This is a genomic window from Pseudomonas nitroreducens NBRC 12694 (assembly GCF_002091755.1).
Taxonomy (GTDB): Bacteria; Pseudomonadota; Gammaproteobacteria; order Pseudomonadales; family Pseudomonadaceae; genus Pseudomonas; species Pseudomonas nitroreducens.
Map to the genome: position 1 here is coordinate 613120 of NZ_BDAI01000003.1, position 54804 is coordinate 667923.

At 63.6% G+C, this 54804-nt stretch carries 56 protein-coding genes and 1 tRNA gene (2 of these 57 cut by a window edge); 22 read left to right on the forward strand and 35 right to left on the reverse strand.

What is annotated here, in order from left to right; translation table 11 throughout:
- The 4 genes from PNI01S_RS11920 to PNI01S_RS11935 form a co-directional block, all read right to left on the reverse strand.
- A protein-coding gene (locus PNI01S_RS11920; RefSeq protein ID WP_024767539.1) for a fimbrial protein crosses the window boundary here: on the reverse strand, positions 1-1068 show its 5' portion. 306 nt of this gene lie to the left of the window's left edge; only the first 1068 of its 1374 coding nucleotides appear in the window; the start codon lies at positions 1066-1068; its stop codon lies off the left edge, out of view.
- Complete coding sequence (locus PNI01S_RS11925; RefSeq protein WP_024767540.1) at positions 1065-3656, reverse strand: fimbria/pilus outer membrane usher protein; 2592 nt, start codon at positions 3654-3656, stop codon at positions 1065-1067. Before PNI01S_RS11925 ends, PNI01S_RS11920 begins: the two co-directional genes overlap by 4 nt.
- Positions 3640-4383, reverse strand: coding sequence for a fimbrial biogenesis chaperone (locus tag PNI01S_RS11930; protein WP_084358308.1), 744 nt, complete (start codon positions 4381-4383; stop codon positions 3640-3642). The genes PNI01S_RS11925 and PNI01S_RS11930 overlap by 17 nt, the downstream gene beginning before the upstream one ends.
- 99 nt (positions 4384-4482) lie before the next feature.
- Positions 4483-5028, reverse strand: coding sequence for a fimbrial protein (locus PNI01S_RS11935; protein ID WP_024767542.1), 546 nt, complete (start codon positions 5026-5028; stop codon positions 4483-4485).
- Positions 5029-5291: 263 nt separating this feature from the next.
- Here PNI01S_RS11935 and PNI01S_RS11940 point away from each other — a divergent pair, with 263 nt between their 5' ends.
- Genes PNI01S_RS11940 through PNI01S_RS11955 form a run of 5 tightly spaced genes read left to right on the forward strand, consistent with a single transcriptional unit; the run spans position 5292 to position 7666 of the window.
- A complete protein-coding gene (locus PNI01S_RS11940; RefSeq protein WP_037011118.1) occupies positions 5292-5660 on the forward strand; it encodes a YciI family protein in 369 nt (122 codons plus the stop codon).
- A gap of 40 nt (positions 5661-5700) precedes the next feature.
- Positions 5701-6231, forward strand: a complete 531-nt coding sequence (locus PNI01S_RS11945; protein WP_084358309.1) for an SRPBCC family protein — start codon at positions 5701-5703, stop codon at positions 6229-6231.
- 29 nt (positions 6232-6260) lie between these two features.
- Positions 6261-6425 carry a hypothetical protein gene (locus PNI01S_RS28440; RefSeq protein ID WP_157837689.1) on the forward strand — a complete coding sequence of 55 codons (165 nt, stop codon included), beginning with the start codon at positions 6261-6263 and terminating at the stop codon, positions 6423-6425.
- Entirely contained in the window at positions 6422-7204 is a 783-nt protein-coding gene (locus PNI01S_RS11950; protein WP_024767545.1) for a DUF899 domain-containing protein, read from the forward strand. The genes PNI01S_RS28440 and PNI01S_RS11950 overlap by 4 nt, the downstream gene beginning before the upstream one ends.
- A 21-nt stretch (positions 7205-7225) precedes the next feature.
- Entirely contained in the window at positions 7226-7666 is a 441-nt protein-coding gene (locus PNI01S_RS11955) for a YybH family protein (RefSeq protein WP_231387545.1), read from the forward strand.
- A 191-nt stretch (positions 7667-7857) separates the two neighbouring features.
- On the opposite strand, the gene PNI01S_RS11960 is transcribed toward PNI01S_RS11955, so the two are convergent.
- Genes PNI01S_RS11960 through PNI01S_RS11975 form a run of 4 tightly spaced genes read right to left on the reverse strand, consistent with a single transcriptional unit; the run spans position 7858 to position 9936 of the window.
- Entirely contained in the window at positions 7858-8394 is a 537-nt protein-coding gene (locus PNI01S_RS11960; protein ID WP_024767547.1) for a protoglobin domain-containing protein, read from the reverse strand.
- Between the two features lie 12 nt (positions 8395-8406).
- Positions 8407-8775: a roadblock/LC7 domain-containing protein gene (locus tag PNI01S_RS11965; protein WP_024767548.1), complete on the reverse strand. Its 369-nt coding sequence runs from the start codon at positions 8773-8775 to the stop codon at positions 8407-8409.
- A 34-nt stretch (positions 8776-8809) separates the two neighbouring features.
- A complete protein-coding gene (locus tag PNI01S_RS11970; protein WP_024767549.1) occupies positions 8810-9310 on the reverse strand; it encodes a GTP-binding protein in 501 nt (166 codons plus the stop codon).
- A gap of 8 nt (positions 9311-9318) precedes the next feature.
- The gene (locus PNI01S_RS11975) at positions 9319-9936 is read right to left on the reverse strand and encodes a DUF4388 domain-containing protein (RefSeq protein ID WP_081754121.1); all 618 of its coding nucleotides are present in this window, start codon (positions 9934-9936) and stop codon (positions 9319-9321) included.
- 279 nt (positions 9937-10215) lie between these two features.
- On the opposite strand from PNI01S_RS11975, the gene PNI01S_RS11980 reads away from it, so the two are divergent.
- Positions 10216-11469, forward strand: a complete 1254-nt coding sequence (locus PNI01S_RS11980) for an RNA polymerase sigma factor (RefSeq protein WP_084358310.1) — start codon at positions 10216-10218, stop codon at positions 11467-11469.
- Here PNI01S_RS11980 and PNI01S_RS11985 read toward each other — a convergent pair whose 3' ends face one another.
- The 5 genes from PNI01S_RS11985 to PNI01S_RS12005 form a co-directional block, all read right to left on the reverse strand.
- Complete coding sequence (locus tag PNI01S_RS11985; RefSeq protein ID WP_037011110.1) at positions 11470-12243, reverse strand: SDR family NAD(P)-dependent oxidoreductase; 774 nt, start codon at positions 12241-12243, stop codon at positions 11470-11472.
- A gap of 286 nt (positions 12244-12529) precedes the next feature.
- Complete coding sequence (locus tag PNI01S_RS11990; protein ID WP_024767552.1) at positions 12530-13333, reverse strand: gamma-glutamyl-gamma-aminobutyrate hydrolase family protein; 804 nt, start codon at positions 13331-13333, stop codon at positions 12530-12532.
- A gap of 384 nt (positions 13334-13717) precedes the next feature.
- Positions 13718-15388, reverse strand: a complete 1671-nt coding sequence (locus PNI01S_RS11995) for a sensor domain-containing diguanylate cyclase (protein WP_084358311.1) — start codon at positions 15386-15388, stop codon at positions 13718-13720.
- 182 nt (positions 15389-15570) lie between these two features.
- Positions 15571-15915, reverse strand: coding sequence for a hypothetical protein (locus PNI01S_RS12000; RefSeq protein ID WP_037008260.1), 345 nt, complete (start codon positions 15913-15915; stop codon positions 15571-15573).
- Between the two features lie 379 nt (positions 15916-16294).
- Positions 16295-17623 (reverse strand): OprD family porin, encoded by a 1329-nt coding sequence (locus PNI01S_RS12005; RefSeq protein ID WP_084358312.1) that lies wholly within the window; start codon positions 17621-17623, stop codon positions 16295-16297.
- A 450-nt stretch (positions 17624-18073) separates the two neighbouring features.
- Here PNI01S_RS12005 and PNI01S_RS12010 point away from each other — a divergent pair, with 450 nt between their 5' ends.
- The 5 genes from PNI01S_RS12010 to PNI01S_RS12030 all read left to right on the forward strand — a co-directional run bounded on the left by PNI01S_RS12010 (position 18074) and on the right by PNI01S_RS12030 (position 21375).
- Complete coding sequence (locus tag PNI01S_RS12010) at positions 18074-18451, forward strand: RidA family protein (RefSeq protein WP_024767555.1); 378 nt, start codon at positions 18074-18076, stop codon at positions 18449-18451.
- A 308-nt stretch (positions 18452-18759) separates the two neighbouring features.
- Positions 18760-19275 (forward strand): HvfA family oxazolone/thioamide-modified RiPP metallophore, encoded by a 516-nt coding sequence (locus PNI01S_RS12015; protein WP_024767556.1) that lies wholly within the window; start codon positions 18760-18762, stop codon positions 19273-19275.
- 60 nt (positions 19276-19335) lie between these two features.
- The gene (locus PNI01S_RS12020; RefSeq protein WP_084358313.1) at positions 19336-20175 is read left to right on the forward strand and encodes an HvfB family MNIO-type RiPP peptide maturase; all 840 of its coding nucleotides are present in this window, start codon (positions 19336-19338) and stop codon (positions 20173-20175) included.
- A complete protein-coding gene (locus PNI01S_RS12025; protein ID WP_084358314.1) occupies positions 20168-20956 on the forward strand; it encodes an HvfC family RiPP maturation protein in 789 nt (262 codons plus the stop codon). Before PNI01S_RS12020 ends, PNI01S_RS12025 begins: the two co-directional genes overlap by 8 nt.
- The gene (locus PNI01S_RS12030) at positions 20953-21375 is read left to right on the forward strand and encodes an organic hydroperoxide resistance protein (RefSeq protein ID WP_024767559.1); all 423 of its coding nucleotides are present in this window, start codon (positions 20953-20955) and stop codon (positions 21373-21375) included. Before PNI01S_RS12025 ends, PNI01S_RS12030 begins: the two co-directional genes overlap by 4 nt.
- Before the next feature lie 137 nt (positions 21376-21512).
- On the opposite strand, the gene PNI01S_RS12035 is transcribed toward PNI01S_RS12030, so the two are convergent.
- A complete protein-coding gene (locus PNI01S_RS12035; RefSeq protein WP_084358345.1) occupies positions 21513-22937 on the reverse strand; it encodes an aminotransferase-like domain-containing protein in 1425 nt (474 codons plus the stop codon).
- Positions 22938-23018: 81 nt separating this feature from the next.
- Between PNI01S_RS12035 and PNI01S_RS12040 the strand changes: the two genes are divergently transcribed.
- Positions 23019-23960: a DMT family transporter gene (locus PNI01S_RS12040; protein WP_037011101.1), complete on the forward strand. Its 942-nt coding sequence runs from the start codon at positions 23019-23021 to the stop codon at positions 23958-23960.
- A 67-nt stretch (positions 23961-24027) separates the two neighbouring features.
- Here the strand turns inward: PNI01S_RS12040 and PNI01S_RS12045 are convergent, their stop codons facing one another.
- The 4 genes from PNI01S_RS12045 to PNI01S_RS12060 all read right to left on the reverse strand — a co-directional run bounded on the left by PNI01S_RS12045 (position 24028) and on the right by PNI01S_RS12060 (position 27435).
- Positions 24028-24537, reverse strand: a complete 510-nt coding sequence (locus PNI01S_RS12045; protein ID WP_084358315.1) for an HvfX family Cu-binding RiPP maturation protein — start codon at positions 24535-24537, stop codon at positions 24028-24030.
- A gap of 75 nt (positions 24538-24612) precedes the next feature.
- Positions 24613-25251, reverse strand: coding sequence for a hypothetical protein (locus PNI01S_RS12050; RefSeq protein WP_084358316.1), 639 nt, complete (start codon positions 25249-25251; stop codon positions 24613-24615).
- A 136-nt stretch (positions 25252-25387) separates the two neighbouring features.
- A complete protein-coding gene (locus tag PNI01S_RS12055; protein WP_084358317.1) occupies positions 25388-26698 on the reverse strand; it encodes an ATP-binding protein in 1311 nt (436 codons plus the stop codon).
- Positions 26695-27435, reverse strand: coding sequence for a response regulator (locus PNI01S_RS12060; RefSeq protein ID WP_024767564.1), 741 nt, complete (start codon positions 27433-27435; stop codon positions 26695-26697). Before PNI01S_RS12060 ends, PNI01S_RS12055 begins: the two co-directional genes overlap by 4 nt.
- A 225-nt stretch (positions 27436-27660) precedes the next feature.
- On the opposite strand from PNI01S_RS12060, the gene PNI01S_RS12065 reads away from it, so the two are divergent.
- Positions 27661-27933, forward strand: coding sequence for a DUF2790 domain-containing protein (locus PNI01S_RS12065; RefSeq protein WP_024767565.1), 273 nt, complete (start codon positions 27661-27663; stop codon positions 27931-27933).
- A gap of 93 nt (positions 27934-28026) precedes the next feature.
- Entirely contained in the window at positions 28027-29247 is a 1221-nt protein-coding gene (locus PNI01S_RS12070) for a cytochrome c biogenesis protein DipZ (RefSeq protein ID WP_084358318.1), read from the forward strand.
- 31 nt (positions 29248-29278) lie between these two features.
- Here the strand turns inward: PNI01S_RS12070 and PNI01S_RS12075 are convergent, their stop codons facing one another.
- The 5 genes from PNI01S_RS12075 to PNI01S_RS28320 all read right to left on the reverse strand — a co-directional run bounded on the left by PNI01S_RS12075 (position 29279) and on the right by PNI01S_RS28320 (position 34104).
- On the reverse strand, positions 29279-29575 hold the full coding sequence (locus PNI01S_RS12075) for an addiction module antidote protein (protein ID WP_037011255.1): 297 nt from the start codon (positions 29573-29575) through the stop codon (positions 29279-29281).
- On the reverse strand, positions 29560-29790 hold the full coding sequence (locus PNI01S_RS12080; protein ID WP_331274340.1) for a type II toxin-antitoxin system RelE/ParE family toxin: 231 nt from the start codon (positions 29788-29790) through the stop codon (positions 29560-29562). The genes PNI01S_RS12075 and PNI01S_RS12080 overlap by 16 nt, the downstream gene beginning before the upstream one ends.
- A 193-nt stretch (positions 29791-29983) precedes the next feature.
- Positions 29984-31831 (reverse strand): sensor domain-containing diguanylate cyclase, encoded by a 1848-nt coding sequence (locus tag PNI01S_RS12085; RefSeq protein ID WP_084358319.1) that lies wholly within the window; start codon positions 31829-31831, stop codon positions 29984-29986.
- Positions 31832-32121: 290 nt separating this feature from the next.
- Positions 32122-33231: a C40 family peptidase gene (locus PNI01S_RS12090; RefSeq protein ID WP_084358320.1), complete on the reverse strand. Its 1110-nt coding sequence runs from the start codon at positions 33229-33231 to the stop codon at positions 32122-32124.
- 579 nt (positions 33232-33810) lie between these two features.
- Entirely contained in the window at positions 33811-34104 is a 294-nt protein-coding gene (locus tag PNI01S_RS28320; RefSeq protein WP_126450698.1) for a hypothetical protein, read from the reverse strand.
- Positions 34105-34628: 524 nt separating this feature from the next.
- Here PNI01S_RS28320 and PNI01S_RS12100 point away from each other — a divergent pair.
- From PNI01S_RS12100 to PNI01S_RS12130, 6 genes are all read left to right on the forward strand, one after another.
- Positions 34629-34844 (forward strand): hypothetical protein, encoded by a 216-nt coding sequence (locus PNI01S_RS12100; RefSeq protein WP_023084896.1) that lies wholly within the window; start codon positions 34629-34631, stop codon positions 34842-34844.
- A gap of 22 nt (positions 34845-34866) precedes the next feature.
- Positions 34867-35082 (forward strand): hypothetical protein, encoded by a 216-nt coding sequence (locus tag PNI01S_RS12105; RefSeq protein WP_034013006.1) that lies wholly within the window; start codon positions 34867-34869, stop codon positions 35080-35082.
- Positions 35075-35464 carry a hypothetical protein gene (locus tag PNI01S_RS12110; protein ID WP_084358322.1) on the forward strand — a complete coding sequence of 130 codons (390 nt, stop codon included), beginning with the start codon at positions 35075-35077 and terminating at the stop codon, positions 35462-35464. The genes PNI01S_RS12105 and PNI01S_RS12110 overlap by 8 nt, the downstream gene beginning before the upstream one ends.
- A 626-nt stretch (positions 35465-36090) precedes the next feature.
- A complete protein-coding gene (locus PNI01S_RS12120; protein ID WP_084358323.1) occupies positions 36091-37386 on the forward strand; it encodes a phage replication initiation factor in 1296 nt (431 codons plus the stop codon).
- The gene (locus tag PNI01S_RS12125; protein ID WP_084358324.1) at positions 37386-38366 is read left to right on the forward strand and encodes a phage integrase; all 981 of its coding nucleotides are present in this window, start codon (positions 37386-37388) and stop codon (positions 38364-38366) included. Before PNI01S_RS12120 ends, PNI01S_RS12125 begins: the two co-directional genes overlap by 1 nt.
- 62 nt (positions 38367-38428) lie before the next feature.
- The gene (locus PNI01S_RS12130; protein ID WP_084358325.1) at positions 38429-38773 is read left to right on the forward strand and encodes a hypothetical protein; all 345 of its coding nucleotides are present in this window, start codon (positions 38429-38431) and stop codon (positions 38771-38773) included.
- Positions 38774-38867: 94 nt separating this feature from the next.
- On the opposite strand, the gene PNI01S_RS12135 is transcribed toward PNI01S_RS12130, so the two are convergent.
- A tRNA-Gly gene (locus tag PNI01S_RS12135) sits at positions 38868-38941 on the reverse strand.
- A 152-nt stretch (positions 38942-39093) separates the two neighbouring features.
- Complete coding sequence (locus PNI01S_RS12140; RefSeq protein ID WP_024767717.1) at positions 39094-39987, reverse strand: alpha/beta fold hydrolase; 894 nt, start codon at positions 39985-39987, stop codon at positions 39094-39096.
- A 501-nt stretch (positions 39988-40488) separates the two neighbouring features.
- Between PNI01S_RS12140 and PNI01S_RS12145 the strand changes: the two genes are divergently transcribed.
- Positions 40489-41322, forward strand: a complete 834-nt coding sequence (locus tag PNI01S_RS12145; protein WP_037011251.1) for a substrate-binding periplasmic protein — start codon at positions 40489-40491, stop codon at positions 41320-41322.
- A gap of 3 nt (positions 41323-41325) precedes the next feature.
- Complete coding sequence (locus PNI01S_RS12150; RefSeq protein ID WP_084358326.1) at positions 41326-44199, forward strand: HD domain-containing phosphohydrolase; 2874 nt, start codon at positions 41326-41328, stop codon at positions 44197-44199.
- Positions 44200-44210: 11 nt separating this feature from the next.
- Here the strand turns inward: PNI01S_RS12150 and PNI01S_RS12155 are convergent, their stop codons facing one another.
- The 10 genes from PNI01S_RS12155 to PNI01S_RS12200 form a co-directional block, all read right to left on the reverse strand.
- Positions 44211-44597, reverse strand: a complete 387-nt coding sequence (locus PNI01S_RS12155) for a type II toxin-antitoxin system VapC family toxin (RefSeq protein WP_024767720.1) — start codon at positions 44595-44597, stop codon at positions 44211-44213.
- Positions 44597-44848: a type II toxin-antitoxin system Phd/YefM family antitoxin gene (locus PNI01S_RS12160; protein WP_084358327.1), complete on the reverse strand. Its 252-nt coding sequence runs from the start codon at positions 44846-44848 to the stop codon at positions 44597-44599. The genes PNI01S_RS12155 and PNI01S_RS12160 overlap by 1 nt, the downstream gene beginning before the upstream one ends.
- Positions 44849-44988: 140 nt before the next feature.
- On the reverse strand, positions 44989-45735 hold the full coding sequence (locus tag PNI01S_RS12165; RefSeq protein WP_024767722.1) for a murein L,D-transpeptidase catalytic domain family protein: 747 nt from the start codon (positions 45733-45735) through the stop codon (positions 44989-44991).
- Positions 45736-46110: 375 nt separating this feature from the next.
- Positions 46111-47163: a L,D-transpeptidase gene (locus PNI01S_RS12170; RefSeq protein WP_024767723.1), complete on the reverse strand. Its 1053-nt coding sequence runs from the start codon at positions 47161-47163 to the stop codon at positions 46111-46113.
- Positions 47164-47302: 139 nt separating this feature from the next.
- Positions 47303-48001, reverse strand: coding sequence for a pseudouridine synthase (locus PNI01S_RS12175; RefSeq protein WP_084358328.1), 699 nt, complete (start codon positions 47999-48001; stop codon positions 47303-47305).
- A complete protein-coding gene (locus tag PNI01S_RS12180) occupies positions 48001-48216 on the reverse strand; it encodes a cysteine-rich CWC family protein (RefSeq protein WP_024767725.1) in 216 nt (71 codons plus the stop codon). Before PNI01S_RS12180 ends, PNI01S_RS12175 begins: the two co-directional genes overlap by 1 nt.
- A 98-nt stretch (positions 48217-48314) precedes the next feature.
- Entirely contained in the window at positions 48315-49151 is an 837-nt protein-coding gene (locus PNI01S_RS12185; protein WP_084358329.1) for a DUF4824 family protein, read from the reverse strand.
- The gene (locus tag PNI01S_RS12190; protein WP_024767727.1) at positions 49148-50221 is read right to left on the reverse strand and encodes a DUF2157 domain-containing protein; all 1074 of its coding nucleotides are present in this window, start codon (positions 50219-50221) and stop codon (positions 49148-49150) included. The genes PNI01S_RS12185 and PNI01S_RS12190 overlap by 4 nt, the downstream gene beginning before the upstream one ends.
- 174 nt (positions 50222-50395) lie before the next feature.
- Positions 50396-52204, reverse strand: coding sequence for an allophanate hydrolase (gene atzF / locus PNI01S_RS12195; RefSeq protein ID WP_084358330.1), 1809 nt, complete (start codon positions 52202-52204; stop codon positions 50396-50398).
- A gap of 239 nt (positions 52205-52443) precedes the next feature.
- Positions 52444-54804, reverse strand: partial view of a 5-oxoprolinase/urea amidolyase family protein gene (locus PNI01S_RS12200; RefSeq protein WP_084358331.1) — the 3' portion only. It continues 1434 nt past the right edge of the window; the window shows 2361 of its 3795 coding nt (coding positions 1435-3795); the start codon falls outside the window, past its right edge — the gene reads right to left on this strand; the stop codon is at positions 52444-52446.

Below are 54804 nucleotides of genomic sequence, written 5' to 3' on the forward strand. Positions count from 1 at the left end.
GGACAGTCCGCCGCTGGCATTGACCAACCCGAGCCCGGAGGAGGCGGCCAGCGCGCCGGCGGAGACCTTGATGCCCAGCGCGGTGCCACTGGTGCCCGATTGGCTGGTGCTGGGGGTGGTGCTGCTGAGCACGCCGCTCTGGCATTTGAAGTCGACCTGGAAGGGCATTTCGCGGTTGGCTCCGGCATTGATCTCGCCGATGGAGATCGATGGAAACACCACGTGCGGCGTGACATTGGTGACGGCGCAGGTCGGGTAGCGCTTGAGTGTCACGTCACCGTACAGGCCGATGGCCCCCGGCCAGTTGTAATGCCAGCCGCTGTAGTTGGCGTAGTGGGTCTGGCCGACGTTGGGGTAGTTCAGACCCGGCCCCTTGATGGCGATGTAGCCGGCGGGCTGGGTGCGGCCATACAGCTGCGATTTCGTATTCGGCGAATAACCCTGGGTGGTCTCCAGCGGTGCCCTGAAGAGTTCGGCGCGCACTGCACTGAGGTTCTTCGCCTTGACCAGCTGGAAACCGCGCGAGTCGATGTCCAGCCCGCTGAGCTGACGCTCGCGCCAGACATCGGTGAAGTACTGGCCGGTTTCCACGTGGGTCAGGCGCAGCAGCACATTGGGCCACGCGGTGCGGTAGGCGGATTGCAGGCCGATGGAGTTGCCCACGCTGTCGCCGCCCTGGTACCAACCGCTGTAGAGGTCGTCGGCATTGGTGGAGAACATCTCGTAGACCGCGTCTCCCGGTGCGCAGCGGAAAAACACGCGCTCGGCGTCGTAGCCGGCGGAGTTGCCGTACTGGGTGATGGGTGACACGGCGCTGGCGATCAGGGTGCCGTCGGGCTGGAAGCTGGCATCGCTGACGTTGATCACGCTGGGCAGGCCGAGGGAGCCATTGCAGGTATCGCAGGCGCCGTCGCCCGGCCAGGCACCGGCGACGCCTTCGCCTGGGCGGATCTGGTAGGTCAGCGTGGTAGTGGCTGTGCCCACGCTGGTGACCTTGTAGCAGGTGGCCCAGGCCGTTGGCGCAAGCAGCAGGGCGAGCAGCGGCAGGCTGCGCAGGATGGGATTCATGAAGCCTCCGGTAGGCAGGTTGCCTGCAGGCGCACCAGCACCTGGTCGAGGTTGGCGCCCTTCAAGTCGTACGGGAGCAAGCAGCTGTCTTCCGCCCGCTCGCCCCATTGCACGCGCAGCCGGCCCTGTTCGCCTTCGGCACGGGCATAAACCTGCCCGCCCTGGCCGACCATGCCGATGTTCACGCCATTGCCGTCGAGCACGTCGGCGCCCAGCGGCAGCGGCTGGCCATCGGGCAGCCTGGCCTGGATCAGCAGCGGGTGGCCGGTCAGGGTCTTGAACTCGACGCGCACGGCAGCGCCGGCGTAGGGCGCGATCTTGCGTTCGGTCTCCACCAGCTCGGCGTTCTCGTCGATGCCTTGCGGGTCGAGGCTGATGGGGTTGTAGCGATAGGGCGAGAGCGAGGGCACCACGGCGTAGCCGTTGCTGTCGACCCGTGCGCCCTGGCCGCCGCGCACACCGGCACCGTTGGCGCCCTTGGCTTCCACCAGGGCGAAGGTATCGCCGACGTAGGGGCCCAGGGTCAGGCCGCCGCTATGCAGCACCGCCGCGCCGCGCATACCGCCGTTGACCTGGCGGTAGCTGGCGCTTTCGGCATAACCGACGTTGAGCGTGGCGACCGAGGTCTGCTGCTGCAGGCTGCCGTTGAAGTCGGTGCCCTGGCCTTCGCTGTCGCGCCCGGCGGAGAGCGAATAGCTCAGCGTACGGTCTTCGCCCAGGGTGCCGTTGAGGCCGGTCTGGTAGGTGCTGCCGCTGGTGTCGCCGGAGCGCCGCGAGGCCATGGCGCTGAGGTTCGGCGCGCGGCTGGTGGAGCCCAGCGGCATCGATACGCTCAGGGTCAGGGTGTTGTTGCGGTTGCTGCCGTGCTGCAGGTTGTACTGCGGCGGCTGCGACGGGTCGTAGTCGTCATTCACGTCGCGGTACCAGGTGGTCTGCTGGCGCGAATAGGAGAGGTTGTAGCTGAGCTGCCGCCAGGTGTTGGAGTAGCCGACCTGCAGCTGGCTGTCGCGGCTCTTGCCGTCGTAGTAGTCGGCGGTGGAGCCGGACAGGTAGAGGTTGCCGTACTGCCCCAGGCCCTGGTTGACCAGCAGGGTGAACTGGTTGCGCTGCTTGTAGCTGCTCGAGTCCCAGGTGTCGCCATGGTCGCTGGCATCGCGTGCCGAGAGGGCATCGCCGAGGTCGCGGTAGCCTTCGGTGGAGTAGCGGTAGCCGGCCAGGGTCAGGGTGGTCTGGGTCGGCTGGAAGGTCCGGCTGTAGTTCAGGCCGACGCGCCAGCCCTGCTTGCGCTGGTTGTTCTCCACGGTGGCGCTGGAGAAGGTGGTGTTCATGCCGAAGGCGCCGTAGGGCGTCGCCAGCACGCCGCCGCCGAGCAGCGCCAGGTAGTCCTCGGCGACGCGCGCGCCGAGGTTGGCGGTGAGGGCGTTGGTCAGGCCGCGCTGGTAGGTCAGGTCGCCGAACAGGTCGTTGCCGTCGCCATACTGGCGCGCCTGCCCGACCGTGGCGCTGTAGCGCGAGAGGCCGGGGCGCATGGATTCTGGCACGGCGGAGAAGGGCACGGAGAAGCGCGAGACGCTGCCGTCGGCCTCGATCACCTGGACGTCCAGATCACCGTCGTAGGCGGTGCCGTAGAGGTCGTCGATGACGAAGGGGCCCGGCGCCACGGTGGTTTCGTGGATCTTCCGGCCGTTCTGGCTGATGACCACCCGCGCATTGCTGTTCGCGGTGCCGCGCACCTGGGGCGCGTACTGGCGCTGTGAGTCGGGCAGCATGCGGTCGTCGGTGGCCACGCGTACGCCGCGGTAGCCCAGGCTGCCAAACAGATTGCCCTCGGTGTAGCTGTCGCCCAGGGTCAGTTCGCTGCGCAGGCCGGGGAGCGCGCGCTGAGCGTAGGTGCGAATGCTGTTCCAGTCGCTGCGGGTATTCCCCGCGTAGCTGGAGTAGGTGTAGTTGGACTGGTGGCGCAGGCGCCACAGGCCGAGGTTCACACCGCCGTTCAGGCCGAGGTAGCCGTAGTCCGAATCGCCGCCGCTGCTGGAGCCTTCGAAGCTCGAACGGTAGAGGTTGGCGTCGTAGTTGACGAAGCCCATGGTGCTGCCGGCGTCCCACTCGTCCGGGCTGACGTAGCCGCGCGGCTTGATGTCGAGCAGCGCCTGGGGCACCGAGAGGTCCAGGCGCAGGCGCGCGGTGTCGAGGTTCCAGGTCGAGTCGGGCAGGCGCTCGGTGAGCCAGAGGCAGATGCCCTGGTCGTCCTTGCCGGCCTTCGGGTCGGGACGCGTACCCAGGCTCTGGCGCAGGAAGCGTTCGCTGAAGCAGGGCTCGGTCCGCTCGCCGCGCTGGCGCATTTCCACTTCGGCACGGGTGGCGTACTGGCCATTGAGGTAGAGATCGACGTGATAGGTGCCGGGGTCCACCTGGTCGGCGCGGTTGAAGCGCTCGAGGCTGCCGCCGGCGAGGCCCGAGCCCATCAGCAGGTTGTCGTCGAAGCGGTAGTCCGCATCGCCCTGGGCCAGGCCAGCGGCCACCATGGCGAGTGATCCGAGGGCGAAGGGCAGCCGCGGTCCAAGGCCGAGGTCAACGCGGCAGATCATGGCGAAGTTCCACTCTTGCGCCGTAATCGTTGATCAGCAGGGCGGACAGTCGCGCAGGGCCGGCGGGCAATGCCGAGGGCTTCTGCGCCTGCCATTGGGCCTGGCCCATGGGAGCGACCATGCTCGGTTGCAGCGGCCATTGGCGCTCGCCGACGCTGAGCGTCGCGCCGCCGAAGGAGGCGTGGTAGCCGGTGGGGTTCTCGACCTTCACGCTCCAGTTGCCAGCGTTCTGCACCAGCGAAAATCGCAGCTTCTCGGGCAACTGCTCCGGGCTGCCGGCGATACCCGCCGGGCGATAGAACAGTTTCAGGCGGTTGCGCAGCATCAGCAGCATCTGGTTCTGGTCGGCCTTGGCGGCGTTGCGCGGCGGAATCTGCAGCACGTTGAGGTGGAACAGCGATTCGCGGTCCTGGGGCAGACCGGAGCCGGTGTAGAGGATGCGCAGGGACTGGCCGCTGCCGGGCGCCAGGCGCGACACCGAGGGGTTCACCACGAATGGCGCCTTGGCAGTGTCCGGCGTGGAGGCGGGATCGTTGACGTCGATCCAGGCCTGGATGACGTTGGGGAAACCATCCTTGTTGGTCATCTGCACGGTCTTTTCCCGAGCGTCGCCGGGGTAGATGACACGGGTGCCGGTGATCACCACGCTGGCCTGGGCGAGCGTGGCGGTGAAGGATGCCAGCAGGGCGAGGGCGAGCGTCGCCGCGCGAAGTGGGAGGGCGTTCATCCGGTTCACCTGTCTTGCCGGATCGTTCCGCGGGCGGTCACCCCTGAACGACGCGGCGCAATGGGGGGAAGCGGCACCGGGGGGCGGTGCCGCGGGGTATCACTCGTAGCGCAGGGTGTAGGTCACCGAGCCGAGTACCGGACCAGGGGTCACAGTGGTCGCTTCGGAGATGTACTGCACCGCATAGTCGTAGCTGGCGCTGGTTTCACCGTCGGCCAGGACGATGTCACCGGCTGCCACGGCAGCGCCGCCCGCCAGGTTCACCGGAGTGCCGGCCGGGCCGTCGAGCAGTTGCAGGGCTACACCGGTCGCACCGCTGGAAGCGGTGTTGGTCAGGTTGCCCGAGGCGGTGGCGTTGGTGGCCTGGAACAGGGTGGTGAAGTGCTCGTCGGCGCCGCTGGGGGCGGCGCAACCGGTCAGTTGCAGGGTGAAGCTGGTCTCGCCGGTGGTCTGGCCGACGGCACCGTTCAGGGCGCTGACCGGCACGCTGTCGAGGATGACGGTGGGATCGGTGTTGCCATCGACGACGGCCGAGCAGGTCTGGTCGGTCACTTCACCACTGAAGTTGATGGTGTTGGCGGCGAAGGCAAGTCCCGGCACAGCGAGGGTCGCTGCGATAGCCAGGGCGGTTGCGTGAAGTTTCATTCTCTTGAGCTCCATGGTCAGGTTTTTCCCGCGTCAATCTTCCCTGTGCGGTGTCAGAAACGCTCTGAGACGAATCTGAAAGCGCAAGCAGGCGTGGGTCCGTTGCCTGACGAGCGGTGCTCAAGCCCGAGGCAGAGCGCTTGGGTGAGGTTCAGCGGAGCATGGTCACCTGTCGCACGAAAAAACTTTTTCCCGCTTGTCGATTCCCGCCTGCGCGCTTCGACTATGGGGTAACAGCCAGCGCACTGCGTGGGGAGACGACCATGAAGTACCTCTGCCTGATCTACGTGGACGACCAGCGCCTCTCCAGCCTGTCCGGCCCCGAATACCGGCGGTTGATGGACGAGTGTTTCGCCAATGACGAATACCAGCGCCGTGCCGGCCGGGTGCTCGCCTCCGAGGCGCTGGAGACGGTGGCGCGCGCGACCACGTTGCGCCACGGGGATCAGGGGCTGTCGATCACCGACGGGCCGTTCGCCGAGACCCGCGAGTACCTCGGTGGCTTCGTGCTGATCGATGCCCGCGACCTCAACGAGGCGTTGCAGGTCGCGCAGAGGATTCCCAGCGGCCGCCTCGGCGCCGTGGAAATCCGCCCGGTGCGCGACTGGGACCGTCACTTCGCCGGGCGCTGAGGCCCGGCGTTTCCTATGAAAGCAACAGCGGGAGAATGGAATGCTCAAGTGGATGGCGTTGGTGGTGGTACTGGCCGTGTCGGCGGTCCTGGTGCTGGCGGCGAATCGCCCGGACACCTTCCGCGTGGAGCGCAGCCTGCGCATCCAGGCGCCGCCGGAAAAGGTCCAGGGTTATATCGAGGACTTCCACCGGTGGCGGCAATGGTCGCCCTACGAAGCACTCGATCCGGGTATGCAGCGCACCCTTTCCGGCGCCGAGAAAGGCCGCGGCGCGGTCTATGCCTGGGACGGCAACGGCAAGGCCGGCTCAGGGCGGATGGAGATCGTCGAGAACGCCCCTGGCCGCCGCACCACCATCGCCCTGGATTTCCTCAAACCATTCAAGGCCAGCAACACCGCCGAGTTCACCCTGGTAGCGCGCGAGGGCGGCACCGAGGTGACCTGGGCGATGTTCGGCCCGGTGCCCTTCGTGGCGAAGATCATGCACCTGTTCATCGATGTGGACCGCATGGTCGGCAAGGACTTCGAGGCGGGCCTGGCCAACCTCAAGGTGCTGGCCGAGAAGGGCTGATGCAAGCGGCAACCTGAAGGAGGCGAGCCATGTGCCCTCTGTGCGTATCGACCCTGACGCTGGCCGTGACCAGTGTCCTTTCCGCCGGCGGCGTCAGTACCTTCGCCGTCACCCGTCTGCGCGGCAAGCGCCGCGCCCGGCCCAACGAGCAACGGGGGCTTTCTCAGGAGCGTCCCCAGGAGCGTGCAACATGAAACTGGCCAATCAAGATTTTCCCCGCGTTGTTTCCCAGGCTGCCTGGCGCCAGGCGCGGATACGTCTGCTGGAGCAGGAAAAGGCCGCCACTCAGGCCCGCGACGCGCTCAACGCTCAGCGCCGCGAGCTGCCGGTGGTGCGTATCGACAGGGACTACCGCTTCGAAGGCGCACACGGCCCGCTGCGCCTGCTCGACCTGTTCGAGGGCAGGCCGCAGCTGATCGTCTATCACTTCATGTTCCATCGCGACACGGGGCTGGGCTGCGAGGGCTGCTCCTACCTGATCGACAATCTTGGCCGCCTGGAGCACCTGCACGCCCGTGGCACCACCTTCGCCATGGTGTCCCGCGCACCGCTGGAGGAGATAGCGCCATTCCGTGCCCGCATGGGTTGGCAGTTCCCCTGGTATTCGTCCTTTGGCAGCGACTTCAACTATGACTTCCACGTCAGCGTCGACGAGTCCGTCGCGCCGGTCGAATACAACTATCGCGACAAGGCGGAGCTGGAGAGCCTGGGCCAGGATTACCATGTGCGCGGCGAGCAGCCAGGCATGAGCGTGTTCCTGCGCGACGGCGACCAGGTTTTCCACAGCTACTCGACCTACGGTCGCGGGCTGGAAGCGCCGCTGCTCACCTACCACCTGCTCGACCTCACACCGCTGGGGCGTGGCGAAGGCTGGGGCGGCATGCCCGACTACCAGGGCAAGGGCATGAACTGGACGCGCTTCCATGACGAATACGACGAATCCCCGCAGTCGCCCAACTGCTGCGGTTCCTGAAGCCTGAGCAGGAGAGATCCCATGACTGCCGCTGAAATGAACGCTGGCCACGCCGAGCTTCACGCGCTGCTGGAGAGCTGGCTGCAAGCCGTGCGCGCCTGCGACGTGGAAGGCATCACCCGCCATTACACCCGTGACATCCTCGCCTTCGATGCGGTGAAGCAACTGCAATTCCAGGGCGTCGAGGCCTATGCCAGCCACTGGCGCGACTGCACGCAGATGTGCAAGGAAACCACCTTCGAGATTCACCAGCTGAGCTTCGAGAGGGGTAGCGAGACGGCCTTCGGGCATTACCTCGCCTACTGTGGCGGCACCGACGACAAGGGCCAGCACAACGCCTCCTGGGCGCGGGTGACGGTGGGCCTGCGGCGCGAGGCGGGGCAGTGGAAGATCGCCCACGAGCACTTCTCCATTCCGTTCGATCCAGCGACGGGGAAACTGTTGTTCGATGCCAAGCCTTGAGGTTGGCCGAACCGGTATCGGCAGGAGCCGGCGCGTTCCTGCAAAAACGCGCCTTCTCCGTAGCCCTCTCCTTCCCGGGAAGGGCTTGGAGCAAGCCGGTTGAGGCGGTGCTGGCCCGGTCTCCTCTTCCTGCGGGTGAAGCGATCCATCGCTTCGACCGCCTCGCCGGCGAGGCTGGCCGGCTCGGCTCGTTACATGCCGGCGAGCAGGCGGCGGGCCAGGCGCTCGCTGCCGGTCAGTTCCGCCAGGTGGCTGAGCTGGTTGCTTTCGTAGGACTGGTTGAAGGTGGCCACGTCCAGTGCCAGGATCTTGCGGAAGGCGGCGATGGCCCCCGGCCCCTTGCTGGCGGCAACCTTTTCGCCATGCAGCGCGATGACGTCGAGCATCGCCAGCGGGTAGCGCACCGGCAGGCCGATCCGGACATGGACCATGCCGATGTTCAGGCGCTTGAGTGCGTAGGCGTCGTCGTACTGGCCGCCGAACAGTTCGGTGAACCAGGCCGCCAGCGTCGTGCCCAGTCGTTTGCTGTCGGTGATGAACTCGCGGGTCGCCTCGTGCTTGAGCAGGCGGTCATAGAAATCCACCACCAACTGCTCGGCAGCTGCTTTCGCCTGCGGCTGCAGGCTGGCCAGCACGGCGCACTCTTCCGGTGAGATATCGATCAGTTGCAGAAGCTCCTTGACGATGAACTCGTTCTTGGTCTCCCAGCTCTTGCGGTCTTCGCTCATGGTCTGCTCTTTTTAAAGAATTGCGTTCAGTTGCTCGATGGTGTCGGACACTTCGAGCTGAATGAGGCCGGTATTGCTGTCGGGCAGCGTGACCAGCGACAGGCAGGCCTTGTTGCCCACCAGGTAGATGAACACTCGGCCTTCGCTGGCCTGCAGGCTGATCTCCCGGGTGCTGCCGACTTTCAGCGATTCGCTGATGCGCTTGCCGACGCCGATGGCGGTGGCGGACATGGCGGCGACGCGAGCGGGGTCGACTGCCTGATCATTGATGACCTGAACGATGGAAATGCCATCCAGCGTGCTCAGCAGGCTGCCCTTGATCGAGGGAATCGCTTTGTTCAGGCGATCGAGCGCCGCCAGTAACTCCGATTGTTTACTCATGGTGAAACCTCCTCCCGAGAAGCGTTTTCTGTCGTTAGATGCACAGCTGGCGTACCAACTGAATGAGGGCAAGTTCGGCACTCTCCCGGACTTCGGGATTGATCGAGACGACCTGCCCGGCGGGTATGCCGAAGTAGGCGGCGATGTCTTCCGGCATCCATGCGTCGGTGGCGACATCGCCGTGTGTCAGGGCAATGAGGAAGGGAATGGGGTGGCGGCTGGTGACGAATTCGAGAATGCGCCGGGCGTTGGGGAAGTCTCCCGGGCGGTTGCAGGCGACCAGCAGGAGCATGCCGAATGCGCCTTCGCTGAGGACTTCCCACATGAAGTCGAAGCGGCTTTGGCCGGGCGTGCCGAACAGGTGCAGGCTGATGTCACCCAGATCCATCTGGCCGAAGTCCAGGGCCACGGTCGTCTGGCTCTTGCCGATCTGCTCGCTGCTGAGCTCGTCGGTGTTGACCACAGGGATGGTCGAGAGGGTGCGGATCAGGGTGGTTTTCCCGGCGCCAACCGGGCCCGAAACCAGGATTTTCACGATCGATTTCATTTCAGAAAGCGTCCCAGCAGGCGTTTGGCGAGGGAGTTTTTTTCTTGGGTGTGAGGGGCATGCTGGTGTTCCGAGTAAGCGCGGACGGGCCAGATCTTCTTCACCTCGCGCAACTGCTTGAGGTGCAGCTGCACGGTTTCCAGCGGCATGCCCAGCTTGCCGCTCAGATGCTCGGCGCTGGTGCCGCGCTCCAGCAAGTGACTGCTGCGCACGAGGAACTCGTTGAGGGCGTGGGGCAGTTTCACGTTTCGCCCCTTGATCAGCATGAAGCGGGTCTGCGGATGCGGCAGCTCGTCGGTCGGGCGCTCGCTTTCCGCGGGCAGCAGCAGTTCTTCCCAGTTAAGTGACAGCGAACCGCAGGGGGCGGAATCGTCCGGATGGTTGTCGAAGTGGAAGGAGCCCTGGGCTTCGCCCAGGCGCTTGAGCAGCAGTGAGATTTCGTGGGAAGACTCGAGCGTGCGCTCAAAGCTGACATGGGTGATGCGTCCACCGGACAGGTGCACGCGCAGGCGATGGCCCCCGTCGTTTTCGATCAAGAGATTGCCGGACCGCCCACCGATGACGGAGAGGATTTCCCTGACAGAGAAGTCTGCTAGTTTTCCAAAGATGGCCAAGGCACGTTACTCGCTGGATCTTGAAAAGCTCTCGAACTGGAGCTTTCGGTTATTAGAGCCGCCGTCTGTCGGTACACGCGTTAAGACGTTTCTGAAACTCGCCATTCGCCACGCTACGTCGCGTTCTCCTCGCGGTGTGGTGAATGGAACCTGGGAAGGTGAAACGCACAATGTCCGACCCAACGCCATGCAACGAGCTCTCTGTCCGAACTGTTCCTGATTGACCGAAAATCCGTGCAGGATAGGCGTACCTTTGCTGCCCACGGACCGACGCTTCCCATGCATGAATACGCCCCTCAGGCCTTGCGCGATGTCGTCGACGATATCTACCGCCGCGAATCCCGCCGCGTGCTAGCGACGCTGATCCGTCTGCTGGGGGATTTCGACCTGGCCGAGGAAGCCCTGCATGAAGCCTTCGTCGCCGCCGTGGACCAGTGGCGGCGCGACGGCGTGCCGGCCAACCCGCGCGCCTGGCTGGTCTCCGCCGGGCGTTTCAAGGCCATCGACGGCTTGCGTCGGCGCTCGCGTTTCGATGCCTCCCTGGTGCAGATCGCCGAGCAGTTGGAAGTCGACGCTCAATCGGTGGAGGAGCTGGCGGACGAGAGCGTTCAGGATGATCGTCTGCGCCTGATCTTCACCTGCTGCCACCCGGCCTTGCCGGCAGACGCCCAGGTGCCGTTGACCCTGCGCGAGGTCTGCGACCTGAAGACCGAAGAGATCGCCCGCGCGTACCTCGCGACGCCCTCGACCATCGCCCAGCGCATCGTGCGCGCCAAGGCGAAGATTCGCGATGCGCAGATTCCTTATCAGGTTCCGGAAGCGGCGGAGCTGCCCGAGCGTCTTGCCAGCGTGCTTCGGGTCATTTACCTGGTGTTCAACGAGGGTTACTCGGCCTCCGCCGGCGACTCGTTGACCCGTACCGACTTGTCGGCTGAAGCCATACGTCTTGGCCGGCAACTGCTCGAACTGCTACCCGAAGCCGAAGTGATGGGCTTGCTGGCGCTGATGCTGCTGCATGAATCGCGACGCGAAACGCGCACGGGCGATGAAGGTGAGCTGGTGCTCCTGGAAAACCAGGACCGCACGAGGTGGAACCGTGCGCTGATTGCCGAGGGCCAGCAGCTCATCAGCTCGGCGTTGGCGACCCGGCGCGCCGGCCCTTACACCTTGCAGGCGGCGATCTCGGCGGTACATGCCGCCGCGCCGGACATGGCCAGTACCGACTGGGCGGAAATCGTCGGCCTCTATGACATCCTGTTGGCGATGCAACCCTCGCCGGTGATCGAGCTCAACCGCGCTGTGGCGCTTTCCATGCGTGACGGGCCGGCAACCGGGCTGGCGCAGGTGGATGCGATCCTCGCCCGTGGCGATTTGCAGGATTACCACCTGGCCTACGCCGCCCGCGCTGACTTCTGTCGCCGGCTCGAGCGGCGCGCCGAGGCGCGCGAGGCCTATCAGCGCGCACTGGCGCTGGCCAGGCTGGAGCCGGAACGGCGCTTCCTCGAACAGCGGATTCTCGAGTTGGGCGAGTAGCTAGAGGCTGCTCACCAGGTGCCCGCCGTCCACCGCCAGCACGGCACCGGTCATGAAGGCGCCGGCCTCGCTGGCCAGCAGCAGGAAGGGGCCTTCCAGTTCCTTGAGCTGGCCCAGGCGGCGCATCGGGACGGTGTCGCGGATATACGCCTGGCCCTTGTCGCTGTCGAAGTAGGCGTCGTTCATCTCGGTCTTGAAGTAACCCGGTGCGATGGCGTTGACCCGCACGTTGAAGCGCGCCAGTTCCAGCGCCAGGGATTTGCTCAGCTGCACCACGCCGGCCTTGGCCGCACAGTAGTGGCTGTAGCCGCCGCCCACGCGCAGGCCGAGGATCGAGGCGATGTTGACGATGCTGCCGCCGCGCCCGGCCTTGGCCAGGCGTTGCGCTGCGCACTGGGCGACGCGCCAGACGCCGTCGAGGTTGGTGGAGAGCATGGCGCGCCAGTCTTCCTCGCTGACTTCCAGAGCGCGTTGGCCGTTGCCGATGCCGGCATTGTTCAGCACCACGTCGACCACGCCGAACTGCGCCTCGGCGCTGTCGAACGCGGCCTCGACACTGGCACGATCGGTCACGTCCAGTACCACGGCGTGTGCCTCGCCGCCCTCGGCTTGAATGGCTTGTGCAAGCTGCGCCAACCGCTCGGTGCGCCGCGCCGCGAGCACTACGCGGGCGCCAGCCTGTGCAGCCACGCGGGCCAGATGGGCGCCGATACCGCTGGAGGCGCCGGTGACCAGCACGGTCTTGCCGGCGAGGGAGAAAAGATCGTTGCTCATGGCAGTTCCTTGGTCGGTCAAGCGTAATCGCTGACCGCCAAGGTTAGCCCGATGCGCCCTCAAGGGCGTGCAGGGTGCGCCATTCGCGCGGCTGATGACGTTTTCCGCATGGGTATCGCCCAGGCTCCACCCATCCTGCGACCTCGCTCCATCATGGCCGGTGGAACCGGGCGCAGGATGGTGTGGAGCGACGCGATACCCATCGATGAGCGGGTATGTCGCAGTCGGGATCGCCAAAGAAAAAGCCCGGCACAAGGCCGGGCTTTTTCATGACGCGGAAAGCGAATCAGGCAGCCAGCTGGCGCGCCTGCTTCTTCTTCACCTGCTGACGGCAAGCATCGCCGAAAGCCTGGAAGATCTTCACCGAGTCGGGGTTCTTCGCCGCCTGCCATTCCGGGTGCCACTGCACCGCGAAGAGGAAGGAGGAAAGGGTCGGCGCATGGATCGCCTCGACCAGGCCGTCTTCGGCGTGGGCGATGGCTTCGATGCCCTTGCCGAGGTTCTTCAGGCCCTGGCCATGCAGCGAGTTGACGCGGATCTCGTCACCCAGCAGCTGCTGCAACCAGCTGCCCGCTTTCGGGCGAACGCCGTGGGCCGGGCTGTACTGCACGTCGACCGGGTCTTCGGGATTCTCGCGATGGTCATTGAAGCCGGGTTCTGCGTAGACCTTCTGGTAGATATCGCCGCCCAGGGCCACGTTGATTTCCTGCATTCCGCGGCAGATGCCGAAGATCGGCAGGCCACGCGCGATGGCGGCCTTGATCAGGGGGATGTCGAAGTTGTCGCGGTCCTTGTCCTGGCCCTTGCCGGGAGTCTCGTTCTCCTGGCCATACAGGGTCGGATCGATGTTGCTGCCGGCACCGGTCAGGTACACACCGTCAGCCATGTCCAGGTATTGCTCGAGGTCTTCGATGCCGCAGCAGGTCGGTACCAGTACCGGCACGCAATCGGACTGTTCGACCAGGGGCACGATGTATTTGTGGGTCATTACCTGATAGTCGTGGCCTTTGCGCTCTTGGCTGCCCATGGACATCAGGACGACGGGTTTTCGGAGGGTCTGTTTCTTATTGCCAATGTTGCTGTTGGACATATGTCACCTTTGGACGGGCTGCAGCCCATCGTTTTTGTGCAGGCGCGCAGCGGAAAGGCGCGCTACCTGAGGCCTCGAGCACTGCCGGGAGCGCACAGAAGGCGAAGTTTCCCGGTCGAAACCTGCCTACCAGCCTGCCAGAGCCGTTAAATATGTCAAACGAATTCGACGGAGGGCGTCAAAAATAATGGCCGATATCTTGTCTGACAATTATTTTAAGTGATTGTATTTGAATGATATTTTCAAATAGCTGTGCGTCCTGAAAAGTCCATTATTTAAAACGTTCGGCGCTAATGGTGAAAAATTCTGCACATTTTTTCATGGCGCTGTGCGGGATCATCCACAGGCGCGCCGGGCGGCGCGCTCTGCCTCGCGGGTTTGCCGTCAGTGGCATTCGACGCGGTTACGGCCGTTCTGCTTGGCCCGGTACAAGGCGCTGTCACTGCGGGAGAGGGCGACCTCGGCGGAACTGTCGCCGGATTCCAGGACGGCGACGCCGATGCTGATGGTCAGCGGTATGCGCTGGCCTGCGTGCATCAGCGGCTGGTCGGCGAGTTGCTGCTGCAGGCGCTGGGCGAACACCTCGGCACTGCCGAGGTCGGCGTCGCCCAGCACCACGGCGAATTCTTCTCCGCCCATGCGGCCGGCGAAGTCGACGCGACGGATGGCCCGGGCCAGGATGCCGGCGAAGTGGCGCAGCGCTTCATCACCCACGGCATGGCCCCAACGGTCGTTGATCGCCTTGAAGTGGTCGATGTCGCACATCAGGATTGCCGCGCTGCGCTCCACGCTTCGCTGCACGCGGCCCAGTTCGGCCTCGATCAGGTGCATGAAGTGGCCACGGTTGGGCAACTGGGTGAGGTAGTCGGTCGTCGCCAGCAGTTGCAGCTCGGCTTCGATGCGCTTGCGTTCGGTGATGTCGGTGATGAAGCCGTGCCAGATCAGGCTGCCATCCTCTATCCGCTTGGGGTGTGCATTGCCTTGCCGCCAGAACACTCCGCGTTCGGGAATCATCACGCGGTACTCGTGGCGCCAGGGCTGCATCTGGAGGGCGGAGGTCTCCAGGGATGCCAGGCAGGCGTCCAGGTCTTCCGGGTGGATCACCTGGCGCAGGAAGCTGGAGTCACTGCGAACCTCTTCGGGCAATACACCATAGATGTCCAGCACGCCGGCGCTGACGTAGGGGAAGGTGCCGGTGCCGTCAGGCAAACGACGGAACTGGAAGACCATGCCGGGGATTTCGTTGGTCAGGTCGGTGAGCAATTGCACGCTTTCGCGCAGTTGTTCGGCGACCTCGCGCAGGGCGGTGATGTCGGTGGTGGTGCCGAGCATGCGCAGGGCATTGCCGGCGGCATCGCGCTCCACCACCTTGCCGCGGCTGCAGACCCAGAGGTAGTGGCCGTCCTTGTGCTGCAGCCGGTGTTCCACTTCATAGGATTCGGTACGGCCCTCGAAGTGGTCGCGCATGGCGGTTTGCACATAGTCGAGGTCGTCCGGGTGGATGCGGGTATAGGCATCCTCGATGCAACTGCCGATTTCGTCGTCGGCGTAGCCCAGCAGTGATTTCCAGGCGCTGGAGTAATGTATCTGGCCGGTGGTTACGTGGCGGTCCCAGATCCCGGTGCCGCTGCCGTCAACCGCCAGGGCCATGCGCCGCTCGCTTTCCCGCTGCGGCGCGCCGGCACGTCCGAGCAGGGCTTCGCCCAGATCCAGCACGTCCGCCAGCAGGGCTTGCTGGTCCTGGCTGAGCGCTCTGTCGCCATTGCCAAGCAGCAGCAGTCGGGCCCGTGGAAAGCCTTCCTCGTCGCGCAGTGTTTCGCTGGAGAGCAGGTGCAGCTCGCGGCCGTGCTGGTGCAGGGGCGTGGCGGCGGCATCGAGGGAAAGCAGGGTGGTCAGGGAGAGGGCAACGGCGCTCTCGATGCCGAGGTGGCCGAGCAACTGGCCGTGCATGTCGATGAGCAGGACGGCGCAATCGCCACCCGCGTGGCGGGCGAGACGTAGCAGACCGTCGTATCGCCCGTGCTCCTTTACCCCAGGTTTACTGGAAGTTCGCATCCGATAGCAGCTTCTTCAACGGAGGATGGGCGTGGTTCTGGATTGAGTCGCGTGCCGGACATGCGGCACGCGGACGCAGGTGGCTTTATGAAATCACGGCAGTTGAGCGGCCACAATGTCCGCTGGCGACAAGAGCGACGAACGCGCTCGCCCGCCGGGCCTGCGGCGGGCGAGGGGCGGTGTCAGTTGATCAACTGGTCGATCAGCACGGCGTTGGTGTAGATCAGGCTGCCATCACTGGCCCGGTGGCCCACCAGGTGGAATTGCCCACGGTGTTCCACTCCGCCCAGGTACACGCGGAACATGCAGTCCGCCAGCGGCCCGTAGCCTTCGGGCATGTGCAGATCGAGGGTGTCGAGGTCGGCATCGACCATCATTTCCCGCTGGCCGTTCTCCTGCAGGTAGACCTCGGCCTGTTCGAGGTGCAGGCGGTCCTGGTCGGTCAGGTAGAAGCGGATGTCTTCCAGCGGCGTGGGTTTCTGCTCGGCGGTGGTCTTGCACCAGCCTTCGAGGGTCATTGCGCTCATGGTGAGGTGCCTCCGGGGTTCGCGTGAGGATTACCACGCTGTCGGAGAGTTGGACCGCCGCGCCGTTGGATTCGATCATTTTTTGTTCAGGCGGTTTGCCGAGCGATAGTAGCGGGCATAAAAAAAGCCGCTCCAGAGGAGCGGCTCGAAGGACGTCGAAGGAGCAATCACAATATCAACGTCAGGAGTTGTCTTCCGCAGGGAAAATGCGGAAGCGGGAAGATGGGGTCATTCTAGAAAGTTGCAGCCGCGGGATAAATCGTCATTCCGGGAAGAGACTTTCTGTACGGGCGTAATAATCTCACCCGAACGTGGGGCGAACATTCAGACGAATCCGAAAGTTGCCCCGCGCAATTATCGTGGCAAATATCCGGGTCGATTACAGGATCGACAGCGGATATTCGACGATCAGGCGCATCTCGTTGTTGTCCGCCTCGCCCTGGTCGGCATTGGCGCGGTGGAACGCCTGGCGCAGGCGGAAGGACAGGTCCTTCGCCGGGCCGCCCTGGACCACGTACTTGGCTTCCAGGTCGGTCTCGTGGTGGCTGCCGTCCTCACCGTACAGACCGGCGTAGGCGCCATCCGCGTCGGCGTGGCTGCCGTCGATGCCGGTACCGTTGATGTAGCGGGCCATGAAGCTCAGGCCCGGCACGCCGTAGGTGTCCATCGCCAGGTCGTAGCGGACCTGCCAGGAGCGCTCGCCCGGACCGTTGAAGTCGGAGTACTGCACGGAGTTGGCGAGGAATACCGAGTCACCGGTGGCGCCGGCGCCGTCGTCGCCGAAGCCCACGTAGTCGAACGGCGTATCGCCGTGCACTTTCTGGTAAGCCAGGGTGACAGTGTGTGCCTGCAGGAAGGAGTAGGCGGCTGCCAGCGACCAGGTGGTGTTGCTGATCTCGCCGGCCTCTGCCCGGCCTTCGTCGTTGGTGCGGTAGATGTTGAAGTCGAAGGCCAGCGACTGGTCATCGGCGACCGGCAGCACCCAGTTCAGGTTGCCGTAGTACTGGCGCCAGATGTCCTTGAACTCGGAGCCGTACAGCGAAACGCTCAGGTTGTCGTTGATCGCGTACTTGCCGCCGAGGAAGTCGACGTCGCTGGTTTCACGTACCGCGTAGGCCGCCCACAGGCCTCCGTCGCGGGCAGTGGTGACCGGGCTGGTGCCAGAGGTGAAGTGCCCGGCTTCCAGGTCCAGGCCTTCGATCTCGCTGCTCAGCAGGTTGAAGCCCGAAGCGGTCTGCGGGATCAGGCGGGTGCCGCCGGCGGCGAACACCGGAGCGGTCGGCTGCATGTCACCGAATTTCAGCTCGGTCTTGGAGATGCGCACCTTCAGCGCGCCACCGGCCTTGCCGTAGTCGTCGTCCGGCTTGCCGTCGTTGCCTACCGGCAGGTTACCGGTGCCCGCGCGGCCGCGGCCGGCGTCGAGCTTGATGCCCAGGTAGCCGAAGGCATCCACGCCGAAGCCGACGGTGCCCTGGGTGTAGCCGGAGGAGAAGTTGGCCAGGAAGCCCTGGGTCCAGTCGCGGTTGTCGGCGAAGCCGTTCTTGCCGTCGTGGTCGTAGTACTGGTTGCGCAGCATGACGTCGAGCTTGGCGTCCTCGACGAGGCCCTTGGCATCGGCCTGATCGGTGACGAAGGGCTCGGCAGCGGCGAACTGGCTGGCGGCGGCGGAAACAGCGAGCACGATGGCGCTGCGTTTAAGGTGCTTCATGGATATTGCCCCTAGAGTCTTGGAGGACCGGCTCGATTAATAGCGTGAGAGCCGGACGTTTTTATAGGCAGGCACAATGAGTCCGAACATGGATTAACCACGGCGGAAAATCGCAGGAAGTTGCGTTGGCATTGTTGCAGCTAACTGGCTTTTAATTCCCCCGCGAATTGCTCCAGACGCGGAAGAGCCGACGTCATAATGCCCAAAGAGTTCGCCGTTTAAATCACGGATTATGAGAAGGTCTATATCCTGAATTGTAATAATCAGGACTTTTGTCGAGTTGACACAACAGCTTCGCAAGTTTTATCGGGACTGGGCATTTCACTGTTTCCGGGGGCTGCGGGCACGGTGACATGGCGCGTGGCGGGGCGATACGGCTAAGCTGCGCGACCCGGCCGCCACACCTGGTGCGGCGACGTGCCCCATTCATCGACAGCAGAGATTTGTCCCATGACGCCTACCTTCATCCCCGACGCGGACCCCGAATCCATTTCCTCCGACGTCGCCGGCTTCGGCGGCCTGCTGGTTTCCACGCAGATCCCCACCCTTGAGGACGGCAGCCTGGAGCTGGGCGACATCAAGGCCCAGAGCGAAGCTACCCTGCGCAGCCTGCAACTCGCCCTGGAAAAGGCCGGCAGCGGCCTGGACCACGTACTGCACCTGACCATCTACCTCACCAGCATGGCCGATCGCGCCGCGTTCAACGAGGTGTACTGCAGCTTCTTCGCCAAACCCTACCCGGTGCGCGCCGCCGTGGGTATCGCCGAACTGGCAGTGGAGGGCATGAAGGTCGAGGTTACCGCCATCGCTGCAAAGCGCGCGGGCTGATCGTCCTGCCTCTCCAGGCATGGGCCGCCTTGCGGCCCTTTCCCTTTCCCGCCGCTGTGACATCGGCAGCGTTCCCCGCTCCAGATCCCCGCTGCTTGTATTGCTTTGTATCTGCCGCTCTCTGAGCGGACACACGCATACAAAAGCCTCCAGTCGCCGATACGCCCGCGATACATCGTTGCGGCGAAATAGCCCTACCCGAACGACACACCGCGACGGCAGGGAAAACCCTCCAGAGCATCGTTCCAGGGATTCGCCCTTGCGGCATGACCCGGCGCCCAGCGCGCCATTGCATCTGGAGAAGCACCATGACTCGACTCTCGAAATCCCAGCTTGGCCTGATCGCCGTTGCCCTGGCCGGCGGCCTGAACATGGCGTCCTCCGCCTTCGCCGTCGAAGCCCTGCCGCAGGGCTACCAGCTGGCCTCCGCCGCCAAGGCCGGGGAGGGCAAGTGTGGCGAGGGCAAGTGCGGCGCCGCCAAGCAAACCAAGGCCAGCCAGACCGAAGGCAAGTGCGGCGAAGGCAAATGCGGCGCCGACGGCGCCCAGGCCAAGGCCACCGGCGCCGAGGGCAAGTGCGGTGAAGGTAAATGTGGTGACGCCTCCTTCGCCCGTACCGATGCCGACCACGACGGCCGCGTCTCCCGCGCCGAATTGCTGGCCGTGGCGCCCAAGGCCAACGCCGAGTTCGATGCCATCGATGCCAACCACGACGGCTACCTCTCCGAAGCCGAGGTCTACCAGTTCCGCAAGAACCAGTTCGACTCCAACGGCAAGCCGTTCCCGGCCGACCTTTACAGCAAGCTGAGCCAGGCCAGGAACTGACATTCCCGCAGACCTCCCCGCGCCCCAGGCCGGGGAGGGCACTTCGCCCAGGAGACCGCCATGACCACTTCTCTCAATGGAGCCGGCCTCGGCCTGCGCCGCGCCCTGCTGCCCGACCTGCTGACAATGGACGACCGCGCCGTGGATTTCCTCGAAGTCGCCCCGGACAACTGGATCGGTGTCGGCGGCACCTATGGCGAAGGCCTGGCGCGCCTGGCCGAACGCTTCCCGCTGTCCTGCCACGGCCTGTCGCTGTCCCTCGGCGGCCCGGAGCCTCTGGACCACGTGTTCCTGCACCGTGTCCGCGAGTTCCTCGACCAGCACCATGTGCCGCTGTTCAGCGAACACCTGAGCTACTGCTCCGACGATGGCCACCTCTACGACCTGATTCCGATGCCCTTCACCGACGAAGCGGTGCAGCACATCGCCGGGCGCATCCGTGAAGTGCAGGACATCCTTGGCCGCCGCATCGCCGTGGAAAACATCTCCTACTACGCCGCGCCCTACCAGGCGCTGAGCGAAATCGACTTCCTGCGCGCCGTGCTGAGCGAGGCCGACTGCGACCTGCTGCTGGACGTCAACAACCTCTACGTCAATGCCCACAACCACGGCTACGACGCCGCCAGCTTCCTGGCCCGCGTGCCGGCGGATCGTGTCGTCTGCCTACACGTCGCCGGGCATTACGACGAGGCGCCGGACCTTAAGGTCGACACCCACGGCGCAGCGGTGAAGGATGATGTCTGGACCTTGCTGGCCAGCGCCTACCAGCATCTGGGCACCGTCCCGACCCTGCTGGAACGCGACTTCAACCTGCCGCCGCTCGCCGAATTGCTCGGCGAGGTGGACTACATCCGCCGCCTGCAAAGTACCGTTCGCCAGCCGGAGGTGCGCCATGGCTGAGTCCCTGCGCGAACAGCAGTTGCGCATGACCCGCTTCATCCGCGACCCGCAGGCCAATGAACCGCCGCCCGGCATCGAGGCGCGGCGCCTGGCGGTGTACCGGCAACTGTTCTTCGGCAACCTGCAATCGCTGCTGGCCGGCAACTTCCCGGTGCTGCAGGCCAGCCTCGCGCACGAGCATTGGCAAGCGCTGACCGAGGATTTCTACGCCGGCTTCCGTTGCCAGACGCCGCTCTTCACGGAGGTTGCCGGCGAGTTCGTCGACTACCTCGAAAGCCGCGGCGAGCAGCCCGGCTGGGTGGCCGAGCTGGCCCACTACGAATGGATCGAGACCGCGCTGCTGCTCAGCGACAAGGCCGAACCGGCCCACGATCCGGACGGCGACCTGCTCGATGGCGTACCGCAGCTCTCCAGCCTCGCGCTGCCGCTGGCCTACGTCTGGCCGGTCAGCCACATCGGCCCGGAGCATATCCCGCTGCAAGCCCCGACCGAGCCGACACTGCTGCTGGCACGCCGCGGCGCGGACCTGAAGGTGCACTTCTCGCGCCTGGCCCCGCTGGCCCATGCGCTGCTGGTGTCGCTGCAGCAATGGCAACTGACAGGTCGCGAACACCTGAAGGCGCTGGCGGAAATCGCCGGCATCGAACTGGCCGCCATCGAAGAGCAGGGCATCGCCCTGCTGCGCAGCCTGAAAGAGCAAGGCGTGGTGATCGGCACCCGCCCCAACTGCACCACACCGCGTCGTCCCCACTTGGCCCGCACTGAAGGAGAAGCGTCATGACCGATACCCTGGCAAGCGTGATCTACACCGCCCACACCCACACTACCGGAGGTCGCGACGGTCGCGGCCAGACTGTCGACGCTGACCTGGATCTGCCCCTGAGCCCGCCTGGTTCCGGCCGCCCCGGCACCAACCCCGAGCAGCTGTTCGCCATTGGCTGGTCCGCCTGCTTCATCGGTGCCCTGCGCCGCGCCGGGCAGAAACTGAACGTGCGCCTGCCAGCCGATGTGGCGGTGGACGCCGAAGTCTCCCTGGGCAACACCGCCGACGGCGGTTTCGCCCTGGCTGCCCAGCTCACCGTGCACCTGCCGGGGCTGCAGGCCGAGGACAAGGCGAAGCTGGTCGATGAGGCTCACCAGATCTGCCCATACTCCAAGGCGACTCGCGGCAATATCGAGGTTGGGTTCGTGATTCCCTGATCTGATTGTTATCCACAGCCCAGCCCGCGTACCGTCATCGGTGCGCGGGCTTTTTCTTTTCTGTAGGAGCGAGCTTGCTCGCGAACCGGCCTGGCTGCAGACCAGCCGGGGAAATCCGTTCGCGAGCATCCTCTCGCCTATGAGCGTTCCGGGGACTCGGTATCACTGTCCAGAGCGACCGAGAGCGCCTGGAATCCCAAACACAACTGCACGTCATCCAGCGCTCCGTCGCAGATGCTGACCCTGACGAACTGCGGAACTGCAGCGTGACCGACAGCAAAGGATTCCGCGGTCGCGATGCGGTAGTGCTTGGCCGCCAAGTCGCTTTCCACGTCCGAGGCGCGCCATGGCTCGGGCACCTGGATCCAGAAATGCGGGCTCCTGGAGTGAGTTCGGTAGTTCAATCCTTCCAGCAACTGCGTCACCAGTGCCTTGCGGCGAGCGATCTCGGCGGCTTGCTGCTGCAGCAGAATCTGCGCGGTGCCGTCATCGATCCAGCGGGTGGCCAACTCCAGGGGGAGGGGAGTAGCCATCCAGCAGGAGCCTCGCAGCGCTGCTGCCAGCCGGCTCACCATCGCTACGGGGGCGTGCAGGTACCCAACGCGAAGGCCGGCGGCGACCGCCTTGCTCATGCCGCCAATCAGAATGCTTCGCTCGGGGACGAAGTGACTCAAGGGCGCGGGCCGATCTTCCAGCAGGACCGCATGGGTTTCGTCCTCGATGATCAGCAGGTTGTGCTCCCGGCAGATGGTCGCGATGGCCTGCCGACGTTCCGTGGGCAGGATGGAGGTCGTGGGATTTTGCAGAGTGGGGGTGCAATACAGGGCAGTAACTCGGTGCATTCGGCAGAGTTCGTCCAGCGAGTGCGGTAGCAATCCGTCGTCGTCCATCGTCGCCGCCAGAAGACGAATACCCAGCAGCCGCGCTGCACTGATCAGGCCAGGGTAGGTGAGAGGTTCGGTCACCAGGGTGTCGCCGGGCCGCAGCAGCGCCATCAGCGTACAAAGCAAGGCGTGCTGGCTGCCGTTGGTGCACAGCACCTGCTCAGGGTGAGCGCGGAAACCATGGCTGGAAAGCCACTTCGCCCCGGCAGCACGGAAGCGCGGCAGGCCGACCTCCGGCGTGTAGGTCATCAGCTCTCCCAGCGTGCTCACATCCTGTGCAAGGATCATCAGGCTCTGTGCCAGCAGGCTGGTCTCGGCCCCAGGGATGTGCAGGTTGCGGCTCATGTCGTAGAACGCCGGGGACTCAGCGACATTGCGGTAACCCTCATCTCGCTTGCGCTCCAGACCACGCTGGCGAACGAAAGTCCCATCGCCCACCCTTGGCACTACCAGGCCCATGCGCTCGAGTTCGGCGTAGGCGCGGCTCACGGTGCCCACGGTGACATTGAGTTTGTAGGCCAGAATGCGTTGGGGAGTGAGCTTGCTGCCGGCTGCGAGGGAGCCATCGAGAATGCATAACTCCAAGGCTGACGCGAGGCGTTTGTATTTTGTGCCGCGCCCCGATTCCAGTGCGTGGCGGAGAATTGACACGGTGTCAATATAGGTTTTGACAGTCATTTCACAGGCCAATAGCTTCGGATTGAACGGGTTCATTGTAGTAACAAGAACCCATCCATAGCGCTATCTGGAGCTGCTGTCATGACCATTTCCGCTTCCCAGGAACTCACTCCTATTGCCCGGAAGAGTTGGCTGGCAGGTGCCGTGACGGCCGCGCTGTTCCTGACTGTCTGCCTCAGTTGGGGCACGACCTGGCTGGGTATCCGCATCGCCGTTGAAACGGTGCCACCGCTGACGGCATCCGGTCTGCGCTTCCTGATTGCCTTTCCATTGTTCCTGGCATTCGCCCGGATGCGCGGTGATGCGATTGTCTTCCCTCGACAAAGCCGGGGCTTCTTCATTTTCGTCACGCTTTGCTACTTCGGTGTGCCGTACTTCCTCCTCAACTACGGCGAGACCCTGGTTTCCTCAGGGCTGACAGCGCTGCTGTTCAGTTGCATGCCCGTCTTCATCCTGATCTTCTCGGCGATATTCCTGCGAGAAAGGATTCAGACACTCCAGGTGATCGGCATCGCCATCGGCTTTGCCAGCCTGTACATGATTCTTCGTGAGCAGGGCCTGGGTTTCGAACACCAGGGTTTCATTGGTGTGCTGGCCATCCTTGCCGCCGCGCTGATGCATGCCCTGTGTTATGTGGTGACCAAGCAGAGAGGCTCGGCGATCAGCGTCGTTACCTACAACACTCTGCCCATCGGCATTGCCGGGTTGGCGCTGTTCGTCCTCGGATTGCTGGTGGAGCAGCCGTCGTTTTCGCAGATATCCGCCAGGTCCTGGTGGGCGCTGACATACCTCGGGCTGTGCGCCTCGGTGGGTGGTTTCCTCGTCTACTTCTTCTTGTTGAAACGACTGAGCCCTGTGGTCCTGTCCTTTGTGTTCATCATTTTCCCTGTTTTTGCGGTGATCATCGGGGCTTGGTACGAGGGGCAAGCGATTTCCACCCGCCTGGCGCTCTATTCGCTGCTGTTATTGCTGGGTTTTGCCATCACCAAGTTGCCTCTGGCGTCGCTGTTTGCGCGCAAGTAATGGGGGCGTCTGCTGCGGAAGCGACAAGGGAAAGGCAAACCTGCCTTTCCCTTGTCCGAAGCCAGGGTCAGCTGTGCGAGCGATACAGCCGGCGGATCATTCCATCCACACTCAGCGCTCCCGCACCTTTCAACAGCAGCGGCAGCAGTGCGACCAGGTAGATCAGCGGCAGCTTGTAGTTGCCGAAGCCGTGGTCGGTGATCGAATAGCCCTGGGCGAGCTCGGACAAGGTCGACCACTGCGCCGGCCAGTGCACCGCGGCGATGGCGACGAGGGTGACGACGATCAGCGACGCGGACGCGAAGCGCGTGGCCACGCCGAGCAGGAGCAGGATCGGCGCGATCAGTTCGGCCCACATCGATACCTGCCAGTCGAAGCCGGCGGAGAAGTGGTTGAAGGGGAAGGGGAAGCTGGCGTGGATCTGTTCGAACCAGTTGTCGCCATGCCATTTCTCCAGGCCTGATTCGAAGAACTCCCAGGCCAGGAACAGCCGCAGGGGAATGTCCCAGCCCCAGGCGGCGAGGCGGTCGAGTTGGTCGAGGACGGTCTTGATCGGGTTCAGGGTCAGCAGGGTCATGGTGCACCTCTTGGGCAAGGTCGTGGGCAAGGCTTGGGTGGGCGGCAATAGCCCGGTCGTCGATGAAGTCGAAGCTCAGGCGTTCGGCAGCGCGGGGCGCGCGCTACGGCGCAGGTGCACGGCCAGCTTGGCGACGAGCTTGAAGGCGATGGCGCTGAAGATCAGGCCGAAGCCCAGCGGGTACCAGGAGCCCATCGGCAGGCGCTTGTAGAAGGAGAGCAGGAACACCCCGGCGATCACCCAGGTGCCGGTGCTGTGCAGCAGTTTCCAGGTACGGGCGCCGAGCAGTCTCGCTGCGTAGGGGAAAGACGTGAGGGTCAGCAGGATGATGAAGACATAGCCGACGGAGCCGGGGATGTTCGCGGCGGCGCTGCGGCCGTGCCAGAAGGTCTCGGGGAAGAATTTCACATAGAGGATGATCAGCACCGCGTGCACGGCGTGGGAGAAGGCGAAGGCCAGCCCGAGGAAGCGTCGCTCACGCAGCAGGCCGCGGGTGAACCCGCTCGGTACCACTGCCATCAGGGACGAGGCGAGAAAGGTGGCGAGGAAGAGCGCGAAGGACGTGCGGGCGGTGACACGGATCGCACTGCGCAGGGCTTCGACCCATTGCGGTTGGCTCCACAGGGCCAATGCGGTGGCGAGCAGCACCAGGGCGGACAGCAGGGAGAACAGGCGCCAGCCATGCAGGCTGGCGTTTTCGGCGGGACGGATCATGGCAGGCTCCTTTGGGGAACGCGGCGGGCGGGTTGCCGCCGCTGTTCGTGGAGCCATCTTGGCGACGGGCCTTATACCGGATGTGTCCGGGGAAGGCCGTCTTGTATCTCTGTGTACACCTCGCTCAAGCGCAGCCTCAGCTGGCGGGGCGCAACTCCAGCTGCGCGCACAGCCCGCCCGTGGCGCGGTTGGACAGGCTCAGCGTGCCGCCCAGGGCCTGGCTCAGTTGCTGGGCAATCGCCAGCCCCAGGCCGGTGCCGCCGGTGCCGCGGTTGCGCGAGCTTTCCACCCGGTAGAAGGGTTTCAACACCTCGGCGAGTTCCTCCTCGGGGATGCCGGGGCCGTCGTCGAGCACACGGATATACACGACACCCTGGGCATCGCGTTCGACTTGCACCTGGGCGGCGCCGCCGAACTTCAGTGCGTTGTCCACCAGGTTGGTGAGCACCCGGCGCAGCGCGTGGGGGCGGGTTTCCAGCACAACGTTGCTGCTGCCTTGAAGCTCCACGGCCTGGCCGCTGTCCTGGTAGTCGAGGACGAGGCTGTCGAGGAATGAATCGAAGTCGACCTTGACCGCCGCCTCGCTGGCGCCGTCCATGCTGCGTGCGTAGGCCACGCCTTCGCGGACCAGGTGCTGCATCTCTTCGAGGTCGCTCCACAGGCGCTCGCGCTCGGGCGAGTCGTCCATCTGCTCGACGCGCAGCTTCATCCGCGTGATGGGCGTCTGCAGGTCATGGGAAATGGCCGCCAGCAGTTGCATGCGCTCCTTGAGGTACGCGCTGATACGACCTTGCAGCGCGTTGAAGGCGCGGGCGGCGTAGGCGACTTCGCTGGGACCGCGCTCGTCCAGTTCGGGCGCGGGGGCGTCCGGATCGAGGTGGTCCACGGCCTGGGCCAGCCGCGTCAGCGGGCGAATCGCCAGGCGCACGGCAAGCCAGGTGCAGAACAGCAGCAATGCCAGCTGGACGATCAGTACCCAGGGCAGCCATTGCGCCACGGGCACGCCCTTGGGCGTCACGTCGATGGTCAGCGGCATGCCGTCGGCCAGTTTCAGGTGTACCTGGAAGTGCGGGATGGAGCCGGGGATGTTCTCGAAGCGCAGCCCGTAGCGTGGGCCAATGGCGTCGGCGATGGAGGTCGCCGCCATGGGCGCCTGCGCCATGTTCATCGGCTCGCCGGGCTGGCCGCCATCCAGGCGGTAGCGGTAGTTGGGCCGCTGCACCATGGGCAGCCAGCGCTCGCGCTCGTCCAGCGGCAGGCGATCGAGCAGGGCGACGGCGGTGCTGACGTCGGTTTCCAGGTTGCCCAGCATCATGCTGCGCGCGCTCTGGTAGCGCTCGTAGAACTGCGAGCAGAACGACAGGCTGTAGGCGAACACCAGCCCGGCGAGGAAGATCAGCGCCAGGCGCGCGGCCAGTGTGCGTGGCCAGTGCAGGACGGATTTCATGCGTTGGGCTCGAGCAGTTCGACGGCCAGGGCGAAGACGTAGCCTTCGCTGCGCACCGTCTTGATGTAGGCGGGTTCGCGGGCGTCATCCAGCAGGCGCTGGCGCAGGCGGCTGACCAGCAGGTCGATGGAGCGATCGAAGATGTCCGCCTCGCGGCCTTGCGTGAGGTTCAGCAATTGCTCGCGGCTGAGCACACGCTGCGGATGATCGACGAACACGCGCAGCAGGCGGTACTCGGCGCCGCTCAGGGCGACCAGGGTGCCGTCTTCATCGAGCAGGTGGCGCGCGGTGGTGTCCAGCTTCCAGCGGCCGAAGCCGATCAGCCGGCTCGCCTCGCTGACCTGCAGGTTCGGCGGCAGCATGCGCGTGCGGCGCAGCACAGCGTTGATTCGTGCCAGCAGTTCACGGGCGGAGAAGGGCTTGGTGAGGTAGTCGTCGGCGCCCATCTCCAGGCCGATGATGCGGTCGGTCTCGTCGTTGCGCGCGGTGAGCATCAGCACCGGTGTGGACTTGTGCTTGCCCACGCGCAGCTCGCGGCACAGCTTCAGGCCGTCGTCGCCGGGCATCATGATGTCGAGCACGATCAGGTCGACCGAGTTGGCGTCGAGGAAGGCGCGCATCTGCCGGCCATCCGCCGCCAGGCTCACGCGCAGGCCGTTCTTCTTCAGGTAGTTGCCGACCAACTCGCGGATCTCGCGGTCGTCGTCGACGATCAGTACGTGATCGACATGGTCCATGCCGGTGCCTCATTCACAGTGGGTTGAGGCGAGTTTATAGCGCAGCGCCACGCTTGCCTGCCGTGCTTTGTATTCCACTGTATCCAGGCCGGCCTCCGATACCCGGCGCAGCAAACCAAGGGCCTGCGCGACACAAGCCCGATACCTCCTGAACGTGAAATGGGCACCAACGGCGAGGCACACAGCCCTCGCCGGCCAAACCCGACACAGGACAGGAGAACCCCCATGAAAGCCATCCAGCTCGCCAACGCTTGCCTCTTCGCTTCCCTCGCCGCTTTCGCCAGCTTCGGCGCCCAGGCTGCCGACACGCAGCCCGTTGAGCAGTATCACTACGGCCAGAAACTGGACGTGAAGAAGGTCGTTGCTATCCAGGAAGAGGCGGCGTCGCCCTTTGACTGCGGCATCGTCAACGCCCGCATGGATTACCTGGATTCCCACGGCCAGCCGCACAGCCTGGCCTACCGCAAGTTCGCCACCGACTGCAACGAAGGCGGCTGATTCCCCCGAGCCGCAGCCACGGATGGCCGCGGCGTTTTTTCCCGCTGTTCACTCCAGAAAAAGCCCACGGGCCGGCGGCCCATCGAGGTTTCCATGCTGCTCATCGCCTTTTTCGGCGGGGCGCTGACCCTGCTCAGCCCCTGCATCCTTCCCGTGCTTCCATTGTTGTTGCAGCGTGCCGGCGGCCCGGCGTGGTCGCCGTGGGTCACGCTGCTCGGCCTGGCCAGCGGCTTCGCCGTGCTGGCGAGCCTGGCGACCGTCTCCAGCAATTGGGTGATTGCCGCCAGCGAATGGGGCCGGTGGTTTGCGCTGGTGCTGCTCTCGGTCTCTGCACTGGCGCTGCTCTGGCCGCGCTTCAGCGATTGGCTGGCGCGCCCCTGGGCCTGGATCGGTGATCGTCTGCACGGTGAAGCCCGGCGCATGCCGCCGACGTTCTCCGCGTGGGTGATGGGCTTTGCCGCCGGCCTGCTGTGGGCGCCCTGCGCCGGCCCGGTGCTGGGGCTGATTCTCTCCGGCGCCATGCTGCAAGGCCCGAGCGCGCAGACCAGTTTGCTGCTGTTTGCCTACGGTCTGGGCAGTGCCACGGTGCTCGGTATCGTGCTTTTCGCCGGGCGCCGGCTGATGCAGCAGCTGCGGCCGCGCATGGGCGTCATCGAGGGTCTGCGCCGCGCCACTGGTGTACTCGCCCTGCTGGCCGTGGTCGGCATCGCCAGCGGCACCAGCGCCCAACTGGCTTCCGGCGGTTCGTCCAGGCTGGTGAACAGCCTGGAACGCAAGGTCATCGACGGCGTGCCCGCGCTGATCAGCCAACTGATGCCCGGCGACCTGGCCCACGGCGCCGAACGCCTGCCCGACCTCGGCCCGGCTCCCGAACTGCAAGGCGCGGTGGAGTGGATCAACAGCCCCGAACTGAGCCTGCGCGACCTGCGCGGCAAGGTGGTGCTGATCGACTTCTGGACCTACGACTGCATCAACTGCCAGCACAGCCTGCCGTATGTAAACGCCTGGGCGAAGAAGTACGCCGACCAGGGCCTGGTGGTGATCGGCGTGCATACCCCGGAGTACCCCTTCGAACGCGTACCCGCCAACGTTCGCGAAGCGGTGAAACAGCACGATATCCACTACCCCGTGGCGCTGGATAACCAGTACCGGATCTGGAACGCCTTCGCCAACCAGTACTGGCCGGCGCACTATTTCATCGATGCCCAGGGACGCGTGCGCCATCTGTCGGTCGGGGAGGGTGGGTACGAGGAACAGGAGCAGGTGATTCAGGCGTTGCTGAAGGAGAGGGATAGAGTGAAGGCGGGGGCATGAGCAAGTGACGGGGCGGGGACGGGACTGTCCCTCATTTCCCGCTGCTGGCGGGAATTGCCTGCAACTCGACACCCAGCGCGCGCATGACCTTCATGACCGTCTCGAAGCGCGGCTTGGCTCCGGGCGCAAAGACCTTGTACAGGCTCTCCCGGCCCAGTCCCGAGTCATTGGCGATCTTGGTCATGCCGCGCGCCTTGGCAATGTTGCCGATGGCGAGTAGCAGCTCATCGGTATCGCCGTCAGACAGGACCTGGGACAGGTATTCGGCAATGACCTCCTCATTGTCGAGGTGGTGGCTAGTGTCGAAGTCGCTCAGTTCAATGGCCATTCAATTGCTCCCGCCAGTTGCTGCGCCAGCTTGATATCGCGCTGCTGGGATGTTTTGTCGCCGCCACACAGCAACAGGATCGGCACGTCGCCACGGCGCCTGAAGTAGACGCAATAGCCAGGGCCGACATCCAGTCGGATTTCCGAGACACCGATGCCCATCGAGCGGATGTCGCCGAAATGACCGGACCGGATACGGTCCAGCCGACGCAGGATTACGACTTTCCCGCGGGGGCGCGGAGCTCAGAAAGCCAGTGATCAAACTGGGCAGTTTGCTTTAGCTGATAGGTCATGCTGCACCTGTATCCAGTAGGATACAGGTGTGCCAGCGAGCCCGCACCTGAAATATTCGCCGACCACCATGAAAGTTCTGAGCCGGGTGTAGGACGGCGGAGCGATCGACTGCCTGTCAGCCCTCTACCTGATTGCGCCCCTGCTTCTTCGCCTCATACAACGCCGCATCCGCCTGCTGCACCAGCATCTCGGCGGAGCATTCCGAACTCGGTACCGCAGCTACGACGCCGATGCTCACGCTCACCCGCCCCAACGGCGACAGCTCGTGGGGCAGGGCGAGTGCTTCCACCGCTTGCAGCAACTTGTTCGCCATGCCGCGCACGCCGGCGAGGTCGGTCATCGGCGCGAGGAAAACGAACTCCTCGCCGCCATAGCGTGCCACCAGGTCGGTGGAGCGGTTGACCGTGGCCGCCAGCGTCCGGGCAATGTCGCGCAGGCAGGCGTCGCCGGCAGGGTGGCCGTAGTGGTCGTTGTAGCGCTTGAACCAGTCCACATCGATGATCGCCAGGGCCAGAGCCTCACCGGAGCGACGTGCGTGGTCCCATTCATGCTCCAGTAGCTGGTCGAAGCGGCGCCGGTTGGCAATGCCGGTGAGGGCATCGGTCAGGCTCATGGCCTCCAGCTGGTTGTTCAGCTCGCGCAGTTCATCGGTGCGCTCGGCGACGCGCAGTTCCAGCTCGTGCTCGGAGCTGCGCAGGTTATCCACAAGCTGTTGCTGGGTACGGATCAATTCCTCCTGCACCCTGGCCTTCTCCCGGCGCATGACGTTGAAGCGGTCGGCGAGGGCGAAGGCCAGCACGATCATCTCCATCGCCGAGCCCAGTTGCAGGCCGTCCACGGTAAACAGGTTGGTCGGCACGATGCCCATGGCGCGCAGCGAGGTCATCGCCCCGCCCAGCATCAGCAGCGCGAAGGCCGCGAGGAAGAAGAACGCGCTGCGCTGGCGCTTGAAGGCGGCAACGCCGGCACCGATGAGCAGGATCACCGCCGTGGCGAAGTTCAGCAGGATGCCGGCGCGGGAGAAATACGGCAGCGCCAGCGCATAGGCGACGGGGCTGAGCAGATAGGCCAGGATCATCCCGCGCAGTACCCGGTCCAGGCGCGGCAGTATCCGCTCGAACTGCATCATCCGGCGGGCGAACAGCAGCAGCGCGGCCAGGGCCATCGACACGCCGGAGTAGTAGACCTCGTTGGAGTTGAGCGGCTCGCCGAAGATCGACCAGTCCGGGGCGAGGCCGTTCTTGATCGCCAGCGCCCCGGCCGTGCAGCTCACGAAGACCACGTACAGCAGGTAGATCGGGTCGCGCAGGGCGAACAGCAGCATCAGGTTGAACAGGATCATTGCCACCGCGATGCCGAAGTACCAGGCCTTGCCCGTGTAGTCGTCGCGTTCGTAGATGGAGAACGCCTTCACCGGCCACAACTGCAGCGGCACCAGCAGGCCGATGCTCGACTCGACCCGCAGGTACAGCACCTGTTCGGAGTGCGCGGGCAGGTTCAGCGGAAAGACGAAGTTGCGGTTCGGGTAGACCTTGCTGCTCTGCGGGACGTCGCTGCCGGTATTGATCGTCCTGACGCTGCCATCTGCCTGCGGGATGTTCATCTGCACATGGGAGATACGCGGGTTCTCCACCACCAGCAGGCGCTGCAACGGGGCATCGCCGGGATTGCTCAGCTGCAACTTCAGCCAGAAGGCCGAGCGGGTAAAACCCATCGCCAGCGCACTGCCGGGTGGCTGATCGGCCTTGAAAAGGGCTTGCTGCGCGGAGGATTGCACGTCCGCCAGCGTCAGACTGCGGCTCGGGTCTTCGAGGACGGAGACATAGGCGGTCAGCGTCAGGGGCCGGGTGGTGACGCTCGCGGCATCGACCACCTGGGCAGCCCAGGCGGGATGGACCAATAGAAGGAGTAGGGTGAGCAGGAGCCAGGACAGCGATTGCCGGTGCGGGGCGGAGGCGGGCATACGGCAGGATCCGGGCTGTAGGGATGCCGAGGATTCTACAAGAGCCGGTTTGGCGGCGCCAAAAGCACAAAAGCCCCCGGCGACTCACGCTGCCGGGGGCTTTTGCTGGGGATTCTGGAGCGGGCGAAGGGAATCGAACCCTTTAGGCCAGAATTCCAGAGCGTCTCAATGCGTGTCGTTTACCGCTTTTTTGTGGTCGCTGTGGCTCGATTCGTTTCTTTTCGGTGCGTTTATTTCGACACTTTTTCGACATGTTTCATTAGGTGCTTATAAATTGGTGAGTGGTTAATTTATTTTGTGTATTTATGGATGCAGTTATTAATTGTGTAGTTGATGCTATTTAGTTCTATGTCGCACTGAAGGGCGATGCTCGTGAGTTTATATGAATTGGCAATTTCTTTAATCGTCTTTATGCGCTCTTCGACTTGAAATAGACGTTGGGCATGCATTTCGGCGATAATGTTTATTGCCTCTAGGTTTGGTGCTCTTATTTGATCGAATTGGCTGAGTTGTGAGGTTGCATTGTTCTTTACGTTGATGTTGGTTTCAAGTTCAAAGGTCAAGGCTTGGGCAGGTATACTATTTTCGTTTATAATTTTCTGTTTAAAAGTCGCAGTGTCATATCGGTGTGGATTGGCTATTTTGTCTAGCATGTAGTCCTCAAGATATTGACTTTTCTTTATGTATGAGGCTATCGTGCTATTGAATTTTGGATGGCTTATTGCAAAGTTAATGGCGTCTACGATGGTCATTATCTCTACATTGGCTTGCTTTTTTGCAAGCTTTACTGTTTTTTTAAGCCAGTCAAAAGTGTGCTGTTGGTGTATTGCTACGGTGTCAGGAGTTTCTGAGATTTTTATTTCGCCTGGTAGTGCTGGGCGAATTGCGTTTCCTACTAAATGTAGGTGCGGGTTGTTCTCAAATTGACCAGGATGGCAGTAATCGGGGTTACTAACGAGCTCTAGCCCGACGCTGGAGTATGCTTGAGCCACTAGTCTTGAACAGAACTGTGCGTTGGAGCGGGCCCGCTGATCTGTTCCATGCAGAGATGCTGCCCGAATAGCTTCGGGAATTGAGTAGATGGAACCTGAAAGATTCAGTGCAAACTGGCAAGCCATCAGTGACTGCTGAGGGGTGATGTTTATGGGGCGAAATACTGCCGACTCGCCCATTAGGAAAAGTTTCCGTTGGGGGTTGGTAGTAAAAACGCCGCCACCGTCGGCATGTACAATGGTTTTCTCAGTGTACAGCATGGCGTGGGAATAATTGCTCGCTGTCGCTTTTTGAATTCCTATGCTCTGCTTGCTAGAGTTCTTCGATAGAATTATGTCTCCAGGCATCAGGGTTGGGATGTCATAGGTATACAAGACGGGGGCGTTAACTTTTTGCAGGTTTTGCATCAGTGGTTCCTAAGGATGAATATCAGCTGTGTGAATCGGTACACGAGGCTGTAGCTGTTTATCGAGAAGGTCAGGTGCTGTCTTTGGCGATAAATTCTTATAAGGTTCTATCTTCAAGAGATATCTCTCTGTGCTATCTAGCGGCAAGGTCTCCGATGGTGAGTTGATATTTCTATATCGTGACGATTTCCGCGCAGAAGACATGCAGGCGATACTTTTATTTTTGTTTTGATATTTTTGGGTTCGTTTCAGAAGGCTACTCTGTGGCCTCTTCGAAACGCGAGGTGTTTTCATTAAATATGTGTGCTGAAATATAGCTTTAGCTAGGCACAAGCCAGCGTATTTCGTTCTTTTGGGAGGGAAGGGAATTTTTTGATCGGCCATATAGATGGCCGGGGGGGTGAGGCTGAGGTCGATAGTATTTGCTGCAAGTACCCTGCTAGGGCTTTGGTGCTTGCGCTTGAGATGCTGCGGGGCATCGTCCCAATCTGCTTTCATCTGCACTCAGTCCTTTGAGTTGTGCTGCACTGTCATTGTGCCAGTAGATAGTCCTACTTTCTGAAGGGATAGGGAAGGGACTCACGTGACTCGGCAATGCCAGGATTGTGAGTAGGCCACGCCGTCGATGAACTCAATGCCGGTGATCACCAGCGCGTTGGTCGCCATACCGTGGATCTGTACGTCGTGCAGCGTTGGCAGAATCGACCCGCTAGGACTGGTTTTGAGGATTTCGGCGATCAAGGTGGGGCGATTGAGTGGCGAGGTTGAGGCCATCCGCACCCATACGTCTCCCCTTAGTACAGGGGCTTTGTCGAAGCCAGCGCGTCCAAGGGCTTTGCCATAGCGGCGCATGCGGCGAATATCAAATTGCATTGTCAAATACTGTTCAAATAAACAGTATTTTTGCTGGCGCTTGGCTTGTCGGCAATCGTCACTGATCGGATTGCCGCGCTAACCACATCCTTTGCTGAACCAGCGCAGTGCCACCTTTCTGGTTAGCTCTATCCCGCGCTGGGTGTGGCTAATTTGGCATCAGCCTCCTCATAGCCAGGGGCAACCTGGCCGCGGGCAGGGTCTACCTCGCCTTTCAGAAGCCAGAGCTCGTACTGAGGGAATGCCTTCAGTAGCTCTTCTAAGTCTTCGATTCGCGCCTTTACTTTGCGGTTGGTCGCGACGGTCTGCCACCGCTGTCTCTCCGAAATAGCAGTGCTCTCGGCTAATTTTGTCGCGCCGATAAACCTTACAAGTGTTCTAACCCGCTCTTCTATCATTCCAAACGGCTCTAAGAGCTGATAAATAATTTATTGATGAATTATTTATCAGTGCTAGGATTGGCTTGTGATAAATAATTTATTAGGGCGCTTCGTCCTAATGGAACGAATAGTGACGGAACGAGCATGGAACTGGAAGAGCTGAACCCCAGCGCCCTGGTAGGGCCGCAGCAAGATCTGGAGCGCATTGAAAAGTGGGCTGACCGAAACGGCATCAGCTACGGCATTGCCCGAGCGTGGGTATACCGGGGCATTCTGCCTTCCGTGAAGCTCGGCAAGCTGCGCGTGGTGAACAGTGCATTGCTCCGCGCCTGGCTGCTGGAACAGGAGTGGACGGCATGAGCGACGGAATGGGAGAACGACTGTGAGCAAGGAAAAGTGGAATCTGGACCTGTGCGGCATTGCCCTCTTCGCTGAGATGTGTGGCGTGACGTACGACGAAGCGGCCCAGTGGGCGGAAGACGGCACAGTCCCCAGTATCCAAATGGGGTGCTTCCGCATGATCAACCTTGCCCGTTTCCGCGACGATATGGACCGCGGCAAAACCATCTTCAGAGCAGGGGGTTACGGCGATGACTAACTCTCCCATCACCTTGGATGCTCAGAGCGCAGTGCGCTACCTGGGGCAGACCGTACTGATGGAAATGGTGTGGGACGAAGAGCCAGAGCCGATCTGGCGCTGGGTTCGCGTTGTCGGTGTCGTCCTGCCTGCGGAAGGGCTGCGCGGCGGTCCGCACTTTCTCACTCTCAAGCTCGGCGCGGACAAAGCATTCGCGGATGAAGCCTTCTGGGAAAACATCCGCACGATTCGGGTGATGCGGTACCGCGACCGGCAAGGTTCCGGCAACGTACTGGGCCGCGTCACCCACCCTGACGACTCGCGCTCAAGGGCCGCGCTCCCGGCTCGTCGGAACAGCCCCACCGTTCCGTCGAACGGAAGCACGGGCGCAGCGAACCCTTGAACGCATGCCCCTCATCAGCCTCGGCCGGTGAGTGTGGGGCAGCTTTTCCGCCCCGCGCTCCCGAGCCCTCGGCGGCAAGAGCGGGATGACAAGGGCAGCGCCCTTGGTGTGTTGGTGGCGTCAGCCATCAACGGAATTGATAGCTCGGAACGCCTCTTCAAAACCTCGAATGTCGTTCCGTCACTATTCGTTCCAATGCGTCTAGGACGGGCTTTCAGCCATCAAATCAAACGATTAGTCGCGCCGCTGGCTGTTTGATTCAATACCTATATCCCACTGCAAAACCTCGATAGCGCAGATGAACCGGCGAGCGCGCCTGTTTATCCGTGCCGGGTCAACTCATGCCTGTGAAAAGGCAACGGAGGCAGAGCGATGCAACTACCTGATTGGACCAATGATCTTGTGCTGGTGGCGCTGGCCTACCTGTTGGGCGCGCTCTCGGCCCTGGGTTCTTCCTCGCCAGCGGTGGCGTTTCCCTACTGAGGTGCATGAGCCGGGCGTGGGCCGCGACGCCGGCCGGGAGCGCAAGGCACGAGCGGTAGGCCGAAGGCGCGGCCGACGCCCCTGTAACACGTCGGATAACCCACTGATCACTGTTTCATTACGTAGCTATTTGGAGCACTTCAATGACCAAGCCAAAGCATCAAGTCCGTGTCACGGTTAAGTCCGCTGGCGAGATTTACGAGTCGCCCGAGGGGCGCCTGTTCTTCGACGACAAGCTGGCCAAGTTCACTGATCTGTCCGGCGTGCGCCTGCTGCGCTGCGGTGTGGATACGGTCCGTCAGTTGTACAACGGCATGATCCGCCTGGAAGTCATGGCGCTGTTCGATGAGCCGGAAGACATCGTGGAGTTCGCTGGCCACCAGTGGGTCAAGGGAAGGGTAGGGCGCGACTCCGGCTACCAGTACCGCCTGCAGAACGCCGATATGGGTCTGATCCTGCTGATCAAAAATCACAACGTGAAGCTGGAGAACATCGGGCCGCACCTCAAGATCGAGGTGTCCCCACACGCCCTGGACGGCGCTGATCCTGCGATCCTGCAAAGCATGCTCGATGACCTGGCTAGTGCCGTGCTCGCTCACTGCGAAACGAACCAGTGCGCTGTGCATCTCGCGCTGGATGTGCAGGGCTGGACGCCTTCCGCAGACATCGTGGAGCGCATGCGCTGTCGTTCGACTCGTGTGCGGCAGATCAGCGGCATCGACCGTATCGAGTTCCACGGCAATGCCTCGGTGTATGGGCGTGGTGAGACCTTCATGTTCGGTTCGGCCAACGGCATGCAGCTTTGCATCTACAACAAAACGCTCCAGGCACGCGCCACGGACAAGCTCGATTACTGGAGCAACGTATGGGCGTCACTGAATGGCGATCCCTTCGGTGATGGGGAACCCGCCTACAACCCAGAGGAAACCGTGTGGCGTATCGAGTTTCGCTTCCATCACTCGATAGTCCAGCAGTTCTCCGAAGGCTCCAAATTGTCCTCGGGTGAGGTGATCGGCTGCCGCACCTATGCCGGCCTTTGCCCGCACCTGCAAGGACTGTGGGAATACGCCTGCGACAGCTTCCGGCTGCTGCTGAAAGACCCGAAGTGGTACGACCCGTTCTGGTCGCTGATCACCCTGGATACCAAGGTCCTGGTAGAGGCCGATCCGCTGATTGAGCGCACCGAGTATCGCCGCTACTACAAGACCGCACAGGGCTTCTCCGGCAAGAACTGCGAGATGTTCCTGGGCCAGTTCGCCAGCCTGATTGCGCGGGAGCGCATCCCCTCAAAAAAGGCACTTGAGGTCGGGAGAACGCTCCCCTTCTGGCATGTGATCGAAGACCACTACACCGCCAAGGGATACAGCACTCGCGACCTCGAAAAGCACATCTGCGGGCTGATCAATGATCGCTACTTGAGGCGGGGATACGCCATCTGATGAGCATCACCAAGCTCCCCGATGGCCGTTGGTTCGTCGATGTCGAGCCGATCAAGGGCAAGCGTTTCCGAAAGCGGTTCAAGACCAAGATGGAAGCGCAGCAATTCGAGGCCAATGCTCGCCAGAAATGCTCTGAGAATCCGAGCTGGACGATCAAGCCCAAGGACCGCCGCAAGCTCTCCGAGCTGGTAGAACTCTGGTACGAGCTGCATGGCCAGACTCTCGCGAACGGTAAGCGCTGTGTGGCGATTCTGCGGCTGATAGCGAAGGATTTGGGTGACCCGGTGGCGGTGTCCCTGGAGCCGGCGAAAGTGGCCCGTGTGCGCTCCTTGCAGGTCGCTAAAGGTATGTCGGGTAAGTACGCCAACAACCGCCTTGGCTACCTCAAGTCCATGTACAACGAGCTACGGCAGCTAGGGTCCATCGACTACGAGAATCCTGTCGGACGCATGCGCCCGCTGAAGCTTCAGGAGAAGCCGCTGTCATATCTGACCAAGTATCAGGTATCCGAGCTGCTGGCCGCGCTCGATGCTCGCACCACGTCGCCGCATCCGAAGATGGTCGCTCGCATCTGCCTTGCGACAGGTGCTCGATGGGGAGAAGCGCAAGCACTGACCCTGGATCGGTTGAAGGGCAATACGGTGATCTTCGCCAACACCAAGTCGAAGCGCGTTCGCTCGGTTCCGATCTCGGAAGGGTTGGCAAAAGAGATTCGCCAGCATTGGCAGACCTACGGACCTTTCACCAACTGCCTTGGCGTATTCCGCATCGTGCTGCTGTCCACGTCGATCAAGCTCCCCAGAGGGCAGGCCAGCCACGTACTTCGCCATACATTCGCCAGTCACTTCATCATGAATGGTGGGCACATCGTGACGTTGCAGCACATCTTGGGGCACGCGTCGCTGTCGATGACGATGCGGTATGCACATCTTTCACCAGATCATTTATCCGAAGCCGTTAAGTTCGGGCCCCTTGCGTGAAGGCTCCCTGACATTCTCCCACTACGGGCTATCTTCAATTTACTCTGCGTGGGAGCAATCAAATGGACATGAGTCTTGCAGGAATAAGGCGACTCCGACTCCTATTTGGGGTCGTTTTTCTAATCTCATTCTTTGTTGCAGGTGTGCTCGGTGTTTCGATTCTCGGTACATCAGTTGAGAAGGGGCCGCTTCCGCCGTCGGATCAGACAGTAAGTTTAACCTTGGTGATTTCTATTGTTTCGTTGCTCACATCCGTCACGACTTTCTTTGGTTTCTTCATAACGACCTTTATGGCCGTAAGGAAGGATCGTCGGGAGCGCGAAGCTCATGAGCTGGCCCTGGAGAAACAAAGGCTAGAAATCCAGCGGCTACGTGGCGAGGTCGTGGGCGCTAATGAGAACCCCTAGTGGTTCGAGTTCGACACTTTTTCGACACCTTACCCGGCCCCAAAACGCAAAACCCCCGAAACGCTAGGCATTTCAGGGGTTCGGCAGGGTGTTCTGGAGCGGGCGAAGGGAATCGAACCCTCGTCATGAGCTTGGGAAGCTCAGGTAATGCCATTATACGACGCCCGCTTGGGGGTGCCTTTTTACCAGAAGGGCGAGGCTTAGTGAAGCCTTGGGCGGTCGGGCGTGCCGAGTGGATGGCATTCGTGAACACGGTGGCGCAATGAAAAACCGGAGGCGGAAGGTCTGGGGCCGGCCCCCGGCTGTGTGCGCTGGCTGCATCAGCCCACCATGGCGGCGATTGGCACGCCCTGGCTGCTGGGCAGGTAGGGGTTGGCCAGGACCGGGTGGCGCTGCGGCTGGAGGAAGGTCAGGAGAGCGTCCTGGGTTTCCTGCCAGGCCTTCTTGTGTTCCACGTCGATGAAGTGGCCGGCGTTGCGGATGGTGCGGAACTCGCAGTCGCGGATCAGTTGCTGGAACAGCTTGGCCTCGGCCGGGGTGGTGTAGATGTCCAGCTCGCCGTTCATGAACAGCAGCGGGATGTCGATGGCGGCAAACTTCTCCATGTAGCTCTCGGCACTGAGCTTGAGTACCTGGCAGACGTGGAAGTGCATCTGCTGGTATTCGTGCTCGTCGAGACCGGCGACGTGGCGGAAGTTGTAGCGCTTGAACAGTTGCGGCAGGTAGCGACCGATGGTGTCGTTGACCAGGTTGCCGAGGTTGGTGCGATCGCACGCGGAGAGGTAGTCCAGGCCGCGGTGCAGGTAGTCGAGCATCGAGGCGTTGAGCAGCGGCGAGAAGGAATTGATCACCGCCTTCTGGATTCGCGCGGGGCGTTCGGCCAGGGCCAGCAGGGTGGCGACGCCGCCCCAGGAGAAGGACATGACGACGTCCGCGTGGTAGTGCTCGATCAGGCCGAGCAGCAGCTGCGCCTCGTACTCCTTGGTGATGAGCTCGCGGCAGTCGTTGTGGGCCCGCGAACGGCCCGCGTACGGCTGGTCGTAGCAGACGACGTTGAAGTGGGGTTGCAGGTATTTCACCGTTTGCGCGAAGGAGGCGGTGGTTGCCAGCGAGCCGTTGACCAGGATGATGGTCTGCCGCGCTTCCCTGTTGGCGTGAAACTCCGTGTGTACCCGGTGTTGCTGAATCTCGACGACGGCGGTTTCCGGCCTCATGTCGTATTCCTCCAGACGCAGGTCATGGTGCGCATCCACCATCGGATGCGAAGAAAGTACCCAGGCAGAGGAAAGCGTCTTGACGTGACAGCTTCATGTCACTCGACGAAAGTTAGCAATCTCTTGATTTTCAAATGCTTACGACACCAAAAGACAGCGTTCCGAAGCCCGTGGGGGCGCGGAAGATTGGCTTCTGATCAGGCGGGGGAAGGTGCGGCTCGGGGAACAGCTGCCGCGGGAATCATTGTTGGTTGCGCTGCGTGACTCATTGGTCACGCTTGGGCCAGAGTTAAGCAGGGTGGTCCGGCGCCTGCAACTGCCAGTGGGCGGCTGAGTCACATCGTTCTGCCGAAATCCGACGAAATGACATTTCTCTGCGCGATTCTCCGGCGCTTTGGTGAAGCCGGATTACACTCATGTGGTGGCTGTAACTCCCTCGCCGAAGACGAGCGATCTCGCCGTGCTCCCCCCTGAGGCCGATACCGCGTGCGGAGCGGTTCAATGGCACTTCATCCACGGTTGCGCAAACTGCTGGTCCTGGCCCCGGCCGCATGGCTGTGTGCGGAAGCCGTGGCCGAGGATCGCTACGGCTGTGAGCAGCCGATCGCCATCGCTTATACCCGCAACGTGGTGTTCTTCCATGACGATGTCGGCATCGATCCCGACCTGATCGCCGAGCTGTCCCGGCGCACCGGCTGCCAGTTCGAGACCTCGATTCGCCCGCGCGATGAAATCTGGCGATTGCTGGAGAGTGGCGACCTGCAGATGGGCACCAGTGGCGTTGCCACGCCGCAGCGGCGCGCCTACACCTACCTGCTGCCATATCTCTATATGCGCAACAAGTTGATCGTGCGCGACGATCTGGGGGACATGAACAGCCTGGACGCCTTCCATGACATGCCCGGTGCGCGCCTGGGAGTAATTGCCGGCTACCGCCATGGGCCTTACATCGACGGTATGCTGCGTATCCTCCGCTCGGAAGGTCGGGTAGTGGAATACAAGGACGACGCCAGCCGCTTCACCGCGTTGCTCAACGGCAATGTGGAAGGCGTGATAGGCCATGAGATGAACCTCGAAGGCGCGGTGAAGGACCGTCGCCAACGGGAGCGATTCCATGTGGTAGATGTGATCCCAGGGCCGGCGACTCCCCATAACCTGATGCTTTCGCGCAAGCGCTTCACGCCGGCGCAAAGCGCCGAATGGATGCGCTTGATGGAAACACTGTGGCTGGACGGAACTCTGGCCCGGATCATGCGTAACAATGCGCCGCCACCCGTGGCGGAAGAACTGCTCGACAGCGGCTATCGCTACAGCTCCACGGACAGAGGCTGGTAAAGGATGAAGGCATTCGAACGGGGTATTCCGCTGCAGCTGCTGGTGGCTGGCGCCATCATCGCCAGCATGCTGGTGCTGGCGGGGGCTCTGCTGATCCAGGGCTACCGAGGGGTAGAAGGCGCGCTGGTGACGGCGGCCGGGGAGTCGGCCAGCCAGTTGGGCGCGACCATCAACGAGCGTATCCGGCGCCTGATCGACCCGGCGGAAAGCGCACTGCGGCTGCTCACCCACGACCCCATCTCACAGACGGACAACCTGCCGGCGCGCCTCGATCGCCTGCCGATGCTGGTGGAGAACCTGCGTGCCAACCGCACCCTGAGCGCGGTGTACATCGGTTACCCGAATGGCGAGTTCCTACTGATCCGCGCCTTGCGCGTACCCGAGGTGCGCCGTGCACTCCAGGCACCCGACGCGGCCAAGTACCTGGTACAGAGCCAGACGCTCAACGGCCAGGGCGGGCTGCTCGGCGAGTGGCGTTTCTACGACAGCGAGCTGCGGCTGCTGCGTGTACAGGAGCGGCCGGATTACCAGTACGACCCTCGACAACGCCCCTGGTACACGGAGGCGCGTGCGACGAGCAAGACCGTACTCACCCAGCCCTACGTCTTCTTCACTACTCGCGAGATCGGCCTGACCCTGGCCCACCGCAGCGTCGACGGCGCGGCAGTGATCGGCATGGACGCTTCGGTGAACGATCTGGGCGGCGAGATGGGCGACCTGCGCCAGACTGCCCACACCGAGTTGGCGGTCGTGGACGGCAAGGGCACGGTGATCGCCTATCCGGACCTCTCCAAGCTGATGGTCCGTGAAGGCGACCAACTGCGCCTGGCCACGCTGGACGAGCTGAAGGTGCCCAGCCTGAGCGAACTGAACGCCAATTCCGTGCCCTCCGGTACACCGCAGTCGTACAAGGTGAACGGCGAGGACTGGTATGGCATCTGGGTGCCGCTGTCGAACTTCACCAGCAACGAAGTGCGGGTGCTCATCGCGATTCCCGCCGTGGAGTTGCTGGCCGGCGCCCGCCAGTTGCTGTTCAACCAGGCTTTGTGGAGCGGCACCTTGCTGCTGGTTCTGCTGCTGATCGGCTGGTACATCGGCCGGCGTATCGCCCGGCCGCTGACGGCATTGGCTGATCAGGTCGGCGCTTTGGCGGCGTTCGATTTCGCCCGGCCGGTGGGGGTGGAGTCAAGGATCGCCGAGGTCCGCGACTTGAGCAGCGTCATGGGCAGCATGTCGCGCACCATCCACAACTTCCAGGCCATCACCCTGACCTTGAGCCGCGAGACACGTCTGGAAAGCATGCTCGAGGGCGTGCTCTCGCGCCTGGTGGAGGCCACCGGCGTGATGGGAGGCGCTGTCTACCTGCTGGAGGACGAAGAGTGTCGCCTGCGGCTGGCCTGCACGGTCAACGGCGAGCAGTATCCGCAGTCCATGCTGATCGAGGGCTTTACCGAGGCGGAGCTGGCCCAGCGGGTGGACCTGGCATTGGCCAATCGCGGGCAGTTCCTGGAGGTTTCGCTGCGCAATCGTTCGGACGAGCTGCTGGGTATTCTGGTCCTGCAGCTGGCGGAGGAGGGCGCCCACAGCCTGCAGCCACGCAAACCATTCAAACGCTTCGTCGAGGAGCTTTCCGGCGCTGCTGCCGTGGCCATCGAGACCCGCCAATTGATCGAGGCCCAACAGCGCCTGCTGGATGCGATCATCAAGCTCCTCGCCGACGCCATCGACGCCAAGAGCCCCTATACCGGCGGCCACTGCGAGCGCGTACCGCAGCTGGCCGACCTGCTGCTGCAGAAGGTCATCGACTCGCACGATGGCGAGTATGCCGGCTTCACCATGAGCGATGCGGAACGCTATGAATTCCAGATCGCCGCCTGGCTGCACGACTGCGGCAAGGTCACCAGTCCCGAATACGTGGTGGACAAGGCGACCAAGCTGGAAACGCTGTACAACCGCCTGCACGAGGTGCGCACGCGTTTCGAAGTGGTCTGGCGCGACATCGAGCTGGACTACTGGCGTGGCATAGCCGCAGGCAACGACATTGGTCTGCTGGCCGCGCGCCGCGACGCGCTGCATGAGGCCTTGCGCGAGGACTACGCCTTCGTCGCCCAGGCCAACGTCGGCGGCGAGTTCATGAAGGACGAGGATATCGAGCGGCTCAGGCAGATCGGCGAGCGTCGTTGGTTGCGCTACTTCGATGACCGCCTGGGCATCTCCCACGACGAGGCCGAGCGGCTGCAGGGGCGGCCCGAACGGCCGCTGCCGGCGGAGGAGTTCCTCCTCGCCGACAAGCCCGAACACCGCGTGCCCTGGGGCGAGCGCAAGCCGCCGGTGGTGAAGGACGACCCGCGAAATATCTGGGGCTTCGACATGCGCCTGCCGCCTTACGCGAGCAACTACGGTGAGCTGTACAACCTGAGTATTCGCCGTGGCACGCTGACCGAGGAGGAGCGTTTCAAGATCAACGAACACATCGTCCAGACCCTGATGATGCTCACCACCCTGCCGCTGCCGCGTCATTTGCGCCGTGTGCCGACCATTGCCGCCAACCACCACGAGAAGATGGATGGCACCGGCTATCCGCGCAAACTGTCCCGGGAGCAGATGAGCATTCCGGAGCGGGTGATGGCGATTGCCGATATCTTCGAGGCGCTGACTGCCGCCGACCGTCCCTACAAGGCGCCGAAGACATTGTCCGAGTCACTGAAGATCCTCGCCTTCATGGCCCGCGACCAGCACATCGACGCCGACCTGTTCCGCCTGTTCATCAGCCAGGGGGTCTACCGGGAGTACGGCGAGCGCTTCCTCCAGCCCGAGCAGATGGATGCCGTGGACGTGCGCGCGATCCTGGAAATCCTGGAGGGGGTGAAGGCTTAGTGGGTTGGGAGTCAGATCTTGCGGATCGGCCCCGGATAGGCGATGAGCTTGCTGTCGTGGGTGATCAGCAGCATGCCCTCCACGTTGGCCTGAGCGACCAGCATGCGATCGAAAGGATCGGCATGCAGCATGGGCAGCGACCCGACGAAGATCGAATGCTCTCCGGTGATCGGTAGCTCGGCGTAACCATTATCCAGCAGTGCTTTGCGCACGATGCTGGGATCGTAGGGAAAGTCCGCGCGTTTCAGCGTGCTCTTGATCGATATTTCCCAGATGCTGGCGGCGCTGAAGAACAGATCGGCTGTTTCAGAAAGGATGAGCGATCTGACCTCGGCGGGCAGCCGCGGGTCATCGGTCAGTACCCAGAGCAGGATGTGGGTATCCAGCAACAGGCGCATCAACAGGAGTCGCCGCTGAATAGGTTGGCGATGTCGTCAGCAAAAGAGGCGTCGATGTCATCTACGGTGGGGTAGATGCCCTTGAGCGCGCCGATGACTTTCTTCGGTTTGTCGCCGATGGCCTCGACTTTCACCAATGGTTTGCCAGCTTTAGCGATGATGAAGGGATGCCCCTTGCTGGCAAGGTCGACCAAGCGAGAAAGGTTGGTCTTGGCATCGTGAATGTTCACGATATCAATATCGGTAGTCATGGCTTAGCCTCGATGATCGTCAGGTTAGCCAACTTGGTGAACTAACCTGGTGCGATGCTAGCCCAGAGACTGGAAGGTGGCAATCCAAATGCAAACCGCCGGCATCAGCCGGCGGTTTTCGTTTCAGGGGCAGGCAGCGATCAACGCCGGGCGAGGTTGGTGGCGTAGCGATTGATCTGCGGGTTCTTCGCCACGGTGCAGCTCTGCCCGGCGAGGAACTGCGAGGTTTTCAGGTATTGCTGCTGCGGGTAGTAGGCGAACACGTAGCTGCCGTTCTTCACCGTATCGATGAGCTGCTGCGCCACCTGCGGGCGCACAGCCGGGCAGCCGAGGCTGCGGCCCAGGCGGCCGAGGCCGGGGACGACCTTCGGGTCGGCGTAGGCGGCGGCATGCATGACGATGGCGCGTTCTTCGCTGTTGTCGTTGAAGCCAGGCTCCAGGCCCAGCAGGCGCAGGGACCGACCGTGCTTGCCGCTGTAGGTCTGACCGGTCTGGTACAGGCCGATGGAGGACTGGAAGCTCTCCGGGCGATTGGAGAAGGAGGTGGCCATGTCGTCGCCACTCTTCTTGCCATGGGCGACCCACTCCTCGAAGAGCAGTTTGCGCTGCTTCAGGTCGAAGACCCAGAGGCGCTTGTCGCGGGATGGCTTGGAGTAATCGATCACCGTCAGCAGGCGGTTCTGGCCGCCCAACTGGGTACTGGCGCACTGCAGCGCACTGAGCGCCAGGCGCAGGGTCTCGGTATTGGTCGCCGGCGCGAGGCGGTGCAGGTCCTCGGCCGTGGGCAGGGCAGCAGCGGACGCGGTCTGCCAGCTACCGATCGCGAAGAGCGCGGCACTGGCGAGCGAAATCCGGAAGAACCCCCGTAACTTCAAGAAAGTCAGCATGAATACAACATTCCCGTTGAATCGATATGGTTTTTTCTGGGAAACGCCGCATTGTGCGTGATTTTTGACCAGTGATGTGTTTGTTTTTTAATCAAGTATGGTTCCGCCCGTCGGTAATTACGAACTTTCCAGGGCAAGAAATCGCCGCGGAGCGCCGGTATGCGGGACGTAAGACGAAAGGAACCCACCTCGGACAGGCGCCTTGACTCTTTGTGTTTCGAGATTCTTCGGCTGCTTGCACGGCCGACTTGAGGCCGTCTGTCCGCAGGTGAGGGCTGGCAGTTTGGCGTGGGCGGTTGGCAATGGGGGCAGGGAAACGATGAAGAGGTTGTAGGAGAAATCCGGAGCGCTTCGACGTCGCTCCGGTTCATGCTGCTACTCCACGCTCTGGTTCTTGATCGGTTTCTGCTCGGCCTTGCGGTCGTTGGTGGTGATCACCGTGAAGTCCGGGTTGCTGCGCATGTCGCGGGTGGATGGCAGGTCAGTGATTACCAGGGTGCTGCCCACGTCCATGCTGGCCAGCAGGTTGCGCAGGAATTCGCGGTCGAGGCTGAACTTGCCCAGTTGCTCGGCAGGCGACAGGCCTCGCTGCGGGTCGCTGACCTGCACGCTGGTCCAGCGCAGGTTGGGGTTCTCGCTGTCGATTTCGGTTTGCGAGGGCTTTTCCATGAGGGAGAAGGCGGCGACGCCGGTCCGTTCTTCCGGGTGCTCGAAGGCTACCGGTGCGGTGCCGATCTGCAGGCCCCCGCGGTAGACGTAGAGGCGGCGGTCGGCGCGGCTGACCAGCACGGAGACCGGCCCCTTCTCCGCGCCGGGATCGCTCCAGAACGGCACCACCATGCCACTGTCGTCGTGCGGGCCGGCGGCGCGGCCATCACTGACGATGGGCGCGAGCAGGCCGGGGTGGTAAACCTCCACGGGCGAGCTCTTGGCGTCGGAGATGATCACGGTGGTGGAGGTGAAGCCGGTGACTTCGTACAGCTTCTTGGCGAACGCCATCGGCAGGCGGATGCAGCCGTGGGAGGCCGGGTAGCCCGGCAGGTTGCCGGCGTGCAGGGCGATACCGTCCCAGGTCAGGCGCTGCATGTAGGGCATCGGTGCACTGTTGTAGAGGTCGGAGTGGTACTCGACTTTCTTCTGCAGGATGGAGAACACGCCGGTAGGGGTCTCCTTGCCCTTCTTGCCGGTGCTGACGGTGGCTACGCCAATGGCGATGCCATTGCGGTACACGTAGGCGCGCTGCTCGGTGAGGCTGACCACCAGGGTGACCGGACCGGCCGGCGATATCTCCGGGTACCAGAGGAATTGGCCGGGCTTGAGCGTCTTCAGCGCTGCCTGCAGGTCCGAAAGCGGCGAGGGCTTGCTCGGATTGGCGAAGGCGACGCTGGCGCTCAGGGCGATCAGCAGGGCAACCGACAGTTTCTTCATCACCTTTCCTTACGGCGCGGGCATGGCAGGGAGCTTAGCCAAGCGGCGGCGAAGGCTGCAAACTGCCGGGCTGAATGGTTTGCGTGGGACTCTTCTGAATGTTTAGAGGGACATGATCTGTAGGAGCTGACGGAGTCCGCTACCGATCCAATTCGGCGACTTCCTGCACAGTCAGCGCGCGGTATTCCCCGGGTTGCAAGGCCGGGTCCAGCGCCAGGCTGCCCATGCGCTCGCGGTGCAGGCGCGTCACCTTGTTCTGGAAATGGCCGAACATGCGCTTGACCTGGTGGTAGCGGCCTTCGTGCAGGGTCAGGCGCGCGGTGCGAGTGTCGAGGATTTCCAACTGGGCGGGCAGGGTGGTGAGGTCTTCGAAGGCGAAGTACAGGCCCCGCTCGAAGGTCTCGATGTAGCGTTCCTGGATCGGGGCCTCGGTCTCGACGTAATAGACCTTGGGCAGCTTGCGCCCCGGCAGCGTCATGCGCCGCGACCATTGCCCGTCGTTGGTGATGAGCAGCAGGCCGGTGGTGTTGTAGTCCAGGCGGCCGCCGATATGCAGTTCATGTTTGTCCGGTTCGTCGAGCAGGTCGAGCACGGTGCGGTGCTCGGCATCGCGGGTGGCGCTGACGCAGCCGGCGGGCTTGTGCAGCATGAAGTAGCGCGCTGGCTTGCCGGCCTGCAGCAGGTCATCGTCCAGCTCCACGCGGGAGAATTCGCGCACTTCATGGCGACCATCGCGCACCACCAGGCCGTCGACGCGCAGGCGGCCTTCGGCGAGCAATTGGCGGGCTTGCTGGCGGTTCAGGTGGGGCAGGTTGGCGATGAAACGGTCCAGACGCATCAGGCGGTCTCATCGTCCTTCAGCCCGGCAGCGCAGCGCGGGCAAAGGCAGGCACGGTCGACCAGCTCGGGCGGGATGCGCTCCAGTGCGTTGCGGTCGATGCGCGTGCTGAAGCACCAGCACGGCTGGCCTTCCAGCGCCGGATCGGCCTGGTTGCAGCGGTTGGACTGGCCGCAGAGCGGGCAGCGGCTGGGATCGGGAGTGACGTCGTTCATGGCCGGTCAGGGCAGGAAATGGCGGTGAGGCGGGGGCACAGGTTGCAGCGCCGACCCGCATCGCGCAAGCGGATTCGGATCGGCGCGGCGGGTGCCGGTCAGGGCATGTCGATGCGCTGGATCCAGGGTTCCAGGCGCTGGCCGAAGGCGACTTCGGCGACGAAGGGCTGGGCGCGGCCGTCCGCTGCCCGGTGAGGCTGCGCGGTGATCTGGTCCAGCCGCTCGCGCCACTGGTACGGCACGTTGAGGCTGTCGGTGCCGATGGAGCTGGCGGTGCCGCCGAGGGTCCAGATGTGCTGGTAGTAGTTGGAAACGGGGCGTACCTGGCCGTGGACGATCAGGTAGCGCTGGCGATCGGGGTAACGGGCCCGCAACGCCTGCAGGTCCAGGCCGACGTCCTTGAGCAGCAGGCGGGTGTCGGTCTTTTCCACGCTATCCAGTTCGCGGCGGATGAAGTCGCGCTCGTCCGCCAGGCGGGCATTCTGCGGTGCGGCATCGGCGGCCCGGCGGGCTTCGTCGAGACGCTTGCGGGTCAGCTGCACTTCGCGCTCGTGAAGCGGGCCGTTGAGCTCCAGCACCAGCAGGGCCGCGCGCGATTGCTGGCGGCCGAAGCGCCGGGCGCTGTCGTCGTCGACCTGCTCGGGCATGGCGAAGCCGAGTTCGGCCATCTTCTGGCCGTCGAGGGCGGGCTGCCAGCCCCGGTTGTGTTGCCGTGCCTCATCGTCGCGGCTGGGCGTGCGCCAGTGCAGGCGCAGGCTCAGGCCGCTGTTCTCCTTGTACCAGTCGTTGTTGCGCAGCAGCTCGCGCTGGCTGAGCGGCAGCACGCTGTCCGGCTCGCCGGAGCGGTTCCAGGCAACGCCACCCAGGGCGACGGCGTTCACCAGCAGGATGAGGCCGACGCCGCTGGCCAGTGCGTGAGTACGTGTCCAGTTCATGGGCGGGCTCCCAGCAGGCCGTGGGCGCGACGCAGGCGGCGCAGGACCAGCAGGATCAGCACCGCGCACAGACCCAGCACGAGGAAGAACAGGTACTTGGGCATGACCTCCCACCACCAGTCGAAGAACTTGGTGTAGAGGAAGATCACGAAGAAGGTCAGCCCGGTATTGACCACTTCCGGCCACTCGCGTCGCGCGCCGAGCCAGATCACCAGTGCAGAGGCGACGAAGCCGAGCACCTGGTAGAGGCTTTCCACCGTCGCATAACGCAGTGGCAGGTAACTGCTGCCGCCCCAATTGGCCAGTACCAGCATGGGCAGGAACAGCCCGAGCAGACCGAATACCCGGTAGATCGTGGCGAAACCGTCGAAACGATGCTGGGAAATGAACGACGGCACGAGGAAGATCAGCAACGCGGCGGGGAAGAAGTTTTCCGGGCGTTCGCCGACGTCCAGCCAGTAGGCACCGCTCCAGGTGCCGACCCGCGCGGCGACGTAACCCATCACGCAGATCAGCGCGGCGGCCAGCAGCAGGCGTGTGTTGCAGGTGTAGGCCAGCAGCAGCGCATAGGCGGCCCAGGGCAGCAGGGCCTTGTCGGACGGGGTGATATTGAATATCTGCCCGAGCATCACGACGTTCAGCACGAAGCAGGCGAAGGCCAGCATGGCGCCGAGCTTGGCGAAGTAGCCGGAGGCGTCGCGGCGTTGCAGTACGAGGGTCAGCAGCAGGCTGATCAGCGAGGCCGCGATGAGGATGATGACTTGCACGCTTTCTCCGAACAGACCCCAGAACTGGTAGAAGAGGAAGAACAGGCTGGCGGCCAGGGCCAGCGCGCCGAGGAAGGAGGCGATGCGCATGCCCAGCGACAGGCGATGGTCCTGGCTGTCGCGGTCGATGTCGAAACGTGCGCGGTAGTCGGTGAGCAGGCGTTGCTGGTGTTCGTGCAGGCGTTCGTGCTGGGTGTTGTCGAGAATGAGGGCGCCTTCCTCGCGCAGGCGACGCAGTTCGCGGTCGAAGGCCTGGATATCGTTGACGCGCTGCTGCGCCTGCTGGTGGCTGAGGTCGGGCATGGCCGGTCCTTGCGGCGGGTGATACCTCGACTCTAGCTGGTGGCGCGAAGGGGTTCCATCGCTGCGTGGGAGAGGCTTAGAGCGCATCGCGCTCTAAGCCATTGCGGGCGTGGTCCGCTCTCGCAGGGAGCTTCGGCAAAATGCCGATGATGCAGCCCTGAACGTAAGGGCGAGTCAGGCGCGGCTGGCCAGCCACGCCCGCCAGCCGCCGAAGCGGCTGATGTCCTCGGCGCCGTCCAGGCCCCAGGCGTCGCAGATGAAACCGGTCTCCCAACTGCCATCCTCCAGTTGCACCTTGCCCAGCCCCAGCGGTGCCGGGATGCCGGTGAGGAAGGAGCCCAGTTCGGCGCTGGGCAGTTCCCAGACTTCCACTTCGATGGCCACGCCGTCTTCGGCTACGCGCAGCATGCCGGGGCGCAGCGGTGGGCCGCCAGCCAGCGCGTAGAGCTTGTAGGCCGGCGCGCTGCGGGTGGCGCGCAACAGGCGGGCACCGCGCTGGCGCAATTGCCCGTTCAGTGCCAGGCCGTCGAGGTGCGCCCCGCAGACCACCAGGCGCGTACGGTCGTGGCGCGCGGTGTTGGCTGAGGCGCTCGGTGCGATGGCGTTGCCGCCGGTAAGCGGCAGGTTGTGCCGGCGCTGCAGCGTATCGGCCACGCCGAGCAGGTACTGGTCGGTGAAGGCGCGGCCGAACAGGGTCACACCCCAGGGCAGGCCGTTGCCCATGATTGCACTGGGCACGGCGACGGCGGCGTAGTCCAGCAGGTTCATGAAGTTGGTGTAGTAGCCCAGGTCGGAATTGCGCTTGACCGGTTCGGCGTGCAGCTCGTCCAGCGTCACCGGGCGGCCGATGGTGGGGGTGAGCACGCAGTCGAGGTCGGCGAGGATCGCATCGCACTGTGCCTTGAGTTCCTGCAGGCGGTATTGCGCGCGGAACGTCTGCACGGCGGTTGCGTCGGGAGCCTTCGCCAGTACGTCGCGGATCACTGGCAGCACCGCTTGCGGGTCACGCTCGATCAGCTCGCCTGCCACGCTGTAGCGCTCGGCGACCCAGGGGCCTTCGTAGAGCAGGCGCGCGGCTTCGAGGAAGGGCGCGAAGTCGATTTCCTGCGCCTCGCCGCCCATGGCCTTGAGCTGGTCCAGGGCGTCGGTGAACAGCACCGGGCCTTCGTGGCAGCCGAAGAATTCCAGTTGATCGGCGCGGGGAACACCGAAGCGGAAAGGCTTGGGTGCACCGAAGGTGCTGGCGTCGTTCCATGCCGGATTGGCGCGGCTGTAGCCGTCCCGTGGATCGAGCCTTGCCGTGAGAGCGAGCAGCTCGCTGGCTTCGGCGGCACTGGCGGTGAAGTAGGTGATGCAGTCCAGGGTGCGGCAGGCCGGCACCAGGCCGTGGTTGGACAGCAGCCCCTTGCTCGGTTTCAGCCCCAGCAGGCCGTTGAGCGCTGCCGGCACACGGCCGGAGCCGGCGGTGTCGGTGCCCAGGGCGAAGCTCGCCACGCCCAGCGCCACGGCCAGCGAGGAGCCGGCGCTGGAGCCGCCCGACGGGTACTCGGGCAGCACGCTGTTGCGGCATTCGCCATAGGGCGAGCGGGTACCATTGAGGCCGGTGGCGAACTGGTCGAGGTTGGTCTTGCCCAGCGGGATGGCGCCCAGCTCGATCAGTTGCTGCACCAGCGTCGCGGATGTTTCCGGCGTGTAGGCGAACGCCGGGCAGGCGGCGGTGGTGGGGATACCGGCGAGGTCGATGTTGTCCTTGATGGCGAAGGGGATGCCGTAGAGCGGCAGGCTGTCCGGCGATTTCTCATCCAGCGCGGCCAGGTAGGGCTCCAGTTCCTCCAGCGTCAGCAGGTGGATGAACAGGTGGTAGTCCGGGTTCAGCGCGGCGGCCTTGTCGCGCAGTTCGGCGACCAGTTGGCGCGGCGTGGCGCGGCCTTCACGGTAGGCGGCGCGCAGGGTGGCAAGGCGGAGGTCGAAGGTGGTGGGCATGGTCGTGTTTCCTTGGGCCGATCAGTTCTCTGGCAGGGCTGCCCTCACCCCCGGCCCTCTCCCGGAGGGAGAGGGGGGAAGAGCAGTCCGGCTCGGTGTTGGGTTCGAACCATGGTCGGCCTGGTGGCGCGAACTGTGGTTCAGGTTGGATCCAGCGCTGAGGCCCACTCCGAACAGTCCCCTCTCCCTCTGGGAGAGGGGTAGGGTGAGGGGCTCCTGGCCAGATCGATAACGTCAGCTCAAGCCTCCTCCATCACCACCACCCGCTGCCCGGCGCGCACCGGCGAGCCGGGCTGCACGCGGACCTCGCGCACCACGCCGTCACGCGGGGCAGTCAGGGGGATTTCCATCTTCATGGATTCGAGGATCACCAGGATGTCGCCGGCCTTCACGCTGGCGCCGGCTTCCACCTGCACCTGCCAGAGGTTGCCGGCGATGTGGCTTTCCACGGCGTGCTGGCCGGCGCCGAGCGGGGCTTCGTCGCCGGTGTCGATGGCGGCTTCGTCGCTCTCGAAGTGGGCCTGACCGGAGGCGATCCAGCGTTCGCGCTCGGCATCGAAGGCAGCGCGCTGGTGGCGGCGGAAGGCATCGATGCTGTCGGCTTCCTCGGCGAGGAAGGCCTGGTAGTCGGCCAGGCGCAGTTCGCTTTCTTCAATGCGCAGCGGGTAGCGGCCCAACGGGAAGTCGCGGCGGATGCGCAGCAGTTCGTCCGCCGACACCGGGTAGAAGCGGATCTGGTCGAAGAAGCGCAGCAGCCAGGGCTTGCCGTCGAACGCCGCGACCTCGCGGTAGCGGTTCCACATCTGCAGGGTGCGGCCGACGAACTGGTAGCCGCCGGGGCCTTCCATGCCGTAGACGCACAGATAGGCGCCGCCGATGCCCACGGAGTTTTCCGCGGTCCAGGTGCGCGCCGGGTTGTACTTGGTGGTCACCAGGCGGTGGCGCGGGTCCAGCGGCGTGGCCACCGGTGCGCCGAGGTAGACGTCACCGAGGCCCATCACCAGGTAACTGGCCTCGAACACGGTGCGGTACACCGCCTCCAGGTCCGGCAGCTCGTTGATGCGGCGGATGAACTCCAGGTTGCTCGGGCACCAGGGCGCGTCCTTGCGCACCGTGGTCATGTATTTCTCGATGGCCAGTTGGCAGGCCGGGTCGTCCCAGGACAGCGGCAGGTGCACGATGCGCGAGGGGACCTTGAGGTCCTGCGCGGCGCAGACGGCGTCCCAGAGTCCGGCGACGGTTTCCAGCAGGCTTTGCAGCGGCAGGGTTTCCGGCTGGTAGTGCACCTGCAGCGAGCGGATGCCGGGGGTGAGGTCGATCACGCCGGCGAGGTGCTTCGCTTCCAGCGCCTGCATCAGTGCGTGACCGCGGAAGCGCAGGACCAGGTCCAGTTCGGGCTGGCCGATTTCCAGCAGCAGGTGGGTGTCGCCGGAGAGGCGGGCGACCAGGCGGGTATCGTCCTGGCCGAGGTCGAGGACGATGGGGGAGGTGAGCGCGATGCTTGGACTGCCCTCACCCCCCGCCCTCTCCCGCAAGCGGGAGAGGGGGCTGTCCGAGCGGTCGATAGGTGCCGTACTTTCCGGCTGCTCCGAATAGCCCCCTCTCCCTCTGGGAGAGGGTTGGGGTGAGGGAAGGCCGTCTGCGCTAGAGGTGAGTTGCATACCGGTAGGAGCGGGCTTGCTCGCGAATGCTTCCTGCTGGTGATCTCGGCGTTTTGCGGGTTCGCGAGCAAACTCGCTCCGACGAAAGGCGGCCAGGTCGCGGGCGGCGGCGATATCCACCGGCAGGAAACGCACCCTGTCCCCCGCCTTGAGCTGCCCAAGCTGCCACAGGTCGGCCTCGATCACCGTCACCGGGCAGACGAAGCCGCCCAGGCTCGGGCCGTCCGGGCCAAGGATCACCGGCATGTCGCCGGTGAAGTCCACCGCGCCGATGGCGTAGGGGTTGTCGTGGATGTTCGACGGGTGCAGGCCGGCCTCGCCGCCGCTCTCGCGCACCCATTCCGGTTTCGGCCCGATCAGCCGTACGCCGGTGCGGCTGGAGTTGAAGTGCACTTCCCAGTCGGTGGCGAAGAAGGTCTGGATGTAGGCCGGGGTGAAGTATTCCGGCGCGCCGTGGGGGCCGTAGATCACGCGGATGCTGCGCAAGGCCGGGAGGTCGGTGCGCAGTTCCGCCGGCAGGCTTTCACCGTGCCGTGCGTCTGCTAGCGCGTCGAGGTGCAGTACGTCGCCGGCGCGCAGCGCGCGGCCGCCGTGGCCGCCGAACTGGCCGAGGGTGAAGGTGCTCTTGCTGCCCAGATAATCCGGCACTTGCAGGCCACCACGCAGGCACAGGTAGCTGCGCGCGCCGGCGCCACTCACGGTACCCAGGCTCAGGGTCGAGCCGGCGGCGATGAACAGCGCGGTGTTCATCGGCTGCTCGACGCCATCCAGGCTGATCGGCAACGCCGCGCCGGTGACGGCCACGACGGCATCGGTGTTGAAGCGCAGGGTCGGGCCGCTCATGGTGATTTCCAGCGCGGCGGCGCCTTCGGGGTTGCCCAGTAACTGGTTGCCCAGGCGCAGTGCGCGGTCGTCCATCGGCCCGGACGGCGGTACGCC

Excerpts from the sequence above, each read along its gene's own strand:
- PNI01S_RS12165 (WP_024767722.1), bottom strand. The coding sequence starts at position 45,735 with ATGCTGACTTTCTTGAAGTTACGGGGGTTCTTCCGGATTTCGCTCGCC.
- PNI01S_RS11955 (WP_231387545.1), top strand. The coding sequence starts at position 7,226 with ATGACTGCCGCTGAAATGAACGCTGGCCACGCCGAGCTTCACGCGCTG.
- PNI01S_RS12185 (WP_084358329.1), bottom strand. The coding sequence starts at position 49,151 with ATGAACTGGACACGTACTCACGCACTGGCCAGCGGCGTCGGCCTCATC.
- PNI01S_RS12130 (WP_084358325.1), top strand. The coding sequence starts at position 38,429 with ATGGACATGAGTCTTGCAGGAATAAGGCGACTCCGACTCCTATTTGGG.
- PNI01S_RS12050 (WP_084358316.1), bottom strand. The coding sequence starts at position 25,251 with ATGATCCGTCCCGCCGAAAACGCCAGCCTGCATGGCTGGCGCCTGTTC.
- PNI01S_RS12090 (WP_084358320.1), bottom strand. The coding sequence starts at position 33,231 with ATGCAAAACCTGCAAAAAGTTAACGCCCCCGTCTTGTATACCTATGAC.
- PNI01S_RS11990 (WP_024767552.1), bottom strand. The coding sequence starts at position 13,333 with ATGTCCAACAGCAACATTGGCAATAAGAAACAGACCCTCCGAAAACCC.
- PNI01S_RS12040 (WP_037011101.1), top strand. The coding sequence starts at position 23,019 with ATGACCATTTCCGCTTCCCAGGAACTCACTCCTATTGCCCGGAAGAGT.
- PNI01S_RS12140 (WP_024767717.1), bottom strand. The coding sequence starts at position 39,987 with ATGAGGCCGGAAACCGCCGTCGTCGAGATTCAGCAACACCGGGTACAC.
- PNI01S_RS11940 (WP_037011118.1), top strand. The coding sequence starts at position 5,292 with ATGAAGTACCTCTGCCTGATCTACGTGGACGACCAGCGCCTCTCCAGC.
- PNI01S_RS11960 (WP_024767547.1), bottom strand. The coding sequence starts at position 8,394 with ATGAGCGAAGACCGCAAGAGCTGGGAGACCAAGAACGAGTTCATCGTC.
- PNI01S_RS12145 (WP_037011251.1), top strand. The coding sequence starts at position 40,489 with ATGGCACTTCATCCACGGTTGCGCAAACTGCTGGTCCTGGCCCCGGCC.
- PNI01S_RS12005 (WP_084358312.1), bottom strand. The coding sequence starts at position 17,623 with ATGAAGCACCTTAAACGCAGCGCCATCGTGCTCGCTGTTTCCGCCGCC.
- PNI01S_RS12110 (WP_084358322.1), top strand. The coding sequence starts at position 35,075 with ATGACTAACTCTCCCATCACCTTGGATGCTCAGAGCGCAGTGCGCTAC.
- PNI01S_RS12085 (WP_084358319.1), bottom strand. The coding sequence starts at position 31,831 with ATGCCCGCCTCCGCCCCGCACCGGCAATCGCTGTCCTGGCTCCTGCTC.
- PNI01S_RS12100 (WP_023084896.1), top strand. The coding sequence starts at position 34,629 with ATGGAACTGGAAGAGCTGAACCCCAGCGCCCTGGTAGGGCCGCAGCAA.
- PNI01S_RS12075 (WP_037011255.1), bottom strand. The coding sequence starts at position 29,575 with ATGGCCATTGAACTGAGCGACTTCGACACTAGCCACCACCTCGACAAT.
- PNI01S_RS11995 (WP_084358311.1), bottom strand. The coding sequence starts at position 15,388 with ATGCGAACTTCCAGTAAACCTGGGGTAAAGGAGCACGGGCGATACGAC.
- PNI01S_RS12035 (WP_084358345.1), bottom strand. The coding sequence starts at position 22,937 with ATGACTGTCAAAACCTATATTGACACCGTGTCAATTCTCCGCCACGCA.
- PNI01S_RS12015 (WP_024767556.1), top strand. The coding sequence starts at position 18,760 with ATGACTCGACTCTCGAAATCCCAGCTTGGCCTGATCGCCGTTGCCCTG.
- PNI01S_RS12025 (WP_084358314.1), top strand. The coding sequence starts at position 20,168 with ATGGCTGAGTCCCTGCGCGAACAGCAGTTGCGCATGACCCGCTTCATC.
- PNI01S_RS28320 (WP_126450698.1), bottom strand. The coding sequence starts at position 34,104 with ATGCAATTTGATATTCGCCGCATGCGCCGCTATGGCAAAGCCCTTGGA.
- PNI01S_RS12155 (WP_024767720.1), bottom strand. The coding sequence starts at position 44,597 with ATGCGCCTGTTGCTGGATACCCACATCCTGCTCTGGGTACTGACCGAT.
- PNI01S_RS12180 (WP_024767725.1), bottom strand. The coding sequence starts at position 48,216 with ATGAACGACGTCACTCCCGATCCCAGCCGCTGCCCGCTCTGCGGCCAG.
- PNI01S_RS11980 (WP_084358310.1), top strand. The coding sequence starts at position 10,216 with ATGCATGAATACGCCCCTCAGGCCTTGCGCGATGTCGTCGACGATATC.
- PNI01S_RS11935 (WP_024767542.1), bottom strand. The coding sequence starts at position 5,028 with ATGAAACTTCACGCAACCGCCCTGGCTATCGCAGCGACCCTCGCTGTG.
- PNI01S_RS12000 (WP_037008260.1), bottom strand. The coding sequence starts at position 15,915 with ATGAGCGCAATGACCCTCGAAGGCTGGTGCAAGACCACCGCCGAGCAG.
- PNI01S_RS12020 (WP_084358313.1), top strand. The coding sequence starts at position 19,336 with ATGACCACTTCTCTCAATGGAGCCGGCCTCGGCCTGCGCCGCGCCCTG.
- PNI01S_RS11930 (WP_084358308.1), bottom strand. The coding sequence starts at position 4,383 with ATGAACGCCCTCCCACTTCGCGCGGCGACGCTCGCCCTCGCCCTGCTG.
- PNI01S_RS11985 (WP_037011110.1), bottom strand. The coding sequence starts at position 12,243 with ATGAGCAACGATCTTTTCTCCCTCGCCGGCAAGACCGTGCTGGTCACC.
- PNI01S_RS11925 (WP_024767540.1), bottom strand. The coding sequence starts at position 3,656 with ATGATCTGCCGCGTTGACCTCGGCCTTGGACCGCGGCTGCCCTTCGCC.
- PNI01S_RS11950 (WP_024767545.1), top strand. The coding sequence starts at position 6,422 with ATGAAACTGGCCAATCAAGATTTTCCCCGCGTTGTTTCCCAGGCTGCC.
- PNI01S_RS12030 (WP_024767559.1), top strand. The coding sequence starts at position 20,953 with ATGACCGATACCCTGGCAAGCGTGATCTACACCGCCCACACCCACACT.
- PNI01S_RS12070 (WP_084358318.1), top strand. The coding sequence starts at position 28,027 with ATGCTGCTCATCGCCTTTTTCGGCGGGGCGCTGACCCTGCTCAGCCCC.
- PNI01S_RS12160 (WP_084358327.1), bottom strand. The coding sequence starts at position 44,848 with ATGACTACCGATATTGATATCGTGAACATTCACGATGCCAAGACCAAC.
- PNI01S_RS11965 (WP_024767548.1), bottom strand. The coding sequence starts at position 8,775 with ATGAGTAAACAATCGGAGTTACTGGCGGCGCTCGATCGCCTGAACAAA.
- PNI01S_RS12120 (WP_084358323.1), top strand. The coding sequence starts at position 36,091 with ATGACCAAGCCAAAGCATCAAGTCCGTGTCACGGTTAAGTCCGCTGGC.
- PNI01S_RS12125 (WP_084358324.1), top strand. The coding sequence starts at position 37,386 with ATGAGCATCACCAAGCTCCCCGATGGCCGTTGGTTCGTCGATGTCGAG.
- PNI01S_RS12065 (WP_024767565.1), top strand. The coding sequence starts at position 27,661 with ATGAAAGCCATCCAGCTCGCCAACGCTTGCCTCTTCGCTTCCCTCGCC.
- PNI01S_RS12010 (WP_024767555.1), top strand. The coding sequence starts at position 18,074 with ATGACGCCTACCTTCATCCCCGACGCGGACCCCGAATCCATTTCCTCC.
- PNI01S_RS12060 (WP_024767564.1), bottom strand. The coding sequence starts at position 27,435 with ATGGACCATGTCGATCACGTACTGATCGTCGACGACGACCGCGAGATC.
- PNI01S_RS12170 (WP_024767723.1), bottom strand. The coding sequence starts at position 47,163 with ATGAAGAAACTGTCGGTTGCCCTGCTGATCGCCCTGAGCGCCAGCGTC.
- PNI01S_RS28440 (WP_157837689.1), top strand. The coding sequence starts at position 6,261 with ATGTGCCCTCTGTGCGTATCGACCCTGACGCTGGCCGTGACCAGTGTC.
- PNI01S_RS12190 (WP_024767727.1), bottom strand. The coding sequence starts at position 50,221 with ATGCCCGACCTCAGCCACCAGCAGGCGCAGCAGCGCGTCAACGATATC.
- PNI01S_RS12150 (WP_084358326.1), top strand. The coding sequence starts at position 41,326 with ATGAAGGCATTCGAACGGGGTATTCCGCTGCAGCTGCTGGTGGCTGGC.
- PNI01S_RS12175 (WP_084358328.1), bottom strand. The coding sequence starts at position 48,001 with ATGCGTCTGGACCGTTTCATCGCCAACCTGCCCCACCTGAACCGCCAG.
- PNI01S_RS12045 (WP_084358315.1), bottom strand. The coding sequence starts at position 24,537 with ATGACCCTGCTGACCCTGAACCCGATCAAGACCGTCCTCGACCAACTC.
- atzF (WP_084358330.1), bottom strand. The coding sequence starts at position 52,204 with ATGCCCACCACCTTCGACCTCCGCCTTGCCACCCTGCGCGCCGCCTAC.
- PNI01S_RS12055 (WP_084358317.1), bottom strand. The coding sequence starts at position 26,698 with ATGAAATCCGTCCTGCACTGGCCACGCACACTGGCCGCGCGCCTGGCG.
- PNI01S_RS11945 (WP_084358309.1), top strand. The coding sequence starts at position 5,701 with ATGCTCAAGTGGATGGCGTTGGTGGTGGTACTGGCCGTGTCGGCGGTC.